This is a genomic window from Variovorax sp. RCC_210 (assembly GCF_041355175.1).
In the GTDB taxonomy this organism is placed as follows: domain Bacteria; phylum Pseudomonadota; class Gammaproteobacteria; order Burkholderiales; family Burkholderiaceae_C; genus Variovorax.
Genome location: NZ_JBFUPJ010000013.1, coordinates 57,672 through 111,670, shown reverse-complemented (window position 1 = coordinate 111,670; position 53,999 = coordinate 57,672). Strand labels below are relative to the sequence as shown.

Annotated in this window: 58 protein-coding genes (2 of these 58 cut by a window edge); 23 read left to right on the top strand and 35 right to left on the bottom strand. The window is 68.9% G+C overall.

The features are described from left to right. The 5 genes in view from AB6807_RS28975 to AB6807_RS28955 are tightly spaced (at most 19 nt apart) and all read right to left on the bottom strand, a layout consistent with a single transcriptional unit that may run on beyond the window. On the bottom strand, window positions 1–238 hold the 5' portion of the coding sequence (locus tag AB6807_RS28975) for a DoxX family protein (RefSeq protein ID WP_371087269.1). 182 nt of this gene lie to the left of the window's left edge; only the first 238 of its 420 coding nucleotides appear in the window; its start codon is at window positions 236–238; its stop codon lies off the left edge, out of view. Next, window positions 235–1,650, bottom strand: coding sequence for an MFS transporter (locus AB6807_RS28970; protein WP_371087268.1), 1,416 nt, complete (start codon window positions 1,648–1,650; stop codon window positions 235–237). Before AB6807_RS28970 ends, AB6807_RS28975 begins: the two co-directional genes overlap by 4 nt. Window positions 1,651–1,652: 2 nt before the next feature. Further along, a complete protein-coding gene (locus tag AB6807_RS28965) occupies window positions 1,653–2,876 on the bottom strand; it encodes a 3-hydroxybenzoate 6-monooxygenase (RefSeq protein ID WP_371087267.1) in 1,224 nt (407 codons plus the stop codon). Between the two features lies 1 nt (window position 2,877). Next, the gene (locus AB6807_RS28960) at window positions 2,878–3,849 is read right to left on the bottom strand and encodes an amidohydrolase family protein (RefSeq protein ID WP_371087366.1); all 972 of its coding nucleotides are present in this window, start codon (window positions 3,847–3,849) and stop codon (window positions 2,878–2,880) included. Window positions 3,850–3,868: 19 nt separating this feature from the next. Further along, complete coding sequence (locus AB6807_RS28955; protein WP_371087266.1) at window positions 3,869–4,894, bottom strand: Bug family tripartite tricarboxylate transporter substrate binding protein; 1,026 nt, start codon at window positions 4,892–4,894, stop codon at window positions 3,869–3,871. Window positions 4,895–4,968: 74 nt separating this feature from the next. Between AB6807_RS28955 and AB6807_RS28950 the strand changes: the two genes are divergently transcribed. Beyond that, entirely contained in the window at window positions 4,969–5,418 is a 450-nt protein-coding gene (locus AB6807_RS28950) for a MarR family winged helix-turn-helix transcriptional regulator (RefSeq protein ID WP_116909383.1), read from the top strand. Window positions 5,419–5,448: 30 nt separating this feature from the next. On the opposite strand, the gene rtcA is transcribed toward AB6807_RS28950, so the two are convergent. The 8 genes from rtcA to AB6807_RS28910 form a co-directional block, all read right to left on the bottom strand. Further along, complete coding sequence (gene rtcA, locus AB6807_RS28945; protein ID WP_371087265.1) at window positions 5,449–6,504, bottom strand: RNA 3'-terminal phosphate cyclase; 1,056 nt, start codon at window positions 6,502–6,504, stop codon at window positions 5,449–5,451. Between the two features lie 39 nt (window positions 6,505–6,543). After that, window positions 6,544–8,664, bottom strand: coding sequence for a TerD family protein (locus AB6807_RS28940; RefSeq protein WP_371087264.1), 2,121 nt, complete (start codon window positions 8,662–8,664; stop codon window positions 6,544–6,546). A gap of 88 nt (window positions 8,665–8,752) precedes the next feature. Next, on the bottom strand, window positions 8,753–9,655 hold the full coding sequence (locus tag AB6807_RS28935; RefSeq protein WP_371087263.1) for a nucleotidyltransferase domain-containing protein: 903 nt from the start codon (window positions 9,653–9,655) through the stop codon (window positions 8,753–8,755). Further along, window positions 9,652–10,638: a ribonuclease Z gene (locus tag AB6807_RS28930; RefSeq protein ID WP_371087262.1), complete on the bottom strand. Its 987-nt coding sequence runs from the start codon at window positions 10,636–10,638 to the stop codon at window positions 9,652–9,654. Before AB6807_RS28930 ends, AB6807_RS28935 begins: the two co-directional genes overlap by 4 nt. Before the next feature lie 29 nt (window positions 10,639–10,667). Next, a complete protein-coding gene (locus tag AB6807_RS28925; RefSeq protein ID WP_371087261.1) occupies window positions 10,668–11,360 on the bottom strand; it encodes a hypothetical protein in 693 nt (230 codons plus the stop codon). Then, window positions 11,357–12,019, bottom strand: coding sequence for a zinc-ribbon domain containing protein (locus AB6807_RS28920; RefSeq protein WP_371087260.1), 663 nt, complete (start codon window positions 12,017–12,019; stop codon window positions 11,357–11,359). Before AB6807_RS28920 ends, AB6807_RS28925 begins: the two co-directional genes overlap by 4 nt. Before the next feature lie 27 nt (window positions 12,020–12,046). Continuing rightward, complete coding sequence (locus tag AB6807_RS28915; RefSeq protein ID WP_371087259.1) at window positions 12,047–12,388, bottom strand: hypothetical protein; 342 nt, start codon at window positions 12,386–12,388, stop codon at window positions 12,047–12,049. 2 nt (window positions 12,389–12,390) lie between these two features. Further along, window positions 12,391–13,614 carry an RtcB family protein gene (locus AB6807_RS28910; RefSeq protein ID WP_371087258.1) on the bottom strand — a complete coding sequence of 408 codons (1,224 nt, stop codon included), beginning with the start codon at window positions 13,612–13,614 and terminating at the stop codon, window positions 12,391–12,393. Window positions 13,615–13,940: 326 nt separating this feature from the next. Between AB6807_RS28910 and rtcR the strand changes: the two genes are divergently transcribed. The 8 genes from rtcR (at window position 13,941) to AB6807_RS28870 (ending at window position 19,940) form a co-directional block, all read left to right on the top strand. Then, window positions 13,941–15,545 carry an RNA repair transcriptional activator RtcR gene (gene rtcR, locus AB6807_RS28905; RefSeq protein ID WP_371087257.1) on the top strand — a complete coding sequence of 535 codons (1,605 nt, stop codon included), beginning with the start codon at window positions 13,941–13,943 and terminating at the stop codon, window positions 15,543–15,545. Between the two features lie 50 nt (window positions 15,546–15,595). After that, window positions 15,596–16,204, top strand: a complete 609-nt coding sequence (locus AB6807_RS28900) for a hypothetical protein (RefSeq protein ID WP_371087256.1) — start codon at window positions 15,596–15,598, stop codon at window positions 16,202–16,204. Between the two features lie 59 nt (window positions 16,205–16,263). Beyond that, window positions 16,264–16,791, top strand: a complete 528-nt coding sequence (locus AB6807_RS28895; RefSeq protein ID WP_371087255.1) for a 2'-5' RNA ligase family protein — start codon at window positions 16,264–16,266, stop codon at window positions 16,789–16,791. Between the two features lie 3 nt (window positions 16,792–16,794). Then, window positions 16,795–17,124 (top strand): low molecular weight protein tyrosine phosphatase family protein, encoded by a 330-nt coding sequence (locus AB6807_RS28890; protein WP_116909393.1) that lies wholly within the window; start codon window positions 16,795–16,797, stop codon window positions 17,122–17,124. Between the two features lie 5 nt (window positions 17,125–17,129). Continuing rightward, window positions 17,130–17,738, top strand: coding sequence for an exonuclease (locus AB6807_RS28885; protein WP_371087254.1), 609 nt, complete (start codon window positions 17,130–17,132; stop codon window positions 17,736–17,738). Then, window positions 17,735–18,595: an alpha/beta hydrolase gene (locus AB6807_RS28880; protein ID WP_371087253.1), complete on the top strand. Its 861-nt coding sequence runs from the start codon at window positions 17,735–17,737 to the stop codon at window positions 18,593–18,595. Before AB6807_RS28885 ends, AB6807_RS28880 begins: the two co-directional genes overlap by 4 nt. Before the next feature lie 2 nt (window positions 18,596–18,597). Further along, window positions 18,598–19,572 carry an ornithine cyclodeaminase family protein gene (locus AB6807_RS28875; protein WP_371087365.1) on the top strand — a complete coding sequence of 325 codons (975 nt, stop codon included), beginning with the start codon at window positions 18,598–18,600 and terminating at the stop codon, window positions 19,570–19,572. A gap of 137 nt (window positions 19,573–19,709) precedes the next feature. Continuing rightward, window positions 19,710–19,940: a hypothetical protein gene (locus tag AB6807_RS28870; RefSeq protein ID WP_116909397.1), complete on the top strand. Its 231-nt coding sequence runs from the start codon at window positions 19,710–19,712 to the stop codon at window positions 19,938–19,940. Window positions 19,941–20,024: 84 nt separating this feature from the next. Here AB6807_RS28870 and AB6807_RS28865 read toward each other — a convergent pair whose 3' ends face one another. From AB6807_RS28865 to AB6807_RS28855, 3 genes are all read right to left on the bottom strand, one after another. Beyond that, window positions 20,025–20,387, bottom strand: coding sequence for a hypothetical protein (locus AB6807_RS28865; RefSeq protein ID WP_371087252.1), 363 nt, complete (start codon window positions 20,385–20,387; stop codon window positions 20,025–20,027). A 124-nt stretch (window positions 20,388–20,511) separates the two neighbouring features. Then, on the bottom strand, window positions 20,512–21,240 hold the full coding sequence (locus tag AB6807_RS28860) for a class I SAM-dependent methyltransferase (RefSeq protein ID WP_371087251.1): 729 nt from the start codon (window positions 21,238–21,240) through the stop codon (window positions 20,512–20,514). Between the two features lie 83 nt (window positions 21,241–21,323). Continuing rightward, window positions 21,324–21,749: a hypothetical protein gene (locus tag AB6807_RS28855; protein WP_116909399.1), complete on the bottom strand. Its 426-nt coding sequence runs from the start codon at window positions 21,747–21,749 to the stop codon at window positions 21,324–21,326. Between the two features lie 246 nt (window positions 21,750–21,995). Here AB6807_RS28855 and AB6807_RS28850 point away from each other — a divergent pair, with 246 nt between their 5' ends. Next, window positions 21,996–22,454, top strand: a complete 459-nt coding sequence (locus AB6807_RS28850) for a hypothetical protein (RefSeq protein ID WP_371087250.1) — start codon at window positions 21,996–21,998, stop codon at window positions 22,452–22,454. A 50-nt stretch (window positions 22,455–22,504) separates the two neighbouring features. On the opposite strand, the gene AB6807_RS28845 is transcribed toward AB6807_RS28850, so the two are convergent. Further along, a complete protein-coding gene (locus AB6807_RS28845) occupies window positions 22,505–24,046 on the bottom strand; it encodes a WD40/YVTN/BNR-like repeat-containing protein (RefSeq protein ID WP_371087249.1) in 1,542 nt (513 codons plus the stop codon). Window positions 24,047–24,292: 246 nt separating this feature from the next. Between AB6807_RS28845 and AB6807_RS28840 the strand changes: the two genes are divergently transcribed. Both AB6807_RS28840 and AB6807_RS28835 read left to right on the top strand, forming a co-directional pair. Further along, window positions 24,293–24,871 (top strand): DJ-1/PfpI family protein, encoded by a 579-nt coding sequence (locus AB6807_RS28840; RefSeq protein WP_371087248.1) that lies wholly within the window; start codon window positions 24,293–24,295, stop codon window positions 24,869–24,871. Between the two features lie 57 nt (window positions 24,872–24,928). Continuing rightward, window positions 24,929–25,363 (top strand): ribbon-helix-helix domain-containing protein, encoded by a 435-nt coding sequence (locus AB6807_RS28835; protein WP_371087247.1) that lies wholly within the window; start codon window positions 24,929–24,931, stop codon window positions 25,361–25,363. Between the two features lie 46 nt (window positions 25,364–25,409). On the opposite strand, the gene AB6807_RS28830 is transcribed toward AB6807_RS28835, so the two are convergent. From AB6807_RS28830 to AB6807_RS28820, 3 genes are all read right to left on the bottom strand, one after another. Beyond that, window positions 25,410–25,757 carry a DUF2185 domain-containing protein gene (locus AB6807_RS28830; protein WP_371087246.1) on the bottom strand — a complete coding sequence of 116 codons (348 nt, stop codon included), beginning with the start codon at window positions 25,755–25,757 and terminating at the stop codon, window positions 25,410–25,412. An 81-nt stretch (window positions 25,758–25,838) separates the two neighbouring features. Beyond that, the gene (locus AB6807_RS28825) at window positions 25,839–26,570 is read right to left on the bottom strand and encodes a hypothetical protein (RefSeq protein ID WP_371087245.1); all 732 of its coding nucleotides are present in this window, start codon (window positions 26,568–26,570) and stop codon (window positions 25,839–25,841) included. 33 nt (window positions 26,571–26,603) lie between these two features. Beyond that, window positions 26,604–29,426: a hypothetical protein gene (locus tag AB6807_RS28820; RefSeq protein WP_371087244.1), complete on the bottom strand. Its 2,823-nt coding sequence runs from the start codon at window positions 29,424–29,426 to the stop codon at window positions 26,604–26,606. Between the two features lie 204 nt (window positions 29,427–29,630). Between AB6807_RS28820 and AB6807_RS28815 the strand changes: the two genes are divergently transcribed. After that, complete coding sequence (locus tag AB6807_RS28815; RefSeq protein ID WP_116909405.1) at window positions 29,631–30,068, top strand: JAB domain-containing protein; 438 nt, start codon at window positions 29,631–29,633, stop codon at window positions 30,066–30,068. Window position 30,069: 1 nt separating this feature from the next. On the opposite strand, the gene AB6807_RS28810 is transcribed toward AB6807_RS28815, so the two are convergent. From AB6807_RS28810 to AB6807_RS28795, 4 genes are read right to left on the bottom strand one after another with little or no spacing between them, the layout of a single operon-like run. Further along, window positions 30,070–31,104 carry a Bug family tripartite tricarboxylate transporter substrate binding protein gene (locus AB6807_RS28810; protein WP_371087243.1) on the bottom strand — a complete coding sequence of 345 codons (1,035 nt, stop codon included), beginning with the start codon at window positions 31,102–31,104 and terminating at the stop codon, window positions 30,070–30,072. 21 nt (window positions 31,105–31,125) lie between these two features. After that, window positions 31,126–32,331, bottom strand: coding sequence for a 3-oxoadipyl-CoA thiolase (pcaF, locus tag AB6807_RS28805; protein ID WP_371087242.1), 1,206 nt, complete (start codon window positions 32,329–32,331; stop codon window positions 31,126–31,128). A 31-nt stretch (window positions 32,332–32,362) separates the two neighbouring features. Continuing rightward, window positions 32,363–33,028 carry a 3-oxoacid CoA-transferase subunit B gene (locus tag AB6807_RS28800; RefSeq protein WP_116909408.1) on the bottom strand — a complete coding sequence of 222 codons (666 nt, stop codon included), beginning with the start codon at window positions 33,026–33,028 and terminating at the stop codon, window positions 32,363–32,365. Beyond that, on the bottom strand, window positions 33,025–33,726 hold the full coding sequence (locus tag AB6807_RS28795; protein WP_108136890.1) for a 3-oxoacid CoA-transferase subunit A: 702 nt from the start codon (window positions 33,724–33,726) through the stop codon (window positions 33,025–33,027). Before AB6807_RS28795 ends, AB6807_RS28800 begins: the two co-directional genes overlap by 4 nt. A 154-nt stretch (window positions 33,727–33,880) precedes the next feature. Here AB6807_RS28795 and AB6807_RS28790 point away from each other — a divergent pair, with 154 nt between their 5' ends. After that, the gene (locus tag AB6807_RS28790) at window positions 33,881–34,675 is read left to right on the top strand and encodes an IclR family transcriptional regulator C-terminal domain-containing protein (protein WP_371087241.1); all 795 of its coding nucleotides are present in this window, start codon (window positions 33,881–33,883) and stop codon (window positions 34,673–34,675) included. Window positions 34,676–34,705: 30 nt separating this feature from the next. Here AB6807_RS28790 and AB6807_RS28785 read toward each other — a convergent pair whose 3' ends face one another. Beyond that, a complete protein-coding gene (locus AB6807_RS28785; protein ID WP_371087240.1) occupies window positions 34,706–35,680 on the bottom strand; it encodes a LysR family transcriptional regulator in 975 nt (324 codons plus the stop codon). 74 nt (window positions 35,681–35,754) lie between these two features. Between AB6807_RS28785 and AB6807_RS28780 the strand changes: the two genes are divergently transcribed. The 7 genes from AB6807_RS28780 to AB6807_RS28750 all read left to right on the top strand — a co-directional run bounded on the left by AB6807_RS28780 (window position 35,755) and on the right by AB6807_RS28750 (window position 42,187). Next, window positions 35,755–36,333 (top strand): GAF domain-containing protein, encoded by a 579-nt coding sequence (locus tag AB6807_RS28780; RefSeq protein ID WP_371087239.1) that lies wholly within the window; start codon window positions 35,755–35,757, stop codon window positions 36,331–36,333. A gap of 2 nt (window positions 36,334–36,335) precedes the next feature. Then, on the top strand, window positions 36,336–37,955 hold the full coding sequence (locus AB6807_RS28775) for an FAD-dependent monooxygenase (RefSeq protein ID WP_371087238.1): 1,620 nt from the start codon (window positions 36,336–36,338) through the stop codon (window positions 37,953–37,955). A 4-nt stretch (window positions 37,956–37,959) separates the two neighbouring features. Next, window positions 37,960–38,412: a VOC family protein gene (locus AB6807_RS28770; RefSeq protein WP_371087237.1), complete on the top strand. Its 453-nt coding sequence runs from the start codon at window positions 37,960–37,962 to the stop codon at window positions 38,410–38,412. Continuing rightward, window positions 38,409–39,224 carry an alpha/beta fold hydrolase gene (locus AB6807_RS28765; RefSeq protein ID WP_371087236.1) on the top strand — a complete coding sequence of 272 codons (816 nt, stop codon included), beginning with the start codon at window positions 38,409–38,411 and terminating at the stop codon, window positions 39,222–39,224. The genes AB6807_RS28770 and AB6807_RS28765 overlap by 4 nt, the downstream gene beginning before the upstream one ends. Next, complete coding sequence (locus AB6807_RS28760) at window positions 39,221–40,036, top strand: ABC transporter ATP-binding protein (protein ID WP_116909415.1); 816 nt, start codon at window positions 39,221–39,223, stop codon at window positions 40,034–40,036. Before AB6807_RS28765 ends, AB6807_RS28760 begins: the two co-directional genes overlap by 4 nt. A 103-nt stretch (window positions 40,037–40,139) precedes the next feature. Further along, window positions 40,140–40,979 carry an ABC transporter permease gene (locus tag AB6807_RS28755; protein ID WP_371087235.1) on the top strand — a complete coding sequence of 280 codons (840 nt, stop codon included), beginning with the start codon at window positions 40,140–40,142 and terminating at the stop codon, window positions 40,977–40,979. A 101-nt stretch (window positions 40,980–41,080) separates the two neighbouring features. Then, window positions 41,081–42,187, top strand: coding sequence for an ABC transporter substrate-binding protein (locus AB6807_RS28750; protein ID WP_371087234.1), 1,107 nt, complete (start codon window positions 41,081–41,083; stop codon window positions 42,185–42,187). Window positions 42,188–42,240: 53 nt separating this feature from the next. Here AB6807_RS28750 and AB6807_RS28745 read toward each other — a convergent pair whose 3' ends face one another. The 10 genes from AB6807_RS28745 to AB6807_RS28700 all read right to left on the bottom strand — a co-directional run bounded on the left by AB6807_RS28745 (window position 42,241) and on the right by AB6807_RS28700 (window position 52,556). Continuing rightward, the gene (locus AB6807_RS28745; RefSeq protein ID WP_116909418.1) at window positions 42,241–43,260 is read right to left on the bottom strand and encodes a tripartite tricarboxylate transporter substrate binding protein; all 1,020 of its coding nucleotides are present in this window, start codon (window positions 43,258–43,260) and stop codon (window positions 42,241–42,243) included. A gap of 192 nt (window positions 43,261–43,452) precedes the next feature. Beyond that, a complete protein-coding gene (locus tag AB6807_RS28740; protein WP_371087233.1) occupies window positions 43,453–44,469 on the bottom strand; it encodes a branched-chain amino acid ABC transporter permease in 1,017 nt (338 codons plus the stop codon). A gap of 26 nt (window positions 44,470–44,495) precedes the next feature. Continuing rightward, the gene (locus AB6807_RS28735) at window positions 44,496–45,371 is read right to left on the bottom strand and encodes a branched-chain amino acid ABC transporter permease (RefSeq protein WP_371087232.1); all 876 of its coding nucleotides are present in this window, start codon (window positions 45,369–45,371) and stop codon (window positions 44,496–44,498) included. Then, window positions 45,364–46,101 carry an ABC transporter ATP-binding protein gene (locus AB6807_RS28730; protein WP_371087231.1) on the bottom strand — a complete coding sequence of 246 codons (738 nt, stop codon included), beginning with the start codon at window positions 46,099–46,101 and terminating at the stop codon, window positions 45,364–45,366. The genes AB6807_RS28735 and AB6807_RS28730 overlap by 8 nt, the downstream gene beginning before the upstream one ends. A gap of 160 nt (window positions 46,102–46,261) precedes the next feature. Then, window positions 46,262–46,981 carry an ABC transporter ATP-binding protein gene (locus AB6807_RS28725; protein ID WP_116909421.1) on the bottom strand — a complete coding sequence of 240 codons (720 nt, stop codon included), beginning with the start codon at window positions 46,979–46,981 and terminating at the stop codon, window positions 46,262–46,264. A gap of 5 nt (window positions 46,982–46,986) precedes the next feature. Beyond that, window positions 46,987–48,240 carry an ABC transporter substrate-binding protein gene (locus AB6807_RS28720; protein ID WP_371087230.1) on the bottom strand — a complete coding sequence of 418 codons (1,254 nt, stop codon included), beginning with the start codon at window positions 48,238–48,240 and terminating at the stop codon, window positions 46,987–46,989. 47 nt (window positions 48,241–48,287) lie between these two features. Continuing rightward, window positions 48,288–49,751 carry an aldehyde dehydrogenase family protein gene (locus AB6807_RS28715; RefSeq protein WP_371087364.1) on the bottom strand — a complete coding sequence of 488 codons (1,464 nt, stop codon included), beginning with the start codon at window positions 49,749–49,751 and terminating at the stop codon, window positions 48,288–48,290. Between the two features lie 134 nt (window positions 49,752–49,885). After that, window positions 49,886–50,893 carry a hydroxyquinol 1,2-dioxygenase gene (locus AB6807_RS28710; RefSeq protein ID WP_116909423.1) on the bottom strand — a complete coding sequence of 336 codons (1,008 nt, stop codon included), beginning with the start codon at window positions 50,891–50,893 and terminating at the stop codon, window positions 49,886–49,888. Between the two features lie 13 nt (window positions 50,894–50,906). Further along, a complete protein-coding gene (locus AB6807_RS28705; protein WP_371087229.1) occupies window positions 50,907–51,455 on the bottom strand; it encodes a hydroxyquinol 1,2-dioxygenase in 549 nt (182 codons plus the stop codon). 138 nt (window positions 51,456–51,593) lie between these two features. Continuing rightward, window positions 51,594–52,556: a LysR family transcriptional regulator gene (locus tag AB6807_RS28700; RefSeq protein WP_116909646.1), complete on the bottom strand. Its 963-nt coding sequence runs from the start codon at window positions 52,554–52,556 to the stop codon at window positions 51,594–51,596. Window positions 52,557–52,686: 130 nt separating this feature from the next. Here AB6807_RS28700 and AB6807_RS28695 point away from each other — a divergent pair, with 130 nt between their 5' ends. Next, window positions 52,687–53,817 (top strand): tetratricopeptide repeat protein, encoded by a 1,131-nt coding sequence (locus AB6807_RS28695; RefSeq protein WP_371087228.1) that lies wholly within the window; start codon window positions 52,687–52,689, stop codon window positions 53,815–53,817. Between the two features lie 77 nt (window positions 53,818–53,894). Continuing rightward, window positions 53,895–53,999, top strand: the beginning of a protein-coding gene (locus AB6807_RS28690; protein ID WP_371087227.1) for a murein L,D-transpeptidase family protein. Its footprint extends 1,368 nt past the window's final position; only the first 105 of its 1,473 coding nucleotides appear in the window; it begins with the start codon at window positions 53,895–53,897; the stop codon falls past the right edge of the window.

Sequence of the window (53,999 nt, the reverse complement as noted above, 5' to 3'; positions counted from 1 at the left end):
CCAGCGCGCCCGCCACCCACTGCACGCGCCAGCCGGCCACCAGCAGCAGCCCGCCGCCCACTTCCAGCGCGATGGTCAGCGGCAGCACCACCTCGGCCATCGGGATGCCGAGCTTGGCGAAATAGCCGAGCGTGGCGCCATAGGTCATGAGCTTGCGCACGCCCGCCACCAGGAAGATCACGGCCATCAGCACGCGGGCGGCCAGCACCCAGCGGCTGTTCTGTTCGTTCGTCGTCATTGCATTTCTCCAGAGTTGGCCGGGCGCGCGGTGGCGCCCGTGAATTTCAGTCGCCCCATGCAGAGCACCATCACGCACGACAGCAGCGCCGGCACCGCCGCCGCGATGAAGAGCGCGCTGTTCGTCCAGTGCAGCCCGATGAGCCAGCCCGCCAGCACCGGCCCCACGATGGAGCCCGCGCGGCCGATGCCCAGGCTCCAGCCCATGCCGGTGGCGCGCACCGTGGTCGGGTACACGCTGGAGGCCAGCGCAATGAGCGCCGGCTGCGCGCCCACCACGCAGAAGCCGCTCACCGTGACCACCGCGAGCAGCAGCGCCAGCGGCAACGCCGGCTGGCCGATGACCCCGATGGCCAGCACCGCCACCGCGAAGATCGGCACCAGCACGCGGTAGAAGCCGATGCGGTCGATCAGCGGCCCCATCGCCACCGTGCCCACCACGCCGCCCACCTGCAGCAGCGTGCCCACCAGCACCGCCGTGCCGCCGCTGTAGCCGGCGCCGGTTGCGATGGTGGGCAGCCAGTTGGCCAGGAAGAACAGGTTCAGCAGGTTCATGAAGTTGATGCCCCACAGCAGCAGCGTGGCCGGCCCGCGCCCGGCGCGGAACAGCTCGACCACCGGGGCACCGTCCTGCTTCGCCTCGTGCACCACGTAGCGCGTGTCGGGGCCGATGCGCTGCCCGGGCGCGATGCGCGCGAGCCACCCGTGCACGCGGTCGAGCTTGCGCCCGCGCAGCACCAGGAACTGCATCGACTCGGGCATGTAGCGCCACATGAGCGCGGCGATCACCAGCGGCACCACCCCGCCGAAGACGAACACCGCCTGCCAGCCGCCCCACGGAATGAGCACCGCCGACACCAGCCCGCCCAGCACGGCGCCGCCGGTGAAGCCGCAGGACACCCACATCATCAGCGTGACGCGGCGGCGCTGCGGGCTGTACTCGCTGGCCAGCGCGCTGGCGTTGGCCATGATGCCGCCCAGCCCGATGCCGGTGACGAAGCGCATCGCCAGCAGCTGGTTGAGCGTGTGCGCGAAGGTGGTGGCCAGCATGCACAGCGCGAAGAACACCGTGGCGCCCAGCAGCACCGGCCGCCGGCCGATGCGGTCGGCCCAGGTGCTCAGCACCAGCGAGCCGACCAGCATGCCGAGCAGGCCCGCGCCGAACACCGGGCCCAGCGACGCCTTGTCGATGCCCCAGGCCTTCACGATGGCCGGTGCGACGAAGCCCATGGCCTGCACGTCGAAGCCGTCCATGACGACCGCGCAGCCGACCAGCACGAGGATCCATTTCTGGAACGAGCTGACCGGGTGGCTGTCGATGAGCGCCGGAATGTCGACGGCCTGAATGTCGGTGGCCGGAGCGTCGATGCCCGCGGCTGCACCGCCGCCGGCTTCGAGTGATTGCGCAAGCATCTTCACGCCGCCGCCTCGTCCAGGCAGGTGGCGGCCGTCCAGCCGTAGAGCCATTCGAGCGCGTCGTAGAAACGTTCTTGCGGCCGGCCCTTCCACATGCTGTTACGCACCAGGCGCTCCACGCCCTTGGCGTGGTAGATGCGCCCCATCTCGCGCGCCGACAGCACCACGCGCGCGGTGCGCGCCACGCGGGAGCGCTCGTACAGCGCGAGCGCGCGCGGCCAGTCGCCCTGCTCGCGGCGCAGCGCGAGGCCCAGCGTTACCGCGTCTTCGCAGGCCGTGCAGGCGCCCTGCGCCAGGTACTGCACCATCGGGTGCGCCGCGTCGCCCAGCAGCGTGGCGCGGCCGAAGGTCCATTGCTCGATGGGGTTGCGGTCGGCCGTGGAATAGCGCTTCCACGCCTTCGGAATGCGCAGCAGCTGGCGCACCTGCTCGCAGGTGGCGCTGAAATAGCGCTGCACCTCGGCCGGGTCGCCGTCCATCGAACCCCATTCCTCGGGCTGGTCGCTGTGGAAGGTGACGGCGATGTTGAACTTGTCGCCGCCCTTCAGCGGGTAGTGCACCAGGTGGCAGTTGGGGCCGACCCAGATGCATGGCGCGGTGAAGCGCAAGGCTTCGGGGAAGTCCGCCGTATCGACCACCGCGCGGAACACCACGTGGCCCGACACGCGAATACCGTCGCCCACGTACTGCTGTCGCACCGCCGAGCGCACGCCGTCGCAGCCGATCACGGCCTGGCCTTCGTGGCGGCCGCCCTGCGCGTCGATGAGCGTCACGCCGCGCTCGTCCTGCTCGATGTGCACGACCTTGGTGGAGGTGAGGAACTCGATGCCGTCGACGGTCGCCTTCATGGTCGCCTGCACGCCTTCGAGCAGCGCGCCGTGGATGTCGGCGCGATGGATCACCGCGTAGGGGTTGCCGAAGCGCTCGCGGAAATCGTTCGACAGCGAAATGCTCGCCACGCGCTTGGCGTCGATGGCGTCGAACATCACCATCTCCTCGGTGTAGACGGCCTTGGCGCGCAGGTGCTCGCCCACGCCCAGCGCGTCGCAGGCGGCGAAGGCGTTCGGGCTCAACTGGATGCCCGCGCCGATCTCGCCGATCTGCCCGGCCTGCTCGATCACCTTCACGCGGTAGCCCTCGCGCACCAGCGCCAGCGCGGCGGCGAGCCCGCCGATGCCGCCGCCGGCCACGAGCACGGGGCGGGTGTCTTTCACGGCGCTCATGTCACTTCAGCCCGAAGAGCTTCACCGCGTTGCCACGGCCGATCTTCTGGCGGTCGTTCTCACTGATTTCGCAGTTGTCGAACCAGCGCGCCGCGTCCTCGTGCTTCTCGAACGGGTAGTCCACCGAATACATGATGCGGTCGGCGCCCACCTCGAGCATGGTCGACAGCAGCGTGGGCGTGCGGAAGTTGCCGCTGGTGGTGATGTGCACGTTGCTGCGCAGGTAGTCGCCGATTTCCCTGTCGCAGGGCATGCCGCGGCGGCCCTTGCGCAGGATGTGGTCCACGCGCCAGATGTTGAACGGAATGCCCTCGCCGAAATGGCCGAGGATCATCTGCAGCGCGGGGTGGCGGTCGAACATGCCGCTGGACATCAGGCGCAGCGCGTGGATGGCCGTTTCCATCGCGAAGGCCCAGGTTGGGCCGGTAAGCCAGTGCGCGCCGTCGTAGATCGGTTCGCGGCTGGCCAGCGGGTCGCGCGGGTGCATGTAGAAGGGTTTCTCCAGCGCCGCGGCGGCGCTCCAGAAGTCGTTGAAGCGCGGGTCGTCGTAATAGACCACCGTGTGCGCGTCGCCCACCTGCGAGAAGCCGTTGACCAGGAAGCCTTGGAAGCCCAGCTGCGTCACGCAGCGCTCCAGCTCGCGCGCGGCGGCCTCGGGGTCTTGCAGCGGCAGCGCGGCAAAACCGCCGAAGCGCGTGGGGTGGCGGCCTATTTGCTCGGCCAGCACGTCGTTGGCGCGCCGCGCCACCTCGATGGCGCGCTTCGCATCGGGAATGCCCTGCACCGCCGGCGAATTGAGCGAGAGGATCGACAGCTCGGTGCCCCACTCGTCCATCTTCTCCAGGCGCTGCTGCTCGAAGTCGAGCAGGTTGCCCTTCAGCGTCGCCCACACCTCGGGGCGGGCGTAGACCTGCGAGTCGGCAATGGTCAGGTCGATGGCGAAGTGCTCTTCGAGCGCGATCTTGTTCTTCATGGGTGAGTTCATGGTTGGGTCATTCGGGTTTGATGTTGAGTTTGTCCAGCACGTCCTGCCAGGTCTTGCGGTCGTCGGCGATGTAGCGCGCCAGCTGTTCGGGGGTGCCCGGGCGCGGGTAGGTGCCGAGCTCGCGCGACTTGGCGACCACGTCGGGCAGCAGCAGCGCCTCGTTCATGTCCTTGTTGAGCCGGGCGAGCACCAGCGGGTCGACGCCCTTCTTCGCGATGACCGCGAACCAGCCGTGCGCCACCGCGCCGGGCACCGTCTTGCTCGCGAGCGGGAACGACTCCAGCCCGGCCTCCACGCGGTCGCCCATGCTGGCCAGCACGCGCATGCGCCCGCCCTGCACGTTGCCGGCGACCACGTTGTAGGTCTCGACCATCATCTGCGTCTGCCCGCCCAGCGTGGCCTGCATGGCCTGCGCGCCGCCGGGGTAGTGCACCTCGAGAAACTGCGCGCCCGATTGCAGGCCGAGCAGCGCCGAGGCCAGGTGCGGCGCGGTGCCGCGGCCGTTGTCGGCCACCTCGATGCCCTGCGGCCTGGCGCGCGCCGCGGCGATGAAGTCGGCCAGCGTCCTGTAGGGCGAGTTGGCCGGCACCGCGAGCATGAAGGGCGCCACTGCCGCGAGCGTGACCGGCACGAAGTCGCGGTTGAAGTCGTAGCTCACGCCCTTGATGGTGCTGGGCGCCACCGAGATCGCCGAGCCCTGCACGAAGCCGAAGGTGTAGCCGTCGGTGGGCGCCGCAAGGATCGCGTTCATGCCGATCACGCCACTGCCGCCGGGCTTGTTGTCGACGATCACGCCCTGCCCCCACTTCTCGCCGAGCTTGGCGCCCACGTGGCGAATGAGCACGTCGGGCGCGGAACCCGCGGGGAACGGCACCACGAAGCGCACGGCCTGCTGGGGCCACCTGGCTGCGGCGCCCTGCGCTTGCGCTTGCGCTTGCGCTTGCGCTTGCGCTTGCACCAGCGGCGCCGCGGCGATGAAAGGCAGCGCGAGGGCCCATGCAACGGCACCTCTTCGGGAAGGCTTCAGGCTCATGTTCGTCTCCGTATTTGCTTGATTATTCAAGTAATTGCGGCGGACTATATACTTGATTGTTCAAGCATGTCTAGATGAAAACCCTGCCCCAAGATCACGACCTCGAGAAGGCGATTCCCTTCCTTCTGGCCCGCGCCGGCGCGCGCATGGGCAACGCCTTTGCGAAGGCACTGAAGCCCTACGGGCTGGCCCTGAGCGAGTGGCGCGTGTGCGCGTCGCTGCAGCACACGCCGAAGCAGACGCTGTCCGAGCTGGCCACGCACGCCTCGACCGACCTGTCGGCGCTGTCGCGCATCGTCGACCGGCTGGCCATGCATGAACTGGTGGCGCGCGAGAAGTGCGACACCGACAAGCGCGCGGTGCGCATCGCGCTCACCGAGCGCGGGCTGGCGCTGACGCTGGAGCTGATTCCGCTCGCGCAGCACTACGAGGCCGTGGCGACCTCCGACTTCAGCGCGGCCGAGGTGAAGACCTTGCGCGCGATGCTGCTGCGGCTGTACGCGAACGCGACGCCGCTCGCCTGACCCCACCCGCAGGAAGCGGGCGGCTCGGCCTCAGCGTGGCGAGACCCGCACCGCGCAAGCCTGGCGGCCCTCGGTGATCTCGAAGCGCACCGGCAGAAAGCGCTCGATCACCGCGCAGTTGGTGCGCGTGTGTTCCGTCACTTCGCTGCAGGTGAACGCGCACGCCTTCTTCGCCTGCCAGGCGGCGAGCGCCAGCAGCAGCGCGAGCTGGTCGGCCAGGTGCGGGCCCACGGCCGCCTCGCTCTTCTGGAACTCGCGCACTTCCTTCACCAGCCCGTGCGCGACCTGCTCCGCGCTCAGCGACTTTTCGCCGAAGGCGGTGAACACCTCGGTCACGTGTTCGTAGGCCAGCGTGGCCAAAAGCGCATTGCCCGGGCCTTCGTTCTGGCGCGCCGCGGCCACGCGCAATTGCTCGCCCGACCAACCCATCGCATTGCCGAGCGTGTCGAGCTCGCGTGTCGACACGTGGCGCGGCAGGCCGGGCGCCAGGCACTCCGAATAGCCCGACCGGTGCGCGCCGCGCGCCATCAGGTCGAAGGGCTGCAGCGCGCCGGCGGCGGGCACGATCACCGCCTCGACCTCGCCGCCGCCCGCCGGGTAGAAACCGCAGCGGCGCAGCGTGAGCTGCAGGTCCGCCCCCAGACGGCGCACCAGCGGAGCGAAAGCGCGCTCCAGGAAGTGGAAGGGCGGCGCCATCGGGTTGTGCGTGCCGCCGCTCAGGTGCACGCGGCTCTGCGCGCCCGCCAGCAACAGCGGCGGCAACACGGTCTGCAGCACCAGCATGCAGCTGCCCGCGCTGGCAATCGCAAAGCGGTACTCGCCCGCACGCACCGGCCCCGGCGCGAAGCGCAGCGACTGCGAGCCGAGCTCGGCCCCGTCGACCTGCGCACCGCTGATTTCCGCTGCGGCCTTCACGCAGGCCAGGTGCTGTCGCATGAGGCCGGGCTTGGCGCGCCCGGCGCGAATTTTCTCGATGGCCAGCGGCTGGCCCGTGACCACCGACAGCGCGAGGCTGGTGCGCAATATCTGGCCGCCGCCCTCGCCTTGCGAGCCGTCGAGTTCGATCGTTTCTTGTTCTGGCTTCATCATCTTTTTCTTCTTGCTGTCTTCTTGACAATGCGCCGGCTACATGAAGTCGGCGCGTATCCGGTCCGTATCGAAAGGCGTGACTCCCTGGTGCACGCCGAACACCGTGTCGGCCTCCCCCGCCGCTTCCACCAGCTGACCCCGTGCGCGCGCGTGCAGCATGAACAGCGTGTGCAGGTCGGGCTTCGCCAGCTCCACCAGCGAGCGCAGCATCAGCGACACGCCCGCCAGGTTGCTCTGCACGTTGTTCCACAACGGCGACTGCTTCAGCGCGATGTCCGCCCAGATCACCTCGCGCGCCTCCAGGTCGAAGATGGCCGGCAGGCAGATCGTGGTGTCGGCCGCCACGTCGACGCGGTCGATCACTGTCGCGGGCTCGAAGATCTCGCCCGAGCCCGCGGCCTGGCGCGCCATCCACCCCGCGAAGCATTCGGGCAGGTCGCAGAAGGCCTGCGAGGTGAAGCTGCTGATCGAGCCCATCACGTAGCGCACGCCCTTCTCGCGCAGCAGCGCCACGTCGAGGTCGATGAACTCCGCCGCGCCCTTCGGCGCGTCGACGATGTCACCGCTGTGCACGCCGCCGTAGCTCTTCAGGTTGTAGTACGCCAGCACGTCGATGTACTTGTACTGCGCGGTGAACAGCGCGGCCGACAGGTCGATGTCGGTACGGCTGCGGCCGTTCTTCCACCAGAGAAAGAGGCGCACGATGTTCGCGTTTGGCATCGGCAGGCGGCTGCCGCGCACCAGCGTGCGCAGCGCCTTCGACGCCGAGCGCTGCGAGAACGGCACCAGGTGGTTGCGCAGCGCCGGCTCGACGTGGCAACGCCCGAGCAGCGGCAGTTGCGCAAAGCGCCGAAGCAACGCCGCCTCGCACAGCGCCGCGGCTTCCTGCGCGATGCCTGGCGGCAGCGGCAGGCGCGTGTCCTTCACCGCGAAGACCTTCGCCGTGTCGCCCTTCGGGAAGAAGCTACGCAGCGCGGGCTCGCCCTGGGGGTCGCCCGGTTGGTCGCCGGGTCGGTCGTCGGGTCGGTCACGGTGACCAAAGTGCACCATGGCCTGCAGCAGCACCGCGGTCGATGCCTTGTCCGCCACGTCACCGAAACGCGCCAGCACCTCGCGCGGCTGCGGCGCCAGGCGCAACACGTGGTCCAGCCGGCGCGCGAAGTCGCCGGGCCGCGTCGGCAGCAGCGCCAGCAGGTCGTCGATGGCGCGCGCTTCCAGCTGCCGCTCGACATGGTGGTTGAAGCCTTGCGGCCGCACGCCGTTGCGCACGTTCTCGAACGCGGCCGCCGCCGCCGGAAAGCGCTTTGCATGCTCCCCCGGATGCAGCACCTCGCCCAGGCGCTTGAACACCTCGGGCCGGCGCGCCACGTCTTCGGCCACGCTGGCGCTGCGCTCCATCAACGCCAGCAGCCAGCGGCGCAGCGGACGCTTCATGCGCGCGAACTTCGCCGGTTCGGCCAGCGACACATCGCCGTCGCTGCATGCCACGGCCAGGCGCAACACGTCGGTGGCGGTCTGCAGATGCGCTTCCAGGAAAGCCTGCGCCTGCGGGTCGTCCACCTTCAGCAGCGCGGCGCCGAGCACGGCCAGGTTCTCCTTCGACACGAAGTGCTCCGGCATCCACGCGTGCACCTTGCCGCGGTAGAAGCGCACGAACCACGCGAGGTCTTCCTTGTCCTGCACCGACAGCGAACTGCGTGCGCCGGCCAGCTGCGTGAACACGGCGTGGAAGTCGTCCGGCGTGCCGAGGTCGATCACGCGCAGCGCCGCGAGCTTCTCTTCTTCGGGCAGCGCGTCGCGCGGCGCCGCCGCCGCATCGGGCCGCAACCGGCCGAAGCTGGCGTAGTGGCGCACCGCGTTCAGCAACAGCGTGGTCGCGCTCGCGCTGGCCACCTGCTCCGGAAAGTTCGGGTACAGCGGCTTCCACTCGCGGTGCGCGCCCTTCAGCGCGCGCACGTTCTTCAACAGCGTGCGGTGGAAGCCCACGAAGGGCTCGGGCTCCCAGGTGCACAGGCAGGCATCGAGCGAGGGCGACAGCGTGCAGCCCAGGGCTTCGAGTTCCTTGTACAGCGTGGCGAGGTAGGCGGGAGGCAGCGTGGCCTGGCCGGGTTCGGCCAGCACGCGCCAGCGGCGACGCAGATAAATCGATTCGTTCATCGTGCGCGCCCAAAAAAAGGAGCGGAAAGCGCAGACCCTAGTTTCCAGGTGTATGAGAAGGAAGGACCCACATAGCCGCTCGCGAACATCATAAAACCTCCGTGCGGGTGCGAGCAACACCCGCGGCGCCTTCATCGAAGCGCAGCACCGTCTCGCACAGGAACGCATCCAGCCCCGCTCCGTCGGACGACGGCAGCGGCGTCACCGGCTCGGCCGCGTTGGCCGCCAGCTCGCGCTCGATGAACGCGTGGATGCCGGGCCAGCGCGGGCTGGTCGCGGCTTCGCCGGCGCGCATCTTCACCTCGAGCAGCGCGTTGATCTCGTCGATCAGCGCGGCGTCGCGCGCGGGGTCCAGCGTGCCCTGCGCCAGGTCGGCGAAGCGCATCGGCGGCACGCCGGGCTGCGCGCGGATCCAGCGCGCGGCCAGCAGCGGGCGCAGCACGTACAGGTATTTCTTGTAGCGCACCTCGTCGGCCTGCAGGTGCTCGCGAAAGTTCTTCTTCGCCATCGAGGTGTAGTGGTGCCAGCCGCGCGCGTTGGAGAACACCGCCTCCGACAGCGCGCGAAAGCGCGGCATCGCCACCGCGTCGTCGCGGTACACGATGGGCGAGCGCAGCCACTCGAGCAGCGTCGGGTTCGACTCGCGCATCAGGCCCAGCGCCTTGCGCAGGTCCCAGCCGTTGATGTCGAGGTCGCCGCTGATCGGCACCTCGATCACGTCGCGGCGCGGCTGCACCGTGAGGTACCACGGCAGGCGGTTCACGTAGATGAAGCGCACGTCGTAGTCGCTGTCGGGCGACGCAAAGCCCCAGCCGCGGCTGCCGGACTCGCAGGCGAAGAGCACGGTGACGTCGTGCGTCGCCTCGATGTCGCGCAGCGCCTGCATGATCTGCGCGCGCATGTCGGGCGCGATCGGGTGGGCGGAGCGCAGGAATTCCTTCCCGAGTTCCTTCCCGAGTTCTTTCTCGAGTTCCTTCTTGGTGTGGCTCATCGGTCATCTCCCTTCTTCGTTCTTTCCGGCGCAAGCGCGGCGGTCAGCGTGCCGGCGCTGTCGAGCGCGAACACGTCCAGGTCGTTGGCCAGGAACGCATGGCCGCTGTAATGCGCCCGCGTCTCGGCCAGCAGTGCCGCCATGCCCTCGTCGTTCTGGTGGCGCGCGCTGAAATGCGTGAGCACCAGGTTGGGCACGGCAGCGGCCTGCGCGGCTTCGGCCACCAGGCGCGCGGAGCTGTGCATCGGGCCCGCGCCGACCTTGTCGAGCGCCTCTTGCGTGTAGGTGGCCTCGTGCACCAGCAGCTGCGCGCCCTGGCAGGCGCCGTGCAGCAGCGCGGGCGCGGCGTTGTCGCCGCCCAGCACGGCAATCGCGGTGTCGAGCTGCGTGTCGGCGAAGTCGGCGCTGCGCATCAAGGCGCCTTCGAAGTGCACGTCTTCGCCTTGCTGCAGCGCGCGCCACGCGGGGCCGGGCGGCAAGCCGGTGGCCTTGAGCGCGTCGGTCTTCAGGCGACTGCGGCGGGTCTCGACCTGCACGCGGTAGGCGTGGCTGGGCACGCGGTGGCTCAGCACATGCCGCTCGACGCGCACGCCGGGCACCTCGTACACCAGCGCCTGGTCTTCGACGTCCACATGCTCAACTTCGTACGGCAGGTGCAGGTCGGTCAGCGCGCGCGTCGCCTCGAACCACTGCCACACCGGCAGCGGCGCGACCAGCTTCAACGGCTTGGTGCGCTTGCCCATGCCCGCGCTCGCGAGCAGGCCCGGCAAGCCGTAGCAATGGTCGCCGTGCACATGCGTGATGAAGACGGCGGCCAGGTCGTGCAGCGACAGCGGCGTTTGCAGCAGGCGGTGCTGCGTGCCTTCGCCGCAGTCGACCAGAAACCAGTCGGCATTCAGCACCGTCTGCACCGCGAGGCCGGAGACGTTGCGGTGGCGCGTGGGCGTGCCGGAAGACGTTCCCAGGAACGTGAACTTCAACATCATGATTTTTCTTTGCTCCCCTTTTTCTTTCAGTCGGTCTGGCTCGCCATCATCGCGGCCAGCGTGCGGCGACGCGGGTTCCACACCGTGAGGCACCAGATGCCCCACCACTCCTTGCCGTCGTCGAAGTACGGACTCCACGCGCTGCGCCCGGGTTCCCGCTCCGGGTCGCCGACCCAGTCGTGCACGGCGATGCCTTCGCCCGGCAGCATGCCCGTGCATGCGCAGAAGCGCGGGAACAGCGAGGCCCGCTCCGCTTCGTCGGCCACGTCCAGCGTGTAGGGCGGGTCGCCGAAGGCCTGGCAGAGCCACTCGAACCACGAAACCTGCGCCGGATCGCGCTGGTACGACACGCGATGCAGCGGCGCGAAGCGCTCGGCGGCGACGACCGCGGACGCATCGCGCGGCGTGGCGCGCGCGGCGTCCACGTCGAAGGCCAGCCGGGGTCCGAAAGCGTCCGCGAGCGAAGGGTCGCGCGCGATGGTCTTGCGGCGGTAGTCGTCGCACTCCGCAACGATGTCGTCGCACAGCAAGCGAAGCACCGCGCGATGGTGCGCCTCGCCTGCTTCATCGACGCCTTCCGGCACGCGGCAGACGACGAACTCGAACGCGGAGCCGACGCGGCGCAGCGTGTCGCGCAACGCTTGCGCCTCGGCCTCCTCCAGCGGTGCCAGCGGTGCAAGTGGTGCCAGTGGCAAGAGTCCCGACGCAGGCATGCTCATTTCGCACCCCCCTCATCGGCGGCCGACCGCAAGCGCCCGGCCAGCGCCCTTGCCGCAGCATGGGCGCCCACGCGCTCCCAGCTTCTCCACGACGAACAGCGCGCATCGGCAAGCGCACGCAGCCGCGCGATGTCTTCATCGGCACCCCAGCGGCCGAGCGCCGCGATGGCGAGCGTGCGCAGGCTCCACCACTTGCTCTCGAGCGCGGCGGCCACCTCGGCGCGCGCATCCGCCGTCGGTGCCGCGCAGGCCAGCACGCGCAGGCGTGCCGACGCATCGCCCAACCGGTTGGCGCCTTCACCCTGGCGCGAAGCAGCGTGCGAAGCCCGGCGCGCGCGACGGCACGCGAGGCAGCGCACCGCGTTGCTCTCGATGCTCCCGTGCACGACTTCGTACCACCACTTCTGCTGCTTCGCGGTCCAGACTTCTTCAGAACCGCAGTCGCGGCAAGTGAACGGGCGAGTGACGTAGAACCCGGGCAATGGCCCCCAGGTGTTGTTGTAGCGGCCCAGCACGTCCAGGTCGGCAGGCTCGGCGCCGAGCAGGTGCGGGCACACGTGGCGTTGCCGATCGGGTGCCCGCAGCCGTGCATCGGCGCGCGCGGCGCGTGCCCGGCGGTGCGCCTTGATTTTGGCACGTCGTTGCTTGTTGCTTTTCATTTTTCTTCGAACCTCCGTATTGCGTCGCTACGAAGGCGGGCCGGATCTCCCGGCCTCCCCTTCTAAAGCTCTTCCACTGTCACGATACCTTCGCCCGTGGCGAGTTGAACGATGCCGCCGAGCACCTTGTCGCGCGAAGCTGCTGTTCGCAAGCAGGCAGACGACGAAGCCATCGGCGTCGATGGTGACCGATGCCTGCGCCCACTCCGAGGGCGTCGAGGGCGTCGACGGCGTCGACGGCGGCGCCGGATAGAAATCCGCACGATCGCCCTCGACCTTCAGATGGCCGCCCAGGCCGGCCTTGCGACAGATGCCGTGCGCGACATCGCGCGACGGCAACGCGACCTTGACGCGGTAGTCCACGCCCATGGTCAGCCCTTCACGCAGACGACCTGCTTGAGCGTGTACACCACCTCCACCAGGTCCTTCTGCGCCTCCATCACCGCGTCGATGTCCTTGTAGGCCATCGGAATCTCGTCGATCACGTCGGCGTCCTTGCGGCATTCCACGCCCTCGGTCGCGGCGATCTGGTCGGCGATGGTGAAGAGCTTCTTGGCCTTGGTGCGGCTCATCTTGCGGCCGGCGCCGTGGCTGCAGCTCATGAAGCTCTCGGGGTTGCCCTTGCCGCGCACGATGTAGCTCTTCGCGCCCATGCTGCCGGGGATGATCCCCAGCTCGCCGGCCTTCGCGCTCACCGCGCCCTTGCGGGTCACCAGCACGTCTTCACCGAAGTGCGTCTCGCGGCTCACGTAGTTGTGGTGGCAGTTCACCGCTTCCACGTGCGCCTCGAAGGGCTTCGCGATGACCTTGCGCGCGGCCGCGACCACGCGCTGCATCATCACCTCGCGGTTCGCCAGCGCGAACTTCTGGGCCCAGCCCACCGCGCGCACGTAGTCGCCGAAGTACTTGGCGCCCTCTTCGAAGTACGCCAGGTCCTGGTCGGGCAGGTTGCGCTGGTGCAGCTCCGCGTCTTTCTTCGCGAGCTCGATGAAGTGGGTGCCGATGGCATTGCCCACGCCGCGCGAACCCGAATGCAGCATGAACCACACGGCGCCCGCTTCGTCCAGGCACACCTCGATGAAGTGGTTGCCGGTGCCCAGCGTGCCCAGGTGCTTGTGGTTGTTGGTGTTCCTGATGCGCGGGTAGTCCTCGCAGATCAGGTCGAACTCGTCCACCAGGCGGGCCCAGGCCGCATCGGTTTCGTCGGGCGGCGTTTCCCACGAGCCCTTGTCGCGGCCCATGCGCTTGGGGTTGCTTCCGTGCGGCACGGCCTTCTCGATGGCCGCGCGCAGCGGGCCCAGGTTGTCGGGCAGGTCGCGCGCGTTCAGCGTGGTCTTGCACGCCATCATTCCGCAGCCGATGTCCACGCCCACCGCGGCGGGAATGATGGCCTTGAAGGTCGTGATCACCGAGCCCACGGTCGCGCCGATGCCGTAGTGCACGTCGGGCATGGCCGCGATGTGCTTGAACACGATGGGCAGGCGCGCGGCGTTCTCCAGCTGCTTCTGCGCCTCGTCTTCCACGGGCACGCCGTGCGTCCACATCTTCACGGGGACGCCGTTGGGCACTTCGTGCAGTTTGTAGTTCTGTTCCATTTTTCTTTTCTCTCTCACAACAAAAAAGCAGCGACAGGAATCGACGAAACGTCGTGCCCTGACCACGGAGCCGCGGGCTTCAGACCGGCGGCATTCGAAGCCGCGGCCACAACATCAAGCGTTTGTAGTTCCGCTTGTTGTTCGGTTGTCTTCTTGCGCTGCGATTCCTTATTGCAACGGGTGTGCCAGTGTGGGCCCGTGGCCTTCGATATTTCTCAAGCCGTTGATTTGATTGGTCTTTTTCCTTGATTCGTCCGAAATCAGTGCGAACACCGCTAAGATTTCTCATTCATTCTTATAATTTTGGCTAGCAATCTAGCCAGAAAATGAAGAAACCCATCGTCGTCATCGGCTTCCTCGGCACCCAACTCGATGCCGGCCAGGGCGCCGGCCGCTGGAACAAGTGGCGTCCCACGGTCTCGCTCGCGCAGCACGAAGACATGGTCGTCTCGCGCATGGAGCTGCTCTACACGCTGCGCCACAAGGCGCTGGCCGAGGTGGTCAAGGCCGACATCGTCTCGCTGTCGCCCGAGACCGTCGTCAACCTCGTGCCGATGGACCTCGCCGACCCCTGGGACTTCGGCGAGGTCTACACGCGCCTGTACGACTGGGCCCGTGCCTACCCCTTCGACACCGAGCGCGAGCAGTACTGGACGCACATCACCACCGGCACGCACGTGGCGCAGATCTGCATGTTTTTGCTGTCGGAGTCGCGCGTGGTGCCGGGCGTGCTCGCGCAGACCTCGCCGCCGCGCCGCCAGGTCGAAGGCGAGGCCGGCAAGTGCACGCTGATCGACCTCGACCTGTCGCGCTACGACGTGATCGCGCGCCGCTTCGACGCCGAGCAGCGCGACGCGGTCGCCTTCCTGAAGAGCGGCATCGCCACGCGCAACGCGCGCTTCAACGCGCTCATCGACGAGATCGAGCGCGTGGCCGTGCGCTCGCGGGCGCCCATCCTGCTGGTCGGGCCGACAGGCGCGGGCAAGAGCTTTCTGGCGCGGCGCATGTTCGAGCTGAAGCAGTCGCGCCACCAGATGAGCGGGCCCTTCGTGGAGGTGAACTGCGCCACGCTGCGCGGCGACGGCGCGGCCTCTACTTTGTTCGGCCACAAGAAGGGTTCGTTCACCGGCGCGGCCAGCGACCGGCCGGGGCTGCTGCGCACCGCGAACCAGGGCGCGCTTTTTCTCGACGAGATCGGCGAGCTCGGGCCCGACGAGCAGGCCATGCTGCTGAAGGCCATCGAAGAAAAGCGCTTCTTCCCCGTGGGCGCCGACAAGGAAGTGGAGAGCGACTTCCAGCTCATTGCCGGCACCAACCGCGACCTGCGCAAGGACGTGGCCGAGGGGCGTTTTCGCGAAGACCTGTTCGCGCGCATCAACCTCTGGACCTACGACCTGCCCGGCCTCGCGCAGCGGCCCGAAGACATCGAGCCCAACATCGACCACCTGCTGGCCCTGCACGCCACCGAGAGCCACCGCGTGGTGCGCTTCAACGCCGAGGCGCGCGCGGCCTACCTGCGCTTCGCGCAGAGCGGCGAGGCGCTGTGGAGCGGCAACTTTCGTGACCTGTCGGCCAGCGTGACGCGGCTGGCCACGCTGGCCGACGGCGGGCGCATTCCGGTGGCGCTGGTCGAGGCCGAGATCGCACGGCTGCGCTGGCTGTGGAAGCGCGAAGGGCCGGCGGCAGCGCACAGCGGCGACATCGATCTCGATGCGTTGCTCGGCGACGAGCGCAGCGCAGCGCTCGACCTGTTCGACCGCCTGCAGCTCGAGGCGGTGGTGCGCGTATGCCGGCAGTCGCGCAGCCTGAGCGACGCGGGGCGCCAGCTGTTCCAGGCTTCGCGCGAGCAGCGCAGCGTGGTGAACGATGCGGACCGGCTGCGCAAGTACCTCGCGAAGCACGGGCTGGACTGGGGCCAGCTGGGCCGCTGATAGATTCGGCGGCTCGCGAACCGAAAAATTCTTGGGAGGGTGGTGAACCGATGAAGAAGAAGCTGTATGCGATGACAGGCGCCTTGAGATCCGCAGGCGCAGTACTGGCGCTGGCTGCAGGCGTTGCCACCGGCGCGCAGGCCGGCAGCGTGCTGCGTCCGGGCCTGTATGAAGGCCTGATGCTGGCGCTCGATGGCGGCGGCAACGTGAGCGGCGCCTTCGCGCAGCAAGGCAGCTGCAGCTTCCGCATCGCGGGCCGGCTCGGCTCGCAGACCGTGGCCGAGGTTCGCACCGTCAACGGCTCGGCACCCGCCATCGAAGGGCGCGTGACCGCCGGCACCGGCAGCGTCACCCTCGCCCTGCCGGGCGGGCAGCAATTGCCGGGCTGCGGCAACGTGCTGCCGCCGTTGATCGACAAGGGCCTGGAGCTCGACCTCACGCACAAGGCCGCATGGCGCCACCTGGTCGGCGTGACGGCCGACAAGACGGCGCTGCGCAAGTCGCCCACCGACGCGGGGCGCGCCTATGTCGTGCGCGGCGACGTGCTGGGCGTCGTGTCCGAAAAGGAGGAGCTGCTCGAGGTCGACTTCGTGAGCGCGAGGGGCGGCGTGGTGCGCGGCTGGATCGCGGCGAAGGACGCGAAGGCGATCAAGCCGTAGTGCGTAGTGCCGTAGTAGCTCCGTGCAGCTCTGTGTAACCCCACGCTATCCTCCGCCCCATGGCCGTCTCCGCATTCGTCGTGAAAGTGCCCGCCGCCGAGCTGCTGGCCGCAGACCTGCGCCGCCGCTATGACGCCACCGTGGCGCTGGGCGTGCCGGCGCACATCACGGTGCTGGTGCCGTTCATGGACCCGGCGCTGGTCACCACCGACGTGATCGAACGCGCGGCGCGCGTGCTGCAGCGCACGCCTTCGTTTTCGTTCACGCTGGGCGGCGTCGGGCGCTTTCCGGAGACCGCGTACCTCGCGCCCGAACCAGCCTCGCCCTTCATCGCGATGACGCTGGCGCTGGTGCAGGCCTTTCCCGGTTTTCCGCCGTATGGCGGCGAGCACGAAGGCGTAGTTCCACACCTTTCCGTGGCCCATGGCGATGCGCGCCATGCGGAAGAAGCCGCCACGGAGCTGCGTGCGCGGCTGCATGCGTCAGGCCCCGTGCACGCGGTGTGCACCGAAGTCACGCTCATCGAAAACACGAGCGGCCGCTGGCAGGACATGCATGTCTTCAAGCTGCCGCAGGCCGGCGACTGACCCATGCCCAACGTTCTCTTCATCTGCAGCCGCAACCAGTGGCGCAGCCCCACCGCCGAACAGCTCTGGCGGCGCCATCCGCAGGTGTCGGCGCGCTCCGCCGGCACCAGCCCGAACGCGCGGCGCAGGGTGTCGGTGGACGACATCGAATGGGCCGACGTGATCCTCGTGATGGAAGAAAAGCACAAGTCGCGGCTGGTGGCCGAGTTCACGCGCATGCTGGCGCACAAGCCCGTTCATGTGCTCGACATTCCGGACGACTACAAATACATGGACCCGGAACTGGTCGACGAGCTGCAGCGCTCGGTGCCGTCCATTCTTGGAATCGATTGACGCCCATGCCAGAGATCTACATCAGCACCGACGTCGAGTCCGACGGCCCCATTCCGGGCCCGCACTCGATGCTGAGCTTCGGCTCGGCGGCGTACACGGCCGACAAGCAACTGCTCTCCACCTTCAGCGCCAACCTGCACACCCTGCCCGGCGCCCAGCCCGACCCCAAGACCGCCGCCTGGTGGCAGACCCAGCCCGAGGCCTGGGCCGCCTGCCGCACCGACCTGCAAGACCCGGCGCACGCCATGAAGAACTATGTGGGCTGGCTCAAGGGCCTGCCGGCGCGGCCGGTGTTCGTGGCGTACCCGGCGGGCTTCGACTTCATGTTCGTCTACTGGTACCTGATGCGCTTTGCCGGCGAGAGCCCGTTCAGCCATTCGGCGCTCGACATGAAAACCTTCGCCATGGCCATGCTGAAGCTCGACTACCGCGACAGCACCAAGCGCGCCATGCCGCGCCGCTGGTTCGACAAGCTGCCGCACACGCACGTGGCGCTGGACGACGCCATCGAACAAGGCGCCCTCTTCTGCAACATGCTGGCGGAGAGCCGCGCGGCCGGGCAGGAGGGGCAGGACGTGCAGGGGGTGCAGCACGTGCAAGGCACCCAGCCATGACGGGCCAGCGCATTCGCCGCTGGTGCAGCAAGCTCGCGCTGTGCACGCTGCCGCTGCTGCTGGCGGGCTGCGTGCAGTCGATGTTCTATTACCCCGACGACGTGCGCTACGAAACCCCCGACGCGCTGGGCGTGCGCTACGAGCCGGTGCAGTTCACCAGCGCCGACGGCACGCGGCTGAGCGGCTGGTTCCTGCCCGCCGAAGGCCGCGCGAACCCGAAGGAGGCCAAGGGCACGGTGGTGCACTTCCACGGCAACGCGCAGAACATGAGCACGCACTGGCGCTTCGTGGCCTGGCTGCCGAAGCAGGGCTACAACGTGCTCGTGTTCGACTACCGCGGCTACGGCCAGTCCGAAGGCAAGCCCGAGCCCAAGGGCGTGTTCGAAGACGCCAACGCCGCGCTGGACTACGTGCGCACGCGCGCCGACATCGACCCCGAGCGGCTCTTCGTGTTCGGCCAGAGCCTGGGCGGCACCAACGCCATCGCGGTGGTGGGCTCGGGCAACCGCGCGGGGGTGAAGGCGGCGGCCATCGAGTCGACCTTCTACTCGTACTCGTCGATTGCCAACGACAAGTTCAAGGGCGCCGGGCTGCTGGTGAGCGACACGTACGCGGCGTCGAACTACGTGGCGGCGGTGTCGCCCATGCCGCTGCTGTTCATCCACGGCACGGCCGACCAGGTGATTCCGCTGGCGCATTCCAGGCGCCTGTTCGCCGAGGCGCGCGAGCCCAAGCGGCTCATCGAGGTGCCCGGCGCCGGCCACCTGGAGCCGATGACGGGGCAGCGCTTTGGCCATGCCTACCGCAAGGCGCTGACCGACTTCTTCGACGCGGCCCTGCACCCCCTGCAGCAATGACGATGAAACATTTCGACGAAGCCGCCACCCGCGCCCCGCTGGGCTTCGAGCGGCTGGTGCCTGCCTTGCGCACCGCCTTCGCGGGCCAGGCCCAGGTGCCGCCCCGGCATGTGCACGGCATCGAGACGGCCGCGCAGGATGGCAGCAGCGACAACGTCAACGACGTCATCAAGGGCACCGTGCTCATCATGCCGGCGTGGAGCGACGCGGGCTTCCTGGGCATCAAGACCATCAACATCTTTCCCGGCAACAGCGCGCGCGGCCTGCCGGGCCTGCATGCGACCTATGTGCTGTACGACGCCCGCACCGGCGTGCCGCTGGCGCTGATGGACGGCAACGAGATCACCGCGCGCCGCACGGCGGCCGCGTCGGCGCTGGGCGCGTCGTTTCTCGCGCGGCGCGGTGCACGCCGCCTGCTGGTGCTGGGCACCGGCCGCATCGCGCGCATGCTGCCGGCCGCGCACGCGAGCGTGCGGCCCATCGACGAGGTGCGGGTATGGAACCACCGCCCCGAAGGCGCCGAGGCGCTGGCGGCGCAATGGCGCGCCGAAGGCTGGAACGCGCAAGCGGCCACGAACCTGGAAGCAGCCGTGCGCCAGGCCGACATCGTGAGCTGCGCCACGCTGGCGACCGCGCCGCTGGTGCGCGGCGGCTGGCTGGCACCGGGTTCGCACCTGGACCTGATCGGCAGCTTCACGCCCGCCATGCGCGAGGCCGACGCGCACTGCTTCGCGGGCGCGCGCACCTTCGTCGACACCGACGAGGCGCTGCAGAAATCCGGCGACCTGCTCGACGCCATGGCCGCCGGCACGCTGCGCGCGCAGGACGTCCAGGGCACGCTCGCCAGCCTGTGCCGCGCGGAGAACGGCACGGGCCGCGCCAACGACAGCGAGCGCACCGTGTTCAAGGCCGTGGGCAGCGCGCTCGAAGACCTCACCGCCGCGACGCTCGTATGGCAGTCGAGGGACAACCCCTAAGCCTTACGGCTTAGTTCGGGACTACAAAGGGGCCGCGGATGGGCTTTTGCCTACATCCGGATACGTCATGTAGCCAATAGCGTGTGTTTCGCGGCACAGCTATTGTTCTGTGCACTATCGACGAGGGGGCCCACCGCATGCTCAGCACCGAACACAAAGCCAACATCCTGCGCAAGGCCGGGTACGCCGTGCCTGCGGTGCCCGGGAGCGTGGACAGCATCTACCAGACGCCCCAGTGCTGGGGCAAGGCCATCGAGACGCTGTATGTGTCGTATGCCGCCAGCCGCGCGGCGAAGAGCCTGCGCGATGCGGAAGAGGCCCGAATGCTGGCGATGCTTCAGTTGCGTTCGGCCAAGGCCTACGCCTGAGCCGCTGACCGGCTGAGCCACCGAGCCGCTCCCGCGCCTCGCGACGCAGAGGCTCGGCAGGCCTTCAAGCCATCAGGGCTTGCTTCAAGGCTTTCTTTGCTTTTCCGGCGCGTCGTTGCTGCCGCCGCGCGACATCTGGCCCGCCTTCATGGCATCGCGGTTCGCGGCACGGCGCTTGGCCGATGCGGCGCGCCGCTGATCCCGCGTCAGCTTCGGCCCCGTGGTCGGGCGAACCTCGCCTTCCTGTATCTGCTGGCCGCGCGCCGCGGCGGCGCCTTCCATGCGGCGCTCCTTGCGTGCCTCGGTGCGTTCGGCGCGCGTGGTGGGCGCCGAGGGCGTTGCCTTGCCCTGCGCGGGATCGGCTTCGCCGGAAGACTGCGCGAACGCCACCGACACGACCATCATCTGCGCCAGGGCCAGGCATGCGGGCACGAGCATTTTTTTCATCGCGACGACCTTTCAGGGAGTTCCAGCGAGCTGGGAACAAACGGAGAACAAGGAGCCGGCGGCATTGTGGCTACGGCCCCGGCCTTCTGTCCATCACCCTGCGGAGGTACTGCGTGGCTTCACGCTACCGGCTGGCCGCGACCAGCAACATCATCGGCCGCTCCCGCTCCTCGGCCAGCGAGGGCAGCGCGGCCACCTGCTCGTCGCTCGGTCCCCACTCCTGCACATGCTCGATGCGAAAACCCGCTTTCACCAGCGTGTTCAGCAAGGTGCCCAGCGTGCGGTGCTGCTTGACGACGCCCTCGGCCAGCCAGTTCGTGATGCGCGGGCCTTCCGCCTGGTAGCCGTCGAGCGGCCACGACTTGCGCCCTTGCGCGTCGATGTGCCAGCCCGGCGCGCGCGGCGCCATGAAGACCGGATGCTCGATGGAAAACACCAGCCGGCCCCCGGGCACCAGCGCCTGGTGCACCGTGGCCAGCAGGCGCGCGATGTCCTCGATGTAGTGGAACGCGAGCGAGCTGTAGGCGAAGTCGAGCGACTGCGGCGGCAGCGCGAGCGCCTCGAGGTCGGCGCGCACGTATGCGATGGCGTCGTCGGCGCCGAAGGCCTGCGCCTTGGCGAGCATCAGCTGCGACACGTCGAGCCCCAGCACCGACTGCGCACCCTGCGTGCGCGCCCAGCGGCAAAACCAGCCCAGGCCGCAGCCCAGGTCCGCCACGCGCAGGCCTTGCAGCGGCGCCACCAGCGCGCGCAGCGCGGGCCACTCGGGCGCGCCGTCGAGCCCGTGCACCGAGCGCGGCAGTTGCTGGTAGCCCTCGAAGAAGGCGGGCGTGTCGTAGATGTTCTGGGCCATCGATGGAGTCCTTGGCAGTCAGCCTGGCTCCATTATTTCGATGACCCGCGGCCTTCGCCGCCCTCGTTTGCTTTCGCTTGCTTTTACTTGCCCTGTGCCGACTGCAGCACCGGGTTCTGCATGGTCGAGATGACCTTGCTGTTCACGCGCGAGCCGCTGGTCACGTTCTGGTCGGGTGCCGCGGCCGTGGCCATGGCTTCCTGGTAGACCTGGGCCGGGTCGCGTTGCGAGGTGAACGGATCGGCGCCGCGCGAGCCGCGGGTCACGTTCTGGTTGGGCGCGTGGGCCGTTTCGACGGCTTGCTTGTACATGGCTTCGGAATCGGCCGTGGACTTGAACGGATCGGCACCGCGCGAACCGCGGGTCACGTTCTGGTCCTTGGCGTGCGCGGCGGCGACGGCTTCGGCTTCGACGGCTTCGCGCGTGCGTTGCTGCGCGCTCACCGAGGTGACGGAAGTGACGGCGAGCAGCGCGACGGCGGCGGCGAGGGCGAGTTGGGTGGTCTTCATGGTTCGTCTTTTCTGTGAGTTGTCTGACTGTTTGGATGGAGTCCGCCCGGCGATGCGGGAAAACCCTGAGCAAGACTAGTCACGGCAAAAGGCAGATCCGTGACGGCCCCGAGCCGCGGACCGGGCTCTTCGGCGCGCACTGCAGCACGGGCGAATTTCTGATAGCTGCGGTCGTCCTGCGCGTTTAGCCTTTCGCGCGTCTGCTCGACAAACCTCACTGAACACCAGCGAAAGGAACCCAGCACCATGGGACTGTTCGATTTCCTGAAGAAGAAACCCGCCATGCCGGAGACCATCGAAGCCGGCATGGCCTCGCAGGCCGACGACTTCGTCGGCGCGTTCTCGCGGCCGGGCGCGCCCATCGACGGCGCGCGGCTCGACTACACCGCCGCCTCGCTCCCCTTGGTCGACCGCGTGCTCGACGACTTCTTCAAGCAGCAGGCGCCCCTGCCCGACGACCTTCACTTCCTGGCGTCGGCCTATGTGTTCGAAGTGGCGCGCCGCGAGTTCGGCGGGCGCTACCTGCGCGGCGACGAAGACAACCCCTTCGTGCTCGTCATCGGCCAGGGCGATGCGCAGGTCGGCGTGTGCGTGATGGGCAAGGTGCGCGGGCGTGCCGTGAACGGGCCGGAGGACGACCTGGGTTTCTTCTACGCCGGCATCGCGCCGGCGGTGGCGCGCGGGGTGAGCGCCACGCTGATCTGAAGGCCGCGCTTCGCGATCATGAGCAGCGGCGGACTGCGTAAACCCAGCGCTCAGTCGTCCTTCACGATACGCCAGGACTTGCCTTCGTCCGAAGACCGGACGATCGCGTTGTCCGGCAGGAAGGCAAGCAGCGAGCCATCCGAGCGGTCCACCATCATCTGCCGCACCGCATATGGGCCGGTCAGACCGGGTGATACGCCCGTGTGCGACCAGCTCTTTCCGCCGTCGCGCGTCGTCATCAAGCCCAGTGGTCCCGGCATCACATTGGGCGCGATGGCCGAGACGGCATAGGCGGTCTTCGTGTCCTTGAAGGCGATAGCGAGCACAAAACGGCTGGTGTTCAGGTCGGACCATGTCTTACCTGCGTCCGTGGACAACAGCGTGGTCTTCGTGATCAGCATGGTCTGAGACACCAGCGTGCCGTCGGGCAGCGCGCTCACATCGATCGTCGACTGGCCGTTGCTGACGCGCGTGATCGACTTGCCGTCGCTCATGTGCAGGTCGCCGTTGGGCATCATCACGCCTGCCGCATTCGGCAAGCTGACGACCATCGTGCGTTTCCAGGGCACGTTGATCGACTGCGTCTCCGCGAACTCGCCGACCTTGCGCCACTTGCCTGCGTCCAGGTCCTGTGACACGTAGGCCGACCACAGCCGGTCTCGACGCGAGAAGACGACGACGCTGCCGTCGCTCATGGGCTGCGCCAGTTGGATGAGGCCGTCTTCCGGCGGCACCATTTGCCTCCAGCTCAGGCCCTCGTCCATGGACAGCCGCAGCAGTCCCTCTTCGCCGGCTGCCAGCAGCCCGCCGCGGTAGGGGCGCACAGAAAGCACTTCGCGCCAACTCCCGACGTCAAGCTCTCTCCACCGCGTAGCGCCAGCCTTTTTCCAGAGCACCTTGCCCAGCTTGGCCCCGGCCATGAATTCACCGTCCGCCGTTTGCTCAAGGCCGTTCCACAGCGACGCCCTGCGCTTGGACTCGGACGACAGCGCCGCCCGTCGTTCGAGGTCCAGGGTGGGAACGAAGCCGTGCGTCGCACGGCCGCGCGTCTGATCGGCCAGCGCCGGATAGAGCGTCTCGAAAGTCTTGCGCAGTTCTTCTTCGGGTGGCACATAGGCGACGAAGAAGCGCGTTCCCATGCGCGGCTGGACCAACAGCGTCCCCAGCAGCGTGACCTCCCCCTGGACCACGTCGAAGCTGCCGAACTTCGCGTCGATGGGAAATGTATAGGTCGTGTTGCCCAGCCCGCCCATGGCGTTTTTGATCACGTAGCGCCCCGGAATGACCATGCCGCTGAACACCGCGGTGGTGTACGTGGACTGCCGGGTGCGAACGAGGGTGACGAGATCGCGCCCGGTCTGCTTTTCTCCCGGGCCAAGCACCCGCTCCAGATGAAGGGCCGACAGGGTTTCGGCGGGATCGTTTTCTCCAACGCTGTTGGTAATGAGCTTGACCACCACCGCGCCTTCGTGTCCGGTCAGTGTCTGGTTGGCGGCGATGGGTGCGGTGGTACAGGCGACCAGCGCGACGCATGCGGCAAGCAGGAACAGGTATCGCAGCAAGCGTTGGAAAAGCGGTGCACTCAATCTCACGGAAAACTCCTCGTTGTAATTTCTTTGAAGGCAAGGCAAGGCGAGCAGGCAGGACAGCGGGGCTGTGCACGTGCGCGGCGAAGATACATTTCGCATCGTTTCAAAGCAAGCTCGCACAAGCACCTATCGCGCGGTCACAGCCGGCTGCTACCCGCTGCGCCCGCCTCCTTCGAATAATGCGGCGACGGCCCGCGCGCCCCTGGCAGCGGCGCCGCATTTCAACCTCGTTCGAAGGAGACAACCCCAATGGCTCGCAAGATCCTCATGCTGTGCGGCGACTACGCCGAAGACTACGAAACCATGGTGCCCTTTCAGGCCCTGCTCGCCGTCGGCCACACCGTGCACGCGGTGGCGCCCGACAAGAAGGCCGGCGACTGGGTGCACACCGCCATCCACGACTTCGAGGGCGCGCAGACCTACAGCGAGAAGCCGGGCCACCGCTTCACGCTGAACGCCAACTTCGCCGACGTGAAGCCCGAGGCCTACGACGCGCTGGTCATTCCCGGTGGCCGCGCGCCCGAGTACCTGCGCATGCACACCCGCGTGGTCGAGATTGCCAGGCACTTCCTGGCGACCGACAAGCCCGTGGCCGCCGTGTGCCACGGCGCGCAGCTGCTCGCGGCCACCGGCCTGCTCAAGGGCCGCAAGGTGTCGGCGTACCCGGCGTGCCAGGTCGAGGTGGAGCTGGCCGGCGCGGAGTACATGGGCATTCCGGTGGACCAGGCCGTGACCGACCGCAACCTGGTCACCGCGCCCGCGTGGCCCGCGCACCCGGCGTGGCTCGCGCAGTTCCTGGTGGTGCTCGGCACGCGCATCACGCACTGAACGCCGCGGGCAGCGCTACAGTGCCTGCCTTGCCCACCACCGAACCCAGGAGGCCGCATGTGCGAAGTCTTCATCAGTGCCGACCCGCAGAGCTACGACGCGCGCACGCGCTCGGTGCGGCTGCACGGCGTGGTCACCAGCATCCGGCTGGAGAACCTGTTCTGGCAGGTGCTCGAGGAAATCGCGCAGCGCGACGGCATGGTCGTGGTGCAGCTCATCGAGCGGCTGTACGACGAGCTGGTGGCCGCGCGCGGCGAGGTCGGCAACTTCGCGTCGTTCCTGCGCGTGAGCGCGCTGCGCTACGAGGCGATGGTGGCGCAGGGGCGCATTCCGGCCGACACCTCAGTGGCGATTCGCTCGCTCGACGCCAAGGCCGTGCTGCATGCGTTGCCGCAGGGCTGGGGCCGACCACAGCCCGATGCACAACCCCGACCGACAGCCGCCGACAGCCGCGTGCGCACGCTGCATGTCGCGGCGCGGCGGCACGCCTGACAGACGGTTGCGACCGCGGCTACCGCGGCTACAGCGGCTGCAGCGGCTACCGCGGCTTGAAGCCCGGCACCTTTTGCCAGGGCGCATCGCCGCTGCTGCGCTCCCATGCCGCGCCGACCGGCGAGTCGGTGATCTCGCTCAATGTTGGGTCCATCTTCAGGAACGAGTTCAGCGGGCAGATCTTGGGCGGGTTCGCGTCCAGCTCCTGCTGCGTCTCCTTGCCGCTCGAAAAGATCCAGCCGGAGTCGTACGGGTTGTTGGGCTTCACGCGGTAGGCGAAACCCACCGGCAGCCGGTGCGGCCCCATGACCTCGTCGGACGCGAGCACCAGCGGTGCGAGCGCGGCGAACTTGTCTTCCCACGGTTCCTTCTTCTTTTTGCCGAATGGCCACATGGCGCGCTGTGCCTGAATGAACGGCACCCTCCCTGACACCGAATTTGCCCTGTGCGCACGGGCTTGGCAAGCGCCCCTGTGTCAGACGCTCGCCCCCCGTTGCCGCTGAATCTGCCGCTTCTGCTGCCCGTCCGGCCCCTTGTAGGTGGGCGACAGCCGGCGCCGAAGGGACTTGATTGCGGCCGCTCGCGCCGCCTGCACGCCCGCATCCGCCGCGTCGATCGCCAGCACCCACGCGAGCGACTCCGCAACGGGTGCGCCGCGAACCGTCCAAAGGCAGATGCTCTGCAGCAAGGGCGTGGCGGCCGTGTCGAACGCCCGCGTCACGGTCCGCAGCACATCGCGCATGACGGCCTCGTCGACCTTCACGCCGTCGTCGAAGCTCAGCAGCAGGTTCAGCGCCGCCAGCGCCTTCCATTCGACATGCGTGGCGTCCGTGGCCTGCCACTGGGCCGACGCGCAGAAGCCGACCAGCGCCTGCACGCTCTCGCCGGTCTTCACCTCTTCGAGAACGCCGACGGCAAAGCCGGCAAGCGCGGGGTCCGCCAGCAACGGTTGCAGCGCGGGAACGCCGCCACGCCCGAAGGCCGCGCAAGCCCGTGCCCATCGCGCGAAAGGCACGACGCGCGTGCCGTCTTCAAGCAAGCCCTCGCTCAACCAGCCGTGCTGCGCGCAGAGGCGCTCGATTTCGTCCGCGCCTTCGGCACCGTGGACCCGCGCGAAACGGACCATGTCCTCGACATCCATCGATCCGCCGTGGGCCAAGGGCGCCGGGCCCTTCGATGCCTTGCGGGAGAGTGCATTCAGGTTCATCTCTTCATTGCCGTTGTTTCCTTTTTGGTCCGTTCAGCGCCTGGCGCCCTTCACCTTGTCGATGAGCTGCCGCGCCCACCGGCCCATCGCCATCGGCCCGAGCCGATGGCTGAGCCGCGCCTTCTGCTCCGGCGGCATCTGGTCGCCGAAGCGGCGCAGCGTGTCTCGCAGCGTCGCGAACTCGGCGGCGTGATCGCCCAGGGCGGCTTGCGCGTCGGCCAGCCATTCACCGGCATTGATGACGCGCTCGCGCAGCCGCGCGTCGGTGGTGTCGCCGAAGCTGGCAATCAGCTGCTGGTGCACCGCGGCGCGGCCCGCCTGGTCGCCGCGCTCGCGCAGCAGGCTCGCCTTGTTGACCATGGCCTTGGCCACCCACAGCTGCAGCGCGACCTCCCTGGCGTGCAGGTCGCGGCCGATGACCAGCTCGTAGCTGTTCAGCGCGGCCGGCGCGTCGCCGGCCTGGCGCTGGGTGATGCCGCGGCAGTACAGCGCGCGGGCCACGCACAGGCGCAGGTCGGTCACGTCGGACGTGGCCCAGCGCGAGAAGATGTCGTCGTACAGCCGCAGTTCTTCGTCGTGCCGGCCGAGCTTGTCGAGCGCGGTGCACTTGTGCTCCAGGCAGCGCGCCACGTGCTCCTGCACCGACATCGACAGCTCCTCGCCGTAGCGCGCGTCCATCAGGTCGGCGGCGGCAATCACGCGCTCCAGCTGGCCCAGCTGCAGCAGCCAGTACACCTTGTTGGCCAGTGCGCGCGCGCACTGGTAGCGCAGCTCGGGGTGGGCGGCCTCGGCGTGCGCGTGCAACACCTCGTCGAACAGTGCGATGCCTTCGCGCACCTGGCCGGCCTCGGCGCATTCCGAGCCGCGCGTGATCGTGTCGCGCACCGCGTCGCGTTGCGCCACGGGCAGGTCGGGAAAGTCGCGGTCGTGCTCCTCGCCGGTCAGCGTCTTCAACGTGTTCAGGCAGGTAAGGCGGCTGGCGCCCGCCTTGGCCAGCACGTCGCGCATGCGCTGCGAGGTCACGTTGCGAAAGCGCGCGAGGATCTCGTCGTACACCACCAGCGCGTCGGCGGGGCGCTCCATCAGCATCAGCAGCAGGTAGCCCTTGTTGAGCAGCGCGCTGGCGACGGTCATGCCCAGCGCCCCCTCCTGCGCGCCGGCCGTGAGCGCGAGCAGGCGGTCGTAGGCGGCCAGCGCGGCGTCGAAGGCATCGGCTTCGCGCAGGTCGACGGCGTGCGCGTACAGCGCGTCGGCCACGCGAAGACGCAGCTCCTGCGGGTCGTCGGCCCCGGCAGGCGGGCCGACGCGCGCGACCAGGTCGTCGAGCAGGGCGGCATGAGCCTCGGGCGTGGCGGAAGTCTCGTCCAGCAGTTCAAGGCATTGGAGCTGCGCGTTGATGGCTTCCTCGCGCAGCGCCGCGCTCGCGTCGGGCGCGACGGCCGCCACCAGCGCCTGGTACAGGGCCAGCGCCTCCTGCGGGCGATCCAGTTGCGCCAGCGTGCGGGCGCGGCCTGCCGTGGCGTGCGCCACGACCAGGGCGATGTCGGGGTTGGGATCGAGGTCGGCCCCGTCGGCTGGCTCGCTGGCGCCGCCGAAGCGTTCCTGCACCGCCGCGTAGACCGCCAGCGCGTCGCCCGGCCGCCCCAGGTTGCGCAGCGCGTGCGCGCGCGCCATGCCCGCGCGCGCCACCCACAGGCGCACGCGCGCCGCGGGCGCATCGCCGAAGCGCGCGTCCAGCGCGTCGCACAGCGCGAGCGTTTCTTCGGGCGTCTCGGCGTCCAGCGCCAGCCTGCACATCGCGGCCACCACCTCCGCCTCGATGTCGGGGTCGGTGTGCGTGCGGTAGCGCGCCACGAGCGCGGCGCGCGCGTCGGCCAGCTCGTCGTACCGGTCGAGGCCGCGCAGCACATGCGCCTTCAGCACCATCACGCGGCAGGCGTGGCGCGCGACACCGGGAAACTCATCGACGCCATGCACGGCCAGCACCTCGTCGCAGGCCGCGAGCGCGTGTTCGGGCTCGCGCGCGTCGTCGAACATGTCGGCGCGCAGGAAGCCCGCGCGCGCGTGCACCTCGCGCAGCGCCTCGCGCGGGTCGCCGGCGTAGGCCGCGAGCACGCCGTCGAGCATCGGAATGGCCGCTTCCACGCGCTGCCCGGCTTCGGCCACGTGCGCCGCCTGCGCGATGCGGGCGTGGCCGACGCGGGCCGCCACCGATGCCTCGGGCGCGTGGGCCGAATCGCGCCACACGGCTTCGAAGGCCTCGCGCGATTCGTTCGGATAGTCGAGTTCAGCGAGCAGGTCGGCGCGCCAGATGCGGGCGCGCGCCACCGTCTCGCGCGTGGCCTCGGGCGTGTCGCCAGCAAAGCGGCGTGCGATGTCTTCGCAGCTGCGCACCATGTCGACCTTGGCGAAGGCGCCGCCTAGCGTGCCGGCCACCAGCGCGCGCTGCAGCGCGGCGTTGGCGACCCAGCTGCGCAGCGCGGGCGTGTCCGCGTCGGCGAAGCGCCGCTGCACTTCTTCGTAGGCCTCGATTTCGGGCTGCGCCTTGCCCAGCGCGCGCCAGGCCAGGCCCTTGCAGTTGAGCGCCTGCGCGATCCAGCGCGCGCGGCCGGCGGGTGCGGCGTCGGCATGGGCAAGCAGCGCGTCGCACAGCGCGACGCGCTCGCTGTGCCGCCCGAGCTGCGCCAGCGCCTCGCCCTTGCGCAGCCAGGCTTCGTACAGATGCTCCTCGAGCGAGGGGTCGGTGGCGGCGTGCAGGCGGTCGATGACCTGGTCGGCTTCTGCGATGGTGGCTTGCGCGGCCTGTGCGTCCTGCATGGCCGTTGCGGCGGCTGCGGCTGCTGCGTTCGTGTTCAAGCGGATGTCCTCCCTTGCATGCAGCGTCGGCGCGCCGCTCGCCTGCTGGGTGCAGGCTGGCGGACTTTAAAGGAAGGCGGGGCGAGAGATAAGTAGGACCATGGCGTGAATTCGGTCGCCTTGGCCATGGCCGCGCGAGGGTGCGTGGATGACAATCTTGCGCACTGCCCAATACGCGGACACCGCCCGACGGAGGAACTGAAGATGGCTTACTTGAAAGAACTCAAGGTCACGTTCACGCGCAAGCGCGTCGACGATGACCTGCTGAACAAACCCGTGGACAGCCCTGAGCAGGTCTACGCGCTGTTCAAGGACATGCAAAACGAGACCAAGGAAAAGGTCGTGGTGCTGCACCTGAACCCGCAGCTCGAAGTGCTTTCCTATGAGCTTGCAGCCATCGGGACCGGCACGCAGGCCCTGATCGATCCGGTGGAGCTATACCGCAATGCGATGCTGGCGCGGGCGCACTCGCTGATCGTGGTGCACAACCATCCGTCGGGAAACCCGAAGGCTTCGCCGGCCGATCTCGACATGGCCAAGCGCCTGCTCGATGTGGGCAAGCTGCTGGGCATGGAGCTTCAGGACTTCATCATCATTGGCGACGACACGTACACGAGCTTGCGCCAAGACAAGGTGTTCTGACTCACTCCACCACCGCCCCCGAACTCTTCACAATCCCCGCCCACTTGCCACTCTCCCGAGCAATCAACGCGGCATAGTCAGCCGGCCCGCCCAGCAGCGGCACGGCCCCTTCCACGTCCAGCCGCGACTGGAACTCCTTCTCCCCCGCCACCTTCAGCATCTGCGCCGCCAGCTCGTTGACGAACGCGGCGGGCGTGCCGCGCGGCGCGAGGAGCCCGTAGGTCAGCGTGCTCTCAAAATCCGCGAGCGCGGGTAGGCCCGACTCCATCACGGTCGGCACGTCGGGCAACGACGGCAGCCGCCTGGCGCTGGTGACCGCAATGGCGCGCAGCCGCCCGCCCTTCACCAGCGCGAGCGCGGGCGGAATCACGCTGAACATCATCTGCACCTGCCCGCCCGCGAGGTCGGTGAGCGCGGGGTTGGTGCCCTTGTAGGGAATGTGGGTCAGCCTGGTGCCGGTGCGTTCGGCGAAGAACTCGCCGCTCAGGTGGCCGCCGGTGCCGCTTCCGCTCGATGCGTAGTCGATGGCGCCGGGCTTCGTCTTTGCCTCGGCCACCAGGTCGGCGATGGTGCGGATCTTCGAGCTGGCGGGCACCACCAGCACCAGCGCCGACGACGCGAACATGGCCACGGGCGCCAGGTCTTTGCGGGGGTCGAACTTCAGGCCCTTGTACAGCGCCGGGTTGATCGACACGGTGCCGGTGTGGCCCAGCAGCAAGGTGTTGCCGTCGGCGGGGCTGCGCACCACTTCGCCGGTGCCCAGGTTGCCGCCGGCACCGGGCTTGTTGTCGACGACGATGGCCTGCTTGCGCAGCTCGCCCAGGCCCTTGGCCATCTGGCGCGCGAACACGTCGTTGCCGCCGCCGGGGGCGAAGGGAACGACGATGCGAATGGGTTTGGTGGTGTCGCCCTGGGCCCCTTGCGGCACCTGCGCGAAAGCCGGCAGGGCCGCTGCGGACAGCAGGCCCAGCAGCATCTCGCGCCGGGTGGTTGAAGAAGCAGCGGCAACAACGACTCGGCGCGAGGGGTGCGTCATGACGGGAGCGTCAGGCGCGGGTCACACGCGCTCGAGAATCAGCGCAATGCCCTGCCCCACGCCGATGCACATGGTGCACAGCGCGTAGCGCCCGCCGCCCTTGTGCAGCTGGTTGATGGCGGTGGTGGCCAGGCGCGCACCGCTGGCGCCCAGCGGGTGGCCCAGCGCGATGGCGCCGCCGTTGATGTTCACGCGGGCGTCGTCGTCCTTCAGGCCCAGCAGGCGCAGCACGGCGAGGCCTTGGGCGGCGAAGGCTTCGTTCAGCTCGATGACGTCGATCTGGTCGATGGTGAGGCCGGTGAGCGCCAGCACCTTCTGCGTGGCCGGCGCGGGGCCGATGCCCATCACGCGCGGCGCGACGCCGGCGGTGGCCATGCCGACGACGCGGGCGCGCGGCGTGAGGCCGTGCTTGGCGGCGCTGGCTTCGTCGGCCAGCAGCAGCGCGCAGGCGCCGTCGTTCACGCCGCTGGCGTTGCCGGCGGTGACGGTGCCGTCGGGGCGCACGATGGGCTTGAGCTTGGCCAGCGCCTCCAGCGTGGTGTCACGCGGATGCTCGTCCTTGTCGACGATGAGGGCGTCGCCCTTTTTCTGGGGCACGGTGACGGGGACGATCTCGGCATCGAAGAAGCCCGACTTCTGCGAGGCCACGGCGCGCAGCTGCGAGTTGAGCGCCATCAGGTCTTGCGCCTCGCGCTCGATCTTGTAGTCGGTGGCCACGTTCTCGGCCGTCTCGGGCATGGAGTCGACGCCGTACTGCGCCTTCATGAGCTTGTTGACGAAGCGCCAGCCGATGGTGGTGTCGTACACGGCGTTGTTGCGGCTGAAGGCGCTCTCGGCCTTGGGCATGACGAAGGGGGCGCGGCTCATGCTTTCCACGCCGCCGGCGATCATGAGGCCGGCTTCACCGGCGCGAATGGCGCGCGCGGCGGTGCCCACGGCGTCCAGGCCCGAGCCGCACAGGCGGTTGATGGTGGCGCCGCCCAGCTCCAGCGGCAGGCCGGCCAGCAGCGCGGACATGCGCGCGACGTTGCGGTTGTCTTCACCGGCCTGGTTGGCGCAGCCGTACAGCACGTCGCTCACGGCTTGCCAGTCGACGTTCTTGTTGCGTTCCATCAGCGCGCGCAGGGGCACGGCGCCCAGGTCGTCGGTGCGCACGCTGCTGAGCGAGCCACCGTAGCGGCCGAAGGGGGTGCGAACGGCGTCGCAGATGAAGGCTTGGTTGGTCATGGTGTGTGTCTCTTGAAAGTCTTGAACGAAATCAGGCGGCTGCGGCGGCCGCGGGCGCGATCGGCAGGCCGACCAGCTTCTCGAGCTCTTCGCGGCTCAGGCCGTCGACCAGATCGACGAGCTTCAGGCCCTGCGGCGTGCATTCGATGGTGGCCAGGTCGGAGTACACGCGCTTCACACAGGCGATGCCGGTCAGCGGGTAGGTGCATTGCGCGACGAGCTTGCTCACGCCCTGCTTGGTCAGCAGGTCCATCATGACCCAGGTCTGCTTGGCGCCGATGGCCAGGTCCATGGCGCCGCCGACGGCGGGAATGGCGTCTTTCTCGCCGGTGTGCCAGTTGGCGAGGTCGCCGGTGGCCGACACCTGGAACGCGCCGAGCACGCAGATGTCGAGGTGGCCGCCGCGCATCATGGCGAAGCTGTCGGAGTGATGGAAGAACGAGCCACCCGGCAGCAGCGTGACGGGCTGCTTGCCGGCGTTGATGAGGTCGTAGTCTTCTTCGCCGGCCTCGGGCGCGGGGCCCATGCCAAGGATGCCGTTCTCGCTCTGCAAAATGACTTCGCGGCCCTTGGGCAGGTGGTTGGCCACCAGCGTGGGCTGGCCGATGCCGAGGTTGACGACGGCGCCGTCGAAGATGTCCTGCGCGACGCGGGCGGCCAACTGGTCCTTGGTGCGACGGGTGTAAGTCATGGTCATGCTGCCTTCTTGAAACCGCCGGCCTGGGTCGCCACGCGTTCGATGCGCACCACCTGGTGCACGAAGATGCCCGGGGTCACGATGGTCTCGGGGTCGAGGGTGCCGAGCTCGGCAATGTCGTGCACGGTGGCCACGGTTTTCTTCGCGGCCATGGCCATCACGGGGCCGAAATTGCGCGCGGCCTTGCGGTACACCAGGTTGCCCCAGCGGTCGCCGCGCTCGGCCTTGATGAGCGCCACGTCGCCGTGGATGGGGTACTCCAGCACGTACTGCTTGCCGTCGATTTCGCGGGTCTCGCGGTTGCCGGCCAGCTGCGTGCCGTAGCCGGTGGGGCAGAAGAAGGCGCCAATGCCGGCACCGGCGGCGCGAATGCGCTCGGCCAGGTTGCCCTGGGGCACCAGCTCGAGCTCGAGCTTGCCGCTGCGGTACAGGCCGTCGAACACCTGGCTGTCGGCCTGGCGCGGAAAGCTGCAGATGATCTTGCGCACGCGGCCGGCCTTCAGCAGCGCGGCCAGGCCGGTCTCGCCGTTGCCCGCGTTGTTGTTGACGACGGTGAGGTCCTTGGCGCCCTGCTCGACGAGGCCGTCGATGAGTTCGTTGGGAATGCCGGCGGTGCCGAAGCCGCCGATGAGAACCGTGGCGCCGTCGGGGATGCCCGCCAGGGCGTCCGCGACCGAGCGCGCGATCTTGTTGATCATGAAGCTTGTCTCCGGGTAAGAAGGAAAAGGAAGCCGCTGAAGAAGAACAACCAGTGCCGCAATCCGTTCGTTCCAGCTCGATTCTGCGAACTGCCGAATTGTTCGTCTAAAGAACATTTGTTCGTATAATGAATTCTAGAGAGGAACGCTCACCATGGCAACCCGCCCCGCACAAACTCATACACCTGACACACCCGCCCCCGGCGACAGCTACGTGCAGTCGTTCGCGCGCGGCCTGCAGGTCATTCGCTCGTTCAGCGCCGCCGCGCCGCACCAGACGCTCAGCGAGGTGGCCGCGGGCAGCGGGCTCACGCGCGCGGGGGCGCGCCGCATCCTGCTGACGCTGCAGACGCTGGGCTACGTGGTGACCGACGGCAAGCTCTTCACGCTCACGCCGCGCATCCTCGACCTGGGGTTCGCGTACCTGTCGTCCATGCCCATCTGGAACCGCGCCGAGCCGGTGATGGAGGCGCTGGTGCAGCAGGTGCAGGAGTCTTGCTCGGCCGCGGTGCTGGACGCGACCGACATCGTGTACGTGCTGCGCGTGCCCACGCAGAAAATCATGCGCATGAGCCTGGGCGTGGGCTCGCGGCTGCCGGCCTACTGCACGTCGCTGGGCCGGCTGCTGCTGGCCGACCTGGAAGACGACGAGGTGCGCGCGCGGCTCGAGGCATCGAACGTCGAGGCCATGACCAAGCACACGGTGACCGACATCGACGCGCTCATGGCCAAGGTGGCGCAGGCGCGCAAGCAGCAGTGGTGCCTGGTGAACCAGGAGCTGGAAGAAGGCCTCATCTCCGTGGCCGCGCCCATCGTCGACAGGCAGGGCCGCATGGTGGCGGCGCTGAACATCAGCGGGCAGGCCAACCGCACGAGCGCGAAGGTGATGCAGGAGACGATGCTGCCGGCGCTGGTGGACGCGGCGCGGCGGGTGTCGCAGCTGCTCTGAGCGCCCGGGCCTCCGGCGCCCGGCTTCGGTTCAGCGCGGCCCGTCGCGCTTCATGCCGCGCGCGGCCGTGCGCACCGCATCGCGCAGCGACTGCACCATCGGGTGCCCTTCGAGCTCCTTCAGCGTGAAGAAGCTCACCGGCGGCAGGTTCCAGCTCAGCCGGTAGGGCAGCGCGGCCCAGTGGCCCGCGCGCTCCATGTCGGCCACCACGTCGCGCGCCAGGATGGTGATGGCGTTGGGCTCGGTGCGCAGCACCATCTCCATGCTGCGGATCGACGTGCTCTCCAGCATGGGCACCGGCGGCTGCACGCCCGCGCCCACGAAGATGGCGTTGTAGGTGCGGCGCATGGGCGTGTTGGGCGGCGGCAGTATCCAGTCGAGCTGCGCCAGGCGCGCCCAGTCGAGCGGCCCGCGCGACAGCCGCTTGACGCTCTTGGCGGCCACCACCAGGCAGGGCTCCTGCTGGTGGATGGCCTCCTGCACCAGTCCGGTGGCATCGCCGTCGTACGAGCGGCCGATGGCGCAGTCGAGCTCGCGCGCCACCAGGCTGGCGACCAGCTCGTCGGTGGTGCCTTCGCGCGTCATCACGGCCACGCGGGGCGTGCGGTCGAGCAGGTGGGTGAGCGCGGCCGACAGCAGCTGCTGCGGCACCTGCTGCGTGAGGCCCAGCCGCAGGCGCCCGCTGCGCCCGGCCTCCAGCGAGGTGAGCACGCGCGAGGTGGCCTCCAGCTCGGCGAGCCAGCGCTGCGCGTAGTGCAGCACGGCCTCCCCGGCGGGCGTGGGCACCAGGCCGCGGCTGGTGCGCTCGAACAGGCGGCTGCCGAAGATGTCTTCCGCCTCGCGCAGCGCCTTGGTGATGGCCGGCTGGCTCACGCGCATTTCGGCGGCCACGCGGCCCAGCGTGCGGTGGCGGTCGATGGCCTGCAGCAGCGAGAGCTGGCGCAGCTTCAGCCGCGAGAGCAGCGCGTGCTGCAGGTCGGCGGCGGGGTCGCGGGTGGTGGGCACGCTCATAACTCCCTGGTTATCGGGTCATCAGAATTTAATGCACTTCGGGCAATGGCGGTGCCTAGACTTTGTTCATGCCCATCGCCACCGCACCGCCGCCCATGGCCCCCACCCACCTCACGAACGCGCTGCTGGACGCGCTCGCCGAGGCGCGCGGCACCGAGGAGGCCATGCGCCAGGTGGACCGCATGCGCCGGCTGGTGGCGGGCGAGAGCATCTTCAGCATCCAGCGCAACGTGACGACCGCGCACGACCCGGCCGACGAGATCCGGCTGCGCCGCTTCTATTCGTCGGAGGCCGAGCGCCACCCGGTGGGCGGCGTGAAGCGCAAGACGCTCACGCCGTGGACCGACTGCCTCTTTCGCCAGGGCCGCGTGTTCGTGGCCGAAGGCGCGCAGGCGGTGGCACCGCACTTCGACGACTTCGAGCAGATGCGCCCCTACGGCCTGCAGAGCGTCGTCAACGTGCCGCTGCTGCACGGCAACACCTGCTACGCCACCTTCAACGTGTTCGGCACGCGGCCCCGGTGGGAGCCGCACGAGCTGCTGGGCATCCGGCTGCTGGCGCTGGCCGCGGCGCGCTGGGTGCCGGCGGCGCCGGGGCTGGCTTACCGCTTCGCAGACATGAACTTCAACGCAACGATGGAGAGCTGACCATGCCCACGCCTGTGCAAAAGCCCGGAACCATGCCGGTGGTGATCGTCGGAGGCGGCCCCGTGGGGCTGTCGATGGCCATCCTGCTGCAGCGCTTCGGCATCGACTTCGTGCTGCTGGAGCGCAGCCCGACCACCACCGACCACCCCAAGGCGCGCGGCACCTACACGCGCACCATGGAAATCTTCAGGCAGTGGGGCATCGACGGGCTCATGAAGCGCCACGCGCTGCCCGACGGCTCCGACTTCTTCGCGTTCAGCGAATCGATGGCCGGCCACGAATGGGGCCGCACCACGCCCGAGCCCAACGTGGGCCATTCGCCGTGCTGGAAGATCATCCAGTCGCAGGACACGGTGGAGGTCGAGCTGCTGGCCCATGCCCGCAAGAGCGACACGGGCCGCTTCCTGTTCGGCCACGAGTTCATGCAGTACGAAGAAAGCGCCGACGGCATCGTGGTGGTGGCGCGCAAGCTGGACACGGGCGAAACCCTCACCTGGCAGGCGCAGTACCTGGTTGCCGCCGACGGCGCCACCAGCGCGGTGCGCCGGCAGGCCGACATCGAGATGCGCGGGCCGGCCACCATCGCGGTGATGGCCAACGAGTTCTGGCAGGCCGACCTGTCCGACGTGCGCGACGTGAAGACCTGCGCGGGCTGGCGCGTGTACGCCAAGGAGTCGCCCTACCCCATCACCACCGTGCTGAACACCAACGGCAAGGACCGCTGGCTCAACCTGCTGCCCGTGGGCCGCGAGGTGGACGAGCGCACCGGCGCGCGCCACGACGCCGAGGTGGTGAACCTCGCGCGCACGGTCTCGGGCGTGCCCAACCTCGACGTGAAGGTCATCAACCGCTCGGTGTGGCGCATGAGCCGCCAGGTGGCCGCGAGCTTTCGCAAGGGCCGCGTGCTGCTGGTGGGCGACTCGGCGCACCGCTTTCCGCCCAACGGCGGCTACGGCATGAACTCGGGCATCCAGGACGCGCACAACCTCGCCTGGAAGCTGGCCTTCGTGCTCACCGGCCGCGCCAACGCGCGCCTGCTCGACAGCTACGAGCAGGAGCGCCGGCCCATTGCCGAGTCGAACGCCGACTTCAGCCTGCACAACGCGATGCGCTTCGTGCAGTGCGACGAGGCGCTGCGCTCGGGCAACCCGGAGCGCATCGCCTTCTGGATTCGCGACAGCGACAACCACATCCACAGCATCGGCCAGTCGCTGGGCTTCGTCTACGAAGACGGCGCGGTGGTGCCCGACGGCACCGGCAGGCATGTGCTGCGCGCGCGCTGGTACGAGCCCACCGACCGGCCGGGGGCGCGCTTTCCGCACCTGTGGCTGGACCTGGCGCGGCGCCACACCACGCTCGACTGGTTCGACCGCGAGTTCGTGCTGGTGGCGGGGCCGAAGGCCGACGGGTGGATGGAGGCGGCGCGCGCCGTCTCGGGAAAGAACGGCCGCACGGTGCAGGCGCACCAGCTCGACGACAGCCACGAGAAAGACGGGCTGCTGCTGGGCCTGCGCGGCGCGGTGCTGGTGCGGCCCGACGGCCACGTGGCCTTTCGCATGCCGTGGACGCCGAGCGACCCGGCCGCCGAACTGTCGGCCGTGCTGGCCCGCCTGCTGGACTGATGCCATGCCTGTAACCGCACTGCACCACTTCACGATCCGCTGCACGCCGTCGGAACTGCCGCCGCTGGTCGACTTCTACACCCGCGTGCTGCGCCTGCAGGTGGGCGCGCGGCCTGACATTCCCGCGCCGGGCGCGTGGCTCTATGCGAACGGGCAGCCGATCGTGCACCTGTTCGCGCACCTGGCGACGCCCGATGCGCCCGGTCAGCCGGGGCAACCGGTGACGGGGCACATCGACCACATCTCCTTCCGCTCGCGCGGGCTGAAGGAAATGCGCGCGCACCTGTACGCCATGGGCGTGCCGTACACCGAGGCGCCGATTCCGGGCTGGGACATTCACCAGCTTTTCCTGAACGATCCGCGCGGGCTGAAGGTCGAAATGACCTTCTGGCTCGCGGAGGAAGCGGAAGAATCGGAAGAAGGCCAGCACGAACACCTTGCCGGAGGTGCGGCATGACCGACTTCGTGCAGGCCGGCGAGGTGCGCATCGCCTTCGAGCGCGAGGGCCAGGGCCCGGCGCTGGTGCTGATGCATGGCGCGGAGGCCACGCGCGGCATGTTCGCGGCGCTGGTGCCGCACCTGTCGAAGCACTTCACCGTGATCTCCTACGACCAGCGCGATTGCGGCGACACCGAAGGGCCCGAGCGCGCGGCGACGCTGGCGGACCTGGCGGGCGATGCGCACCAGTTCATCAAGGCGCTGGGGCTGAAGCGCGCGCATGTGTTCGGCTCGTCTTTCGGCGGCAGGGTGGCGCAGGCGCTGGCGCTGCTGCACCCGCGCGCCGTCGACCACCTGGTGCTGGGCAGCACCTGGCCGCTGCCGCGCCCCTACGAAGAGCTGTGCCCCGAGGCCGGGCGCCTGGCCGAGCTGCGCCAGGCGCTGCCGGGCACGGCGGAAGAACTGGCGACCTGGTTTTTTCCCGAGGCCTACCTGCGGCAGCGGCCCGAGCTGCGCGGCGTGTTCGCGAATGCGCGGCCCGCGTCGGCGCGCTCCCGCCGGCGGGCGGCCACCGTGGCGACCGCGCTGGACAACGGGGTGGCCGACATCGTGGCGCCCACGCTGGTGCTGGCGGGCGAGCTCGACCGCGTGGTGCCGCCGGCGGTCACGCTGGCCATGGCCGGGCGCATCCACGGCGCGGAGGCCGTGCTGCTGCCGGCCATCGGGCATGTGGCGGCGCTGCAGGCGCCCGAGGTCGTGGCGCACCACCTGGTCCGTTTCCTGAATCGCTCGCTGGAGCGCCTGCCGAACCGCGAAGGAGCCAAGGCATGAACACCACCACCCTGTTGCGCGCGGCCCCGCCGGTGGGCGCGAGCGCGGACTACATCCGCATCGAAGGCCTGTCGAAGCACTTCGGCGCGGGGCGCGAAGGCGTGCTGGCGCTGAAGGACATTGCCTGCACCATCCGCCAGGGCAGCTTCGTCACCATCGTCGGGCCCAGCGGCTGCGGCAAGAGCACGCTGCTGCGCATCCTGGCCGGCTTGCTCGACTACGACGTGGGCCAGGTGGTGCTCGACGGCCAGCCCATCCACGGCACGCGGCGCGACGTCGGCGTGGTGTTCCAGAGCTCCATCCTGCTGCCTTGGCGCACCATTCTCGAGAACGTGATGCTGCCGGCCGAGGTGCTGGGGCTGGACATGAAGAAGGCCCGCGAGCGCGCCATGCAGCTGCTGCACATGGTGCGGCTCGAAGGCTTCGAGCACAAGCTGCCGCGCCAGCTGAGCGGCGGCATGCAGCAGCGCGCCTCCATCGCGCGGGCGCTGCTGCACGACCCCAAGATCCTGCTGATGGACGAGCCCTTCGGCGCGCTCGACGCCATGACCCGCGAGCGCATGAACCTGGAGCTGCAGCGCATCTGGATGGAAAGCGGCAAGACGGTGGTGCTCATCACGCACTCCATACCCGAGGCCGTGTTCCTCGGCGACCAGGTGTTCGTGATGTCGCCGCGCCCCGGCACGCTGGAGCGGGTGCTGCCCATCGACCTGCCGCGGCCGCGCACGATGGCGGTGATGTCCGACCCGGTGTTCGCCTCGGCCACCGCCAGCATTCGCGAGCGCTTCTCGCATGCCGCTTCGTTCGACTGACAGGAACCCGACCATGAAGACCGCGATGCTTGCCTCTGCCCGATCTGCCCGATCCGCCCAGGCTCCCCTGGCGCCTCGATCCGCGCCTGCCGAACATGCCGGCTTGCCGCCCGATGCATCCGCCGCGCCGCGCCGGCGCCGCGCCAACCCCCTGCAGTCCACGCGCGTGCAGTCGATGCTGCTGCTGGCCGCGCTGCTCGGCGCGTGGGAAGGCGCGGTGCGCTTCTTCAACGTGCCCAAGCACCTGGTGCCGCCCTTCAGCGACGTGGCGGTGGCGCTGTGGCGCGGCCTGGCCACCTCGCCGATGGCGAAGGACGGCTTCTGGTACCACGGCGGCGTGACGCTCGCGGAGATCTTGCTGGGCTTCGGCATCGGCAGCGGCATCGGGCTGGCGATCGGCATCGTGGTCTCGCAGATGCCGCGGCTGGAGGCGCTGCTGGGGCCCTACGTGTCCGCGCTGCAGAGCGTGCCCAAGGTGGCGGTGGCGCCCATCATCGTGGTGTGGCTGGGCTTCGGCATCGGCTCTAAGGTGGTGATCATCTGCCTGCTGACCTTCTTTCCGGTGCTGGTCACGGCCATCGCGGGCTTCAAGGCGGTGGACGCGGACCGCATCGACCTGCTGCGCTCGCTGTCGGCCACGCGCTGGCAGATTTTTCGCAAGGCGAAGTTCCCGAGCGCCCTGCCCTTCATCTTCGCGGGGCTGAACATGGCCGCGGCCTTCAGCGTGGTGGGCGCGGTGGTGGGCGAGTTCGTCGGCGCGCAGGCCGGGCTGGGCGTGCTCATCCTGCAGATGGAGGCGCAGGCCGACAGCGGCGGCAGCTTCGCGGTGTGCATCGTGCTGTCGGTGATCGGCATTGCGCTGTCGGCCCTGCTGCGCAAGCTGCAGCAGCGCGCGCTGCACTGGATGCCGGCGGACAGCTCGCAGCGCACCGTGAGCGTCTGAGCCGAAGCGGCAAGCCGACCTTCATTCGATTCGCCCTCGCGCGGCGGGTGTTGCAGCCGCGCGTTCCTTTCCTTCCTGTTCCTGTTGTTGAGGAGTGAGCCATGTGGAGACGACGTGATTTCGGCCTGGGCGTGGGTGCCCTCGGCCTGGCGGGCCTGACCGGCGCGCTGCCCGCGCTGGCGCAGCAGCTGCGCGTGATGAAGGTGGCCAACACCGCGGCGGTGAACGACCCGCAGCAGTGCTTCACCACGGCGGGCCAGCACCCGAAGCTGAACTTCTACAAGCCCGGCGGGGTGGACATCGAGTACGTGAACATGTCCAGCATGACGCAGGCCATGCAGAGCCTGCGCGCGGGCCATGTGGACTTCGGGCCGGCCGTGCCGGGCATCCTGCTGCCCGCCATGGCCAAGGACCCGACGCTGGACCTGGTGAGCGTCTACAAGTGGCTGCCGCGCAATGCCAACGTGATCGTGGTGAAGCCCGCGAGCGGCATCCGCACGGCGGCGGACCTGGCGGGCAAGCGCATCGGCGTGCGCAGCCTGGGCGACACGGGCATCTCGGTGACGCGCGCCATGCTCGCCGAGCTGGGGCTGAAGGACGACAGGTGCGAGTACATCGCCATCGGCGACGGCGCGCCGGCGGGCGCGGCCATCGACAACGACCGGGTCGACGCCATGGTGGCCTTCGACACCGCGGCCGCGCGCATCGAGCTGGTGGGCACCCGGCTGCGCTACGTGCCGCTCACGCCGAAGTTCGCGCAGCTGGGCTCGGGCTGGATCTGCGTGCCGCGCGAGTCGATCAAGAAGGACCGCGCGGCGCTGGTGGCGCTGTTCAGGGGCGTCGCCAAGTCGACGATCTTCTCGAACGCGAACATCGACGCGGGCATCGACCTGCACTGGGCGGTGTACCCCGAGAGCCGGCCCAAGGGCCGCAGCGAGGACGAGGCGCGCAAGGAGCTGGCCTTCATCATGAAAGACCGCAAGAACAGCTGGATGCGCCGCCCCGAAGACCCGGACCAGCGCATGGGCGCGTCGTCGCTCGCCGAATGGACCGCCAACATCGCCATGGCCGCCGACAGCAGCAAGAACCCGAAGCTGGCCGAAGAGCTGGGTGACGCCAACCGCCTGTTCACCAACGAGCTGATCGACGAGATCAACGCCTTCGACAAGCAGGCGGTGGTGGACATGGCGAAGGGGTTCAAGGCGTAGCAGCTTGGCAGCGCCTTGGCGAGACGACCGGCCGCGAAAGCCGGCCGGTCGGGTCAGGCCTCCGAGTGGATGCCCTTCATGATGATCACGCCGCCCAGGCGGGTGGTGTCCGCGCGCATGCGCTTGGCCAGCGTGTCGGGCGAGCCGGGCTGCGCCTGCCAGCCGGTCTTCAGCAGGGCCTGGCTCACGTCGGGCGAGCTGATCACCTCGACCAGCGCGGCGTTGAGCTTGGCGACGGCCGCGGGCTTCATGCTGGCGGGGGCGGCCAGCGCGGTCCAGATCTCGAGGTCGGCGCCGCGCACGTCGGCGTCGCGGATGGTGGGCAGCTCTTGCGCCAGCGCGCTGCGCTCGGGCGACGTGACGCCAATGGCCTTCAGCTTGCCCGACTTGATGTGCGGCAGCGCCAGCCCCGGCGGCAGCAGCGCCAGCTGGACCTCGTTGGCCAGCAGGCCCGCGATGACCTGCGGGTTGCCCGTGTAGGGCTTGTGCTGCGCGGTGATGGCCGCGCGGCTCTTGATGAGCTCCATGCCCAGGTGGCCCACCGTGCCCACGCCCGGCGTGCCGTACTTGCCGGCGCTGCCGAGGTTGCGCACCCACAGCAGCTGCTCGGCCGCGGTCTTGCCTTCGGCGTTGCCCGACACCGCCAGCACCAGCGGCGCGGTGCCGATGAGGCCGACCGGCGCGAAGTCTTTCTCGGGGTCGAAGGGCAGCTTGGGGTTCAGCAGCTTGGCGATGGTGAGGTTGCCGTTGATGAGCGCGCCGATGGTGTGCTCGTCGGTCGACTTGGCCACCAGGTCGGCCACGGTGTTGCCGCTGGCGCCGGGCTTGTTCTCGACCACCACCGGCTGGCGCAGCAGCTTCGACAGGGGTTCGGCGATGGCGCGGGTGGCGAGGTCGGGCGAGGCGCCGGCGGGAAAGCCCACGAGGATGTGCACCGGCTTGGTCGGCCAGGCGATGTCGGCGGCGGAGGCCGAAGAAGATGTGGCGCGCTGGGCCCACGAAGCCTGCGACAGCAGCGAGGCGGCAACGGCTGCCGCGCCGCCTTCGAGCAAGCGGCGTTTGGTGATCGTCAAGATGACTCCAGAGAGTGAAGAACCGGGGAACAGACCAGGAAGCGAATCAGGGAAACGCATCGAGGAAAGGGGCATGCCGGCTGAACGCGGGCTGACGCCGCAACTTACAACACGTTACAGGAGGAGCATGTGTTGCGCAAGTCGGACGGGGCGCCGCGCGGGGGTTTTACACGTCGACGAATACGTTTGAATTCACTGCCCGAGGGGCGCACGCAACAGCTTGCGCTGCGTGGGAAACAGCGACCAGCCCCAGCGCTGTTGCGCATAGCCCCACAGGCCCTGCTTGAAGAACAGCGTCACCACGATGGCGAGCAGCCCCAGCCCGAGCAGGTACCACGTGCCGTAGTCGCTCAGGAACTTGTTGAGCGCCCAGAAGATGAGCGCGCCCACCAGCGGCCCTTCGATGCGCCCGATACCGCCGATGACCACCATGAAGATGGCGAAGGCCGTCCAGTTGACGCTGAAGGCCGCGTCGGGGCTGATGCGCAGGTTGCCCACGAAATACAGCGCCCCCGCCAGCCCCGCCCCGAAAGCCGCGACCACGTACACCGCGAGCTTCATGCGCGCCACCGGAATGCCCTGCGACTCGGCCGCCACCTCGTTGTCGCGAATGGCCAGCAGCGCCAGCCCGCGCTTGCTGCGCAGGAACAGGTACACCAGCGCGATGGCCGCGACCACGCAGGCCAGCGCCATCCAGTAGGTGGTGTTTTCGCGCGTGGCCTTCTCGATGCCGCGCAGCGCCGTGAGCGTGGTGCCCGAGCCGCCGCCCACCGCCGACACGTTGGCGAAGCTCAGGCGGAACACCTCGGCGATCACCCAGGTGCCGATGGCGAAGTAGCCGCCCGACAGGCGAAAGGCCACGAACGACACCGGAATGGCCACGAGCCCCGCGGCCAGCGCGCCCAGCGGTATCGCCACGAAGGGGTTGAGGCCCGCGAAGTTGCCCAGCATCAGCATCACGTAGCCGGCGAAGCCGAAGAAGGCCTGCTGCCCGATGCTGACCATGCCGCCGTAGCCGGCGAGCAGGTTCCACATCATCGCGAAGATGAAGTAGCAGGCAATCTCGACGAACTCGCGCATCCAGCTCGACTCGCCCCAGAAGGGCAGGCTGGCCGCGACGAGCACGAGGGCGATGCCGACGCACAGCGCGGCGCGGCTCGCGGCGGTGGCGCGCTGCACCGCGATGAGGGTGGTGAGGGAAGGCGGCATGTTCGTCATCTCGTTCATCCCCGCGGTCAGCCGCGGGTCTTGGGAAAGAGGCCTTGCGGGCGCAGCACCAGCACCACCAGGAACACGATGTGCCCGGCCCAGATGCCCCAGCCCGGGTCCAGCCTGAAGCCCACCTGCTGCGTGACGCCCAGGATCATCGCGCCGGCCAGCGTGCCCCAGAACGAGCCCATGCCGCCGATGATCACGGCCTCGAACGCGAAGAGCAGCAGCAGCGGGCCGTCCGACGGCGACACGGTGGTGCGCATGCCCTGCAGCGCGCCCGCGATGGCGATCAGCACGAAGGCGATGGCCGTCGCGAAGGCATAGACCTTCTTCGCGTTCAGCCCCATGAGCTCGGCGATCTCGCGGTCGTCGGACACCGCGCGAAACGACCGACCCAGTGCCGTGCGCGCGAACAGCCACTGCAGCGCGCCGGTCGCCACGACCGCGATGGCGAGCACGATGAGCGGCAGCACGCCGACCGACATTGCACTGCCTATCGCACCACCCAGGGCCACGCCCTGCGTGCTGAGCCCGCCGGTCTCGATGGCGCGCGGGTCCGCCGAGAACAGCTCCAGCAGCAGGTTCTGGATGACGATCGACAGGCCGAAGGTGACCACCAGCGAAGGCAGCGGGTCTTTGCCCAGCGTGCCGTTGAGCACGAAGCGCTGCAGCGCGTAGCCGAAGCCGAAGGCCACCGGCAGCACCGCCAGCGCCACCAGCCAGGGCGCCACGTCGCCCCCCAGCGACACCCCCGCGATGACCGCGAACGCGCCGAGGATGATGAAGTCGCCCTGCGCCGTGTTGGTCAGGCGCATGACGCCGAACATCAGCGACTGGCCGAGCGCGAACAGCGTGTAGAGGCCGCCGAGCAGCACGCCTTGCACGAGCGTTTCAAGCATGGGCGTGCTCCTGCGGGGCAATGCCGGTGCCCATGCCGAAATAGGCCTGCGAGATCTGCTCGCGCGTGAGGTCGGCGGACCGGCCTTCGAGCGACACGCGGCCTTCCTGCAGGCAGTAGATGCGCTGCGACACCTGGCGCGCCATGGTCACGTCCTGCTCGACGATGACCACCGTCATGCCCTCGCCGGTGATGGTGGGCATGGCCGCGTAGATCTCGCGGATGACGATGGGCGCGAGGCCGAGCGAGAGCTCGTCGCACAGCAGCACCTCGGGGTTGCTCATGAGCGCGCGGCCGAGCGCGACCATCTGCTGCTGGCCGCCGGACAGCGAGGTGGCTGGCTGGTGGCGCTTCTCGGCCAGGATGGGAAACAGCGCGTACAGGCGCTGCAGGTTCCACGGGCCCTTGCGCTGCGCGGTGGCGCCCATGCGCAGGTTCTCTTCCACGCTGAGGCTGGGGAACAGGCGCCGGCCTTCAGGGACCATGGCGAGGCCGCGGCGCACGATGTCGCCGGGCGGCAGGCCGCCGATGGGGTCTCCCTTGAAACGGATCGCTTCGAGCGGGGCGCGCACGAGGCCGGTGAGGCTCTTGAGAAAGGTGGACTTGCCCGCGCCGTTGGCGCCGATGATGGCGACGACCTCGCCGGAGGAGAGCGAGAAGTCGATGCCGAACAGGGCCTGGGCGTCGCCGTAAAAGGCCTGGAGGACGTGGGTCTGGAGCAGGGTGGTCATGGTTGTTGCGCTGCCTGGACTTGCCCCCTCTCCCGCTTGCGGGAGAGGGCTGGGGTGAGGGTCGACGGCGATGGCGAGACACACGACGACTCGACCGCCGCAGCCCTCACCCTGACCCTCTCCCGCTTGCGGGAGAGGGGACAAATCCGATGGTCCGCGCTCATGCCTCCATCCCCATGTACACCCGCCTCACCTCCGCATCGTTCATCACCGCCCGCGGCTCCCCTTCCGCCAGCTTCTGCCCGAAGTTGATGACGAACAACCGGTCCGCCAGCGACAGCAGCGCATGCACCACATGCTCGATCCAGATCATGGTCACGCCGCGCGACTTGATTCGTTTCAGCTCCGCCACCAGCACCGCCGCTTCAGGCTCCGTCAACCCGCCCGCGATCTCGTCGAGCAGCAGCAGCTGCGGCCGCGTCGCCAGCGCGCGCGCCAGCTCCAGCCGCTTGCGGTCCAGCAGCGTGAGGCCGCCGGCCGGCTTGTTCGCGTGCGCCATCAGCCCCGTCTGCGACAGCACTTCGTGCGCCGTCTGCCAGGCCTCGCGCTCGGTCTGCTGCCCGCCGAAACACGCGGCGGTCACCAGGTTCTCGAACACGCTCATGTTGCCGAAGGGCTGCGGCACCTGGTAGCTGCGGCCGATGCCCGCATGGCAGCGCTGGTGCGGCTTGAGCCGGGTCACGTCGCGCCCCGCGTACTCGACGCGCCCGGCGTCCACGCGCACGTCGCCCGAGATCAGGTTGAACAGCGTCGTCTTCCCCGCGCCGTTCGGCCCGAGGATGCCCAGCGTCTCGCCCTCGCTCACCGACAGCGTGATGCCGTCGGTGACCTTGAGCGCGCCGTACGACTTGCTCACGCCATGCAATGCCAGCAGCGCCATGTCGGTCAGAGCAGCCGCAGCGTGCCGCCGGTGGGAATGCCGGTGGCCGACTCGTTGTTGACGATGGTCAGCTCCACCTTGTACTTCTTGCCCTTGCCCCACTGCCCGAGCACCAGCGGCGTCTTGCTCACGTTCTTGAACGGCCCCTGCCCGCCCCATTTCACCGGGCCGACGACGGAGTTGATCGACGTCGACGCCACCGCGTCGCGCACGTCGCCGGCCTTGAGCGACTTCGCGCGCCCCAGCGCGTTCGCGGCCACCTCGAACAGCGCATGCGCAAAGCCGATGGGCTGCGTCCACTGCTTCTTCGCGCCGGCCTCGTAGGCCTCGGCCAGCGCTTTCGCGCTCTGCTGCGTGAGGCTCGATGTGAACGGGTGCGACGGGCTCCACCACACCTCCGTCGACAGGCCGTCGCCCAGGTCGCCCAGCGCCTCGATCGCGCCGGGGAACAGCAGCGCCTTGCCCAGCGTGATGACCTTGGGCCTGAAGCCCTGCTGCCGCGCCTGCGTGAGGAAGGTCTTGGCGTCGGGCGGAATCACCACGCCGGTGACGATCTCCACGCCCGCGCCCTTGAACGCCGCGATCTGCGCGCTGAAGTCCTGCGTGCCGTTCTGGAAGCGGCCGGGGTCGGTCAGCGTGAAGCCCATGGCCGCGAGCGGCTTGGGAAAGCCCAGCTCCTTGTCCCCCCACGCGTTGCCGTCGCCGTCGTTCGGAAACAGGCCGCCCACCTTCTTGTTGGTGGCCAGCGTCTTCCAGCCGTTGGTGTAGCTGGCAATGACGTCTTCCAGCCCCCAGAACATGTGGTACGTCCAGTTGAAGCCCTTGGCCGGATCGCCCTTGCGCCCGAAAAACCACGGCTGCCACGGCACCACGCTGGACACGCAGGGCACCTCGTTGAGCTCGCACGCGTCGCTCACCGGGTTGGCCGTCTCGGGCGTGCCGGCGGTGAGCACCAGCGCGACCTTCTCCTTCAGGATGAGGTCGTTCGCCACCTCGCCCGCGCGATTGGGGTTCGACTGGCTGTCCTTCAGCACGATCTGCACCGCGTACTTCCTGCCGCCGACGGCGATGCCGTCCTTGAAGGCGGCCTTCATCTGCTCGATGACCCATTTGTCGGCCTCGCCGAAGGGCGCGAGCGGGCCGGTCTGCGGCGACACGTAGCCGATCTTCAGCGTGTCGGCCGCGAACACCAGGGGTGCCGCGCCCGAGGCCACGAGCGCGGCGGTGGCCTGCGTGAACTGCCTGCGATTGAATGTCATGGTTGTCTCCGTCTCTTGTGTTTGTGGTGCCGCCTGAACAGGGCCGGTCAGCGCGCGAAGTGCGGCGGTATCTGCGCGTCGACGTTCACCCACACGCTCTTCACCTGCGTGTACTCGCGCATCGCGTCGAACCCCATCTCGCGGCCGTAGCCGCTCTGGCCGACGCCGCCGAAGGGCGAGCCGGGGTTCACGCGCTTGTAGCTGTTGATCCACACCATGCCGGCGTGCAGGTCGCGCGCGACCTTGTGGGCGCGCTGCAGGTTGCCGGTCCACAGGCCGCTGCCCAGGCCGTAGTCGGTGCCGTTGGCGATCTGCATCGCTTCTTCGTCATTCTTGAAGGTGAGCACGGTGACGAAGGGGCCGAACACCTCTTCCTGCGCCACGCGGTCCTTGTACGACCTGGCGCGCATCACGGTGGGCTCGACGTAGCAGCCGGCGGCAAGATCGCCGCCCGGCGACTTGCCGCCGGCGAGCAGTTCGCCGCCCTCGCCCTGCGCCACCTCCACATAGCCGAGCACGCGCTCGCGGTGCTGCGCGCTGGTGAGCGGGCCCATCTCCGTCGCGTCGTCGAGCGGGTTGCCCAGGCGAATGGACTTGGCGAGCGGAATGAACTGGTCGAGAAACGCGTCGGCGATGTTCTCGTGCAGCATCAGCCGCGAGCCCGCGATGCAGGCCTGCCCCTGGTTGTGGAAGATGGCCCACGCGCTGCCGTTCACCGCGGCCTGCAGGTTGGCGTCTTCGAAGACGATGTTGGGCCCCTTGCCGCCAAGCTCGAGCTGCACCTTCTTCAGGTTGCCTGCGCTGGCCTGCACGATGCGCCGGCCGGTGGCGGTGCTGCCGGTGAAGGCGATCTTCGAAATCTCCGGGTGCTCGGCGATGTACTGCCCCGCCACGCTGCCCAGGCCCGGCAGCATGTTGACCACGCCGGGCGGCAGGCCCGCCTCGGCCATCAGCTCGGCGATGCGCAGGGACGACAGCGGCGTGATCTCGGCCGGCTTCATCACGATACAGTTGCCGGCCGCGAGCGCGGGCGCCATCTTCCAGCTGGTGAACATCAGTGGAAAGTTCCACGGCACCACCTGCCCGACGATGCCCACGGGCTCGCGCAGCGTGTAGTTCAGGAAGCCCTCTTCCACCGGAATGGTCTCGCCCTGGAACTTGTCGGCCATGCCGCCGAAGTAGCGAAAGCACGCGGCGGTGCGCGGCACGTCGAGCCGGCGCGAGTCGCGGATGGGGTGGCCGGTGTCCAGCGATTCGAGGCGGGCGAGCTCTTCGGCGTTGGCCTCGATGAGGTCGGCGAGCTTCAGCAGGATGCGGCCGCGGTCGGCGGCCGCCATGCGGCGCCAGGCGGGGAATGCGCGCTTCGCGGCGGCCACGGCCTTGTCGACGTCGGCCTTGCCGGCCAGCGCGACGTGGGCGATGGGCGTGTTGTCGTGCGGGTTCAGCGTGGCCAGGGTCTCGCCGGATTCGGCGTCGACGAAGCGGCCGTCGATGAAGAGCTGGTGGCGGATCGATGCAGCAGGCATGGGCGTTCCTCTCCCTCCCCCTTTGGGGGAGGGCTGGGGTGGGGGCTTCTTCAAGAAGGGCGCGGGCTCTAAGAGCCCCCACCCCGGCCCTCCCCCGGAAGGGGAGGGAGAAATACAGGTCAGAACTCGACCGGAATCTCGGGCGACTCGCCCTTCTGTATCTCGTACACCAGGCTCGGCGAGCCGTTCTCCCACACCAGCAGCATCGAGCGCTTCGGGCTGAACCCCTGGTGGCGGCAGTAGGCGGGCATGGCGGCCATGTCGCCCGCCTTCATGATCACGCGCGCCATCGGCCGGCCGGTGTTCTTGTCGCCGCAGTCCCAGTGGATCTCGTCGGTCATCTGGAAGAACCACTCCACGCGGTCGTTGCCGTGGATGATCGGCAGGATGTGCTCCTCGGTCGTCGGGCACATGTAGCTGTGCTTCACCACCGAGGTGAAGCTGGGGTTCCACGTGACCTGCGAACGGCTCAGGAAGCCGAAGAGGTTGAAGGCGTGCACCTCGTTCTCGAAGCCGGGCTCGGGGTGCAGCTCGGGCTGGCCCTGCGGCACGTCGGCAAAGGCGCGGTTCACCGGCGCGCCGCGCTCGTCGCTGCGCAGGTCGAGGTCGCCCTTCAGGCCCACGCAGCGCTTGGCGAGCTCGCGCGCCCGGGTGATCTTCGCGGTGTTGTTGCCCTTCTTGCGGCCGTAGGGCGAGCCGGTTTCCTGCGGCGCGGCGAAGGGGTCGAAGCTCTCGTTGGTCCAGTCGTCGAGCATGGCCTCGAAGGTGGCGCGGATCTGCGCGGTCGGAAAGTTCTCGAGCAGGTCGATGCCCGCGTCCTTCATGGTGCCGTTGAAGCTGCCGGCGTACAGGTCGACCGATTCGTAGTGGTTGACCGTGCCGAACACGTCGTCGAAGTTGACCCAGCCGTAGAAGAAGCCCCAGGCCACGTCGCGCATCAGCGCGCGCAGGTAGCTGCCGGCGTCCATGGTGTGGCTCATGGGGCGGCCGTCGCGGGTCTTCCAGCCGATGTGCACGAAGTATTCGTCGCGGCGAAAGCTGAAGCTGCCGAGCGAGAAATCCTTGTAGCCGAGGGTGGCGTCGGGCTGCGACGCGATCACGCGGGCGAGTTCTGCGGGTGCGTTCATGGTGCGGTTCCTCTCAATGCGATTGGCAGATGTCGGCCCACTTCTCGACCGACAGGTCGCCCTTGCAGCTCTGCAGGACGATCACGCCCGGCTCGCCGGCGTTGCGAAACTGGTAGGCGGTGCCCTTGGGCAGCAGCCCCTGGTGGCCGCGCGAGAGCTTCATCCAGCCCATCTTCTTGCCCTGCGGCTCGCCCTGCACGAGCACGGCGCCGTTCTTCTCCTTGTCGGCCACGGCCTGCGCGGCGTCGAGCTGCACGAGGTGCACCTCGACGTCGCCGTCCATCACCAGCGCGAACTCGTCGTGCGCGCAGGTGTACCAGGGGGAGGTGCCTTCGGCGCGCAGCGTTTCGAGCACGTAGATCTGGTTCTGGCCGAACACGACCTTCTCGTAGGGCTTGCTGAGGCTGGCGATCTCGAAGCAGTTGGAAAACGCGTAGTGGCGCACGTCGTCGTCGATGGGTTCGACGTGGCCTTTGTCGAAGTGCTTGAGCGACCCGAAGCGGGTGCTGTACGCGGTGGTGGTGGGAGCGCTGGCGCTGGTGCTGGCGGTGGCGGCTGTCATGGGCTTTGTCTCCTTGCGTTCTCGAATGAGCGAACTCTAGGAGCCATGCGGCACGACCGGTAGGGACCAGTTTGGAAGAGGATTGTTCGGCGTCTGCGAATAATCGGCCGGGTTTACCCCTGTTCCGGCGGCGAGCGCCTAGCCGGAGGAGCGGCTGAATTCGATGAGCTCGGCCGGGATCATTCCGCGCTCGATCAGCGTCGCGTCCCACGGCGGCACCCGCGTGAAGCGCGTGGCGATGTGCTCGATGAAAAGCCGCAGCTTCAGCGCGTTGCGCGAGGTGCCCGCGTACACCGCGCTCAGCGAGAACGACGACAGCTGGTGCTCCGGCAGCACCACGCGCAGCTCGCCGCGGGCAATGGCGTCGCCCGCCACCAGCGTGGGCAGGCACACGATGCCCGCGTGCTCCAGCGCGTATTCGCGCAGCAGGTGCACGCTGTTGGTCAGCAGCGCGGCGGCCAGGTAGATGGTGGTCTGCTCGCCCTGGTGGTGAAAGGTCCAGCGGTCGCGCGTGGGGTAGCCCGAGTACAGGCCCAGCTTGTGGCGGTGCAGCTCGCGCGGCGAGGCGGGCGTGCCGTGGGCTTCCAGGTAGGCCGGCGTGGCGCACAGCACGCGCCGCACCGGAAACAGCGGGCGCGCCACCAGCTCCTGCGAGGCGGCAGGGAAGATCTGCAGCGCGCAGTCGACGCCGGCCTTCACCGGGTCGGCCACCGCGTCGCTCACGATCAGCTCGAGGTGGATGTCGGGGTAGGTCGTCTGGAACTCGCGCAGCAGCGACGCGAAGCGGCCCAGCACCATGCCCGTCAATGCGTGCACGCGCAGGGTGCCCGAGGGCGTTCCCCGGGCGTCGCGCATCTGGTCGACGATGTCGTTGGCCCGGCCCACCAGCTCGGTACAGTCGCGCAGAAAGGCCTGGCCCATGTCGCTGAGCCGGACCACGCGCGTGCTGCGGTGGAACAGCGGGGCGCCCAGGAACTCTTCGAGCTGCTTGACCCGCGTGGTGACCACCGAGTTGGCCACGCGCAGCTGGCGTGCCGCTTCCGCGAAGCTCTGGGTCTGCGCGACACGAACGAAAGTTTCAATGCTTTGGAGGCGGTCCACGGCGGCACTGTACTGCGGGGGCGCGCGTTGCGGGCACGCCGCAGGCGCTGTCATCCCCTGTGTCTGAAGGTTAACTGCCCCACTTACAATCCTTGCCGCATCTCCCACCCCTCACAAGGTCTCGTCCGCAATGCCCAAGAGCCACACGCCGCGCGCCCGTTTCAGCTTCTCCCCCACCGTGCGTGCCCTCCTGCTGGCCGTTGCGGCCTGCGGCATGTCGGCGTCCGCCCTGGCGGCGGTCGAGCATGAAGACGTCGACAAGCTCATGCAGGCCGGCAAGCTCGACGAGGCCATGACCCGCGCCGACGCCTTCCTGAAAGACAAGCCGCGCGACCCGCAGATGCGCTTCCTGAAGGCCGTGATCCAGCTGGACACCGGCAAGCGCGCCGAGGCCATCGCCGCCTTCACGCAGCTCACGCAGGACGCGCCCGAGCTGCCCGAGCCATACAACAACCTCGCGGTGATCTACGCGAGCCAGAACCAGTTCGACAAGGCGCGCGGTGCGCTCGAAGCCGCCATTCGCACCAACCCCAGCTACGCCACCGCCCAGGAAAACCTCGGCGACGTGTATGCACGGCTGGCCAGCCAGGCCTACAGCAAGGCGCTGCAACTCGACCAGAACAACACCGCCGTGCAGCCCAAGCTGGCCGTGATCCGCACGCTGTTCACGCCCACGCCGCTGGGCGGCAAGCCGACGGCGCTGGTCGCCTCGGCCGCGCCTTCGCCTGCACCCGCACCTGCCCCGGCTCCGGCGGCCAAGGCGGCGCCCGCGCCTGTCGCAGCCCCGGCACCCGCACCTGCTGCACCGCCGCCGGCCAAGGTCGCGGCCGCCCCCGCGCCGGTCGCCGCCGCGCCCAAGGCACCCGAAGCCGCGCCGGCACCCGCTCCGGCTCCCGCGCCTGCAGCGGTCGCCAGCACCGCGTCGAACGCCGAGGTCGAATCGGCCGTGCGCGCCTGGGCCGCGGCCTGGGCCGGCCAGGACATGGACCGCTACCTGGCCGCCTACGGCGCCGACTTCGCCCCCGCCGGTGGCCAGAGCCGCAAGGGCTGGGAAGAAGACCGCCGCGCGCGCATCGTCGGCAAGACCAGCATCAGCGTGAACATCGAGAACCTCGTCATCAAGGTCGACGGACAGTCGGCCACCGCCAAGTTCAGGCAGATCTACCGTGCCGACAACCTCAACGTGTCGAGCCGCAAGACGCTCGAGATGCAGCGCGCCGGCAACCATTGGCACATTCGCAAGGAAAGCGTCGGCGGCTAGTGACAGACATCGTCCGGCGCGGCCGGCTTCAGAATCCCCCGTTCCGTCCGCGCAGCGGGCGCCTTCTTGCGGCGCTGGTGACAGCGTCGCTGCTGATGTTCGCGGCCCCCGGCGCGGCGCTGGCGTCGAACGGCGCCAAGGCGGCTGGCAGCAAGGCGTCGAGCGCGAAGAGCGGCAGCGGC

Excerpts from the sequence above, each read along its gene's own strand:
- AB6807_RS28970 (WP_371087268.1), bottom strand. The coding sequence starts at position 1,650 with ATGCTTGCGCAATCACTCGAAGCCGGCGGCGGTGCAGCCGCGGGCATC.
- AB6807_RS28965 (WP_371087267.1), bottom strand. The coding sequence starts at position 2,876 with ATGAGCGCCGTGAAAGACACCCGCCCCGTGCTCGTGGCCGGCGGCGGC.
- AB6807_RS28960 (WP_371087366.1), bottom strand. The coding sequence starts at position 3,849 with ATGAAGAACAAGATCGCGCTCGAAGAGCACTTCGCCATCGACCTGACC.
- AB6807_RS28955 (WP_371087266.1), bottom strand. The coding sequence starts at position 4,894 with ATGAGCCTGAAGCCTTCCCGAAGAGGTGCCGTTGCATGGGCCCTCGCG.
- AB6807_RS28950 (WP_116909383.1), top strand. The coding sequence starts at position 4,969 with ATGAAAACCCTGCCCCAAGATCACGACCTCGAGAAGGCGATTCCCTTC.
- rtcA (WP_371087265.1), bottom strand. The coding sequence starts at position 6,504 with ATGAAGCCAGAACAAGAAACGATCGAACTCGACGGCTCGCAAGGCGAG.
- AB6807_RS28940 (WP_371087264.1), bottom strand. The coding sequence starts at position 8,664 with ATGAACGAATCGATTTATCTGCGTCGCCGCTGGCGCGTGCTGGCCGAA.
- AB6807_RS28935 (WP_371087263.1), bottom strand. The coding sequence starts at position 9,655 with ATGAGCCACACCAAGAAGGAACTCGAGAAAGAACTCGGGAAGGAACTC.
- AB6807_RS28930 (WP_371087262.1), bottom strand. The coding sequence starts at position 10,638 with ATGTTGAAGTTCACGTTCCTGGGAACGTCTTCCGGCACGCCCACGCGC.
- AB6807_RS28925 (WP_371087261.1), bottom strand. The coding sequence starts at position 11,360 with ATGAGCATGCCTGCGTCGGGACTCTTGCCACTGGCACCACTTGCACCG.
- AB6807_RS28920 (WP_371087260.1), bottom strand. The coding sequence starts at position 12,019 with ATGAAAAGCAACAAGCAACGACGTGCCAAAATCAAGGCGCACCGCCGG.
- AB6807_RS28915 (WP_371087259.1), bottom strand. The coding sequence starts at position 12,388 with ATGGGCGTGGACTACCGCGTCAAGGTCGCGTTGCCGTCGCGCGATGTC.
- AB6807_RS28910 (WP_371087258.1), bottom strand. The coding sequence starts at position 13,614 with ATGGAACAGAACTACAAACTGCACGAAGTGCCCAACGGCGTCCCCGTG.
- rtcR (WP_371087257.1), top strand. The coding sequence starts at position 13,941 with ATGAAGAAACCCATCGTCGTCATCGGCTTCCTCGGCACCCAACTCGAT.
- AB6807_RS28900 (WP_371087256.1), top strand. The coding sequence starts at position 15,596 with ATGAAGAAGAAGCTGTATGCGATGACAGGCGCCTTGAGATCCGCAGGC.
- AB6807_RS28895 (WP_371087255.1), top strand. The coding sequence starts at position 16,264 with ATGGCCGTCTCCGCATTCGTCGTGAAAGTGCCCGCCGCCGAGCTGCTG.
- AB6807_RS28890 (WP_116909393.1), top strand. The coding sequence starts at position 16,795 with ATGCCCAACGTTCTCTTCATCTGCAGCCGCAACCAGTGGCGCAGCCCC.
- AB6807_RS28885 (WP_371087254.1), top strand. The coding sequence starts at position 17,130 with ATGCCAGAGATCTACATCAGCACCGACGTCGAGTCCGACGGCCCCATT.
- AB6807_RS28880 (WP_371087253.1), top strand. The coding sequence starts at position 17,735 with ATGACGGGCCAGCGCATTCGCCGCTGGTGCAGCAAGCTCGCGCTGTGC.
- AB6807_RS28875 (WP_371087365.1), top strand. The coding sequence starts at position 18,598 with ATGAAACATTTCGACGAAGCCGCCACCCGCGCCCCGCTGGGCTTCGAG.
- AB6807_RS28870 (WP_116909397.1), top strand. The coding sequence starts at position 19,710 with ATGCTCAGCACCGAACACAAAGCCAACATCCTGCGCAAGGCCGGGTAC.
- AB6807_RS28865 (WP_371087252.1), bottom strand. The coding sequence starts at position 20,387 with ATGAAAAAAATGCTCGTGCCCGCATGCCTGGCCCTGGCGCAGATGATG.
- AB6807_RS28860 (WP_371087251.1), bottom strand. The coding sequence starts at position 21,240 with ATGGCCCAGAACATCTACGACACGCCCGCCTTCTTCGAGGGCTACCAG.
- AB6807_RS28855 (WP_116909399.1), bottom strand. The coding sequence starts at position 21,749 with ATGAAGACCACCCAACTCGCCCTCGCCGCCGCCGTCGCGCTGCTCGCC.
- AB6807_RS28850 (WP_371087250.1), top strand. The coding sequence starts at position 21,996 with ATGGGACTGTTCGATTTCCTGAAGAAGAAACCCGCCATGCCGGAGACC.
- AB6807_RS28840 (WP_371087248.1), top strand. The coding sequence starts at position 24,293 with ATGGCTCGCAAGATCCTCATGCTGTGCGGCGACTACGCCGAAGACTAC.
- AB6807_RS28835 (WP_371087247.1), top strand. The coding sequence starts at position 24,929 with ATGTGCGAAGTCTTCATCAGTGCCGACCCGCAGAGCTACGACGCGCGC.
- AB6807_RS28830 (WP_371087246.1), bottom strand. The coding sequence starts at position 25,757 with ATGTGGCCATTCGGCAAAAAGAAGAAGGAACCGTGGGAAGACAAGTTC.
- AB6807_RS28825 (WP_371087245.1), bottom strand. The coding sequence starts at position 26,570 with ATGAACCTGAATGCACTCTCCCGCAAGGCATCGAAGGGCCCGGCGCCC.
- AB6807_RS28815 (WP_116909405.1), top strand. The coding sequence starts at position 29,631 with ATGGCTTACTTGAAAGAACTCAAGGTCACGTTCACGCGCAAGCGCGTC.
- AB6807_RS28810 (WP_371087243.1), bottom strand. The coding sequence starts at position 31,104 with ATGACGCACCCCTCGCGCCGAGTCGTTGTTGCCGCTGCTTCTTCAACC.
- pcaF (WP_371087242.1), bottom strand. The coding sequence starts at position 32,331 with ATGACCAACCAAGCCTTCATCTGCGACGCCGTTCGCACCCCCTTCGGC.
- AB6807_RS28800 (WP_116909408.1), bottom strand. The coding sequence starts at position 33,028 with ATGACCATGACTTACACCCGTCGCACCAAGGACCAGTTGGCCGCCCGC.
- AB6807_RS28795 (WP_108136890.1), bottom strand. The coding sequence starts at position 33,726 with ATGATCAACAAGATCGCGCGCTCGGTCGCGGACGCCCTGGCGGGCATC.
- AB6807_RS28790 (WP_371087241.1), top strand. The coding sequence starts at position 33,881 with ATGGCAACCCGCCCCGCACAAACTCATACACCTGACACACCCGCCCCC.
- AB6807_RS28780 (WP_371087239.1), top strand. The coding sequence starts at position 35,755 with ATGCCCATCGCCACCGCACCGCCGCCCATGGCCCCCACCCACCTCACG.
- AB6807_RS28775 (WP_371087238.1), top strand. The coding sequence starts at position 36,336 with ATGCCCACGCCTGTGCAAAAGCCCGGAACCATGCCGGTGGTGATCGTC.
- AB6807_RS28770 (WP_371087237.1), top strand. The coding sequence starts at position 37,960 with ATGCCTGTAACCGCACTGCACCACTTCACGATCCGCTGCACGCCGTCG.
- AB6807_RS28765 (WP_371087236.1), top strand. The coding sequence starts at position 38,409 with ATGACCGACTTCGTGCAGGCCGGCGAGGTGCGCATCGCCTTCGAGCGC.
- AB6807_RS28760 (WP_116909415.1), top strand. The coding sequence starts at position 39,221 with ATGAACACCACCACCCTGTTGCGCGCGGCCCCGCCGGTGGGCGCGAGC.
- AB6807_RS28750 (WP_371087234.1), top strand. The coding sequence starts at position 41,081 with ATGTGGAGACGACGTGATTTCGGCCTGGGCGTGGGTGCCCTCGGCCTG.
- AB6807_RS28740 (WP_371087233.1), bottom strand. The coding sequence starts at position 44,469 with ATGCCGCCTTCCCTCACCACCCTCATCGCGGTGCAGCGCGCCACCGCC.
- AB6807_RS28735 (WP_371087232.1), bottom strand. The coding sequence starts at position 45,371 with ATGCTTGAAACGCTCGTGCAAGGCGTGCTGCTCGGCGGCCTCTACACG.
- AB6807_RS28730 (WP_371087231.1), bottom strand. The coding sequence starts at position 46,101 with ATGACCACCCTGCTCCAGACCCACGTCCTCCAGGCCTTTTACGGCGAC.
- AB6807_RS28725 (WP_116909421.1), bottom strand. The coding sequence starts at position 46,981 with ATGGCGCTGCTGGCATTGCATGGCGTGAGCAAGTCGTACGGCGCGCTC.
- AB6807_RS28720 (WP_371087230.1), bottom strand. The coding sequence starts at position 48,240 with ATGACATTCAATCGCAGGCAGTTCACGCAGGCCACCGCCGCGCTCGTG.
- AB6807_RS28710 (WP_116909423.1), bottom strand. The coding sequence starts at position 50,893 with ATGAACGCACCCGCAGAACTCGCCCGCGTGATCGCGTCGCAGCCCGAC.
- AB6807_RS28705 (WP_371087229.1), bottom strand. The coding sequence starts at position 51,455 with ATGACAGCCGCCACCGCCAGCACCAGCGCCAGCGCTCCCACCACCACC.
- AB6807_RS28695 (WP_371087228.1), top strand. The coding sequence starts at position 52,687 with ATGCCCAAGAGCCACACGCCGCGCGCCCGTTTCAGCTTCTCCCCCACC.